The organism is Oerskovia sp. USHLN155, assembly GCF_037145535.1.
GTDB classification, from domain to species: Bacteria; Actinomycetota; Actinomycetes; order Actinomycetales; family Cellulomonadaceae; genus Oerskovia; species Oerskovia rustica.
This window is the reverse complement of record NZ_JBBCXG010000004.1, coordinates 226,750-284,420: the sequence shown is the minus strand read 5'-3', so window position 1 is coordinate 284,420 and position 57,671 is coordinate 226,750. Positions and strand designations below refer to the sequence as shown.

The window sequence follows — 57,671 nt, the reverse complement described above, 5'->3', positions numbered from 1 at the left end:
GCCGCCATCAGCGCCACCAACACCAGAGCCGAAGCCCCGGCCGCCTTGCTTCCTCGCATGAACGCACCCCCGTCGTGACCGTGTGTGGCCTGAGACTACACAGCACGACCGGTGTGACTCGCACTGGCGCAGCCGACCGCACGGCCGACCGCCGAGGGTGACGAACACGCCCGCCGAGGGCGACCGGCCCCCGCGCGCCCCGGCAGGTCCGGTGATAGACCCGCTACATGACCTCGTCGCCCCGTGCACAGCCCCCCACGCAGCCTGTGGCCGACAGCCCGCGCGTCGTGAAGACCGATGAGCATGCCGAGAGCGCGCTCACGGTGGTCGTCGCGTTCGGTGCGAACCTTCTCATCGCGGTCGCGAAGTCGGCCGCGGCGGTGCTCACGGGCTCGGCGTCGATGGTCGCCGAGGCCGTGCACTCGTGGGCGGACACGGGCAACGAGGTGTTCCTCCTGCTCGCGAACAAGCGGTCACGCAAGCCCGCTGACCACGACCATCCCCTGGGGTTCGGGCGCGAGGCGTACGTGTGGTCGATGTTCGCGGCGCTCGGGCTGTTCGCGGTGGGGGCGGGGGTCTCGATCACGCACGGCATCCAGGAGCTCGTCCATCCTGAGCCCGCGGACGACTTCGGGATCGCGTACGCGGTGCTCGGCGTCGCGTTCGTCCTCGAGGGGGTCTCGTTCCTCCAGGCGAACCGGCAGGCGCGCAAGGAGGCGAAGAAGGCCGAGCGCGACCTGCTCCAGCACGTCCTGGTCACGTCCGACCCGACGCTGCGGGCCGTGTTCGCCGAGGACGCCGCAGCACTCATGGGCCTCGTCGTGGCGTTCGTCGGCATCCTCCTGCACCAGGTCACGGGTTCGCCCGTGCCCGACGCGATCGGCTCGATCGTCGTCGGCCTGATCCTCGGGGTCATCTCGTGGATCCTCATCGACCGCAACCGGCGCTTCCTCGTGGGTGAGCCCGCGGGGGTCGCGACGCGCGACGCCGTGCTCCGCGAGCTGCTCGCCGACCCCGAGGTCGACCGGGTCACGTACCTGCGCCTCGAGTTCGTCGGGCCGCGGTCGCTGTACCTCGTCGCGAGCGTCGACCTCGTGGGGGACGACGACGAGCACGTGGTCGCCGAGCGCATCGACGCGCTCGAGCGGCGGGCGACCGCGGCGGCCGTCATCGCGGGAGCCGTCATCTCGGTGTCCCCGGCGAGCGAGCCGTCCCTGGTGCCGTCGGTCTCGTCGGGTCCGGCGGCTCCGTAGGGCGGCGCGCCGCAGCGCGTCGCCCTACGGCACCGGGCCGGTCAGCCCGGCAGCCGCTCGTCGAGCCACGCGAAGACCTCGTCGAGGAACGCCGTCCGCGCCGGCTCGGGGGACAGCACGAGGTCGTGCGCGCCGCCCTCGATCTCGACGAGCGTCACGTCGTCGCCCAGCCCGGGTGCTCGGTCCTTGATGTGCTGGACGTCGAGCACGCTGTCGGTCGTCACGACCTCGGGGTGCCAGCCCTTGTGCGGCCCAGAGCGCGTCGAGGTCAGGACGAGCACGGGGCACTGGACGTGCAGCCCGCGCGCGACCTGCGCGTGCCCGCGCCGGATCTCGCGCAGCCAGCCCGCCCGGACGGGGAAGCCCTCGTGCGGCTTCCAGCCGAGCTCGTAGGTCCATTCGCCGCCGGTCCCGGTGTGCAGGGCCTGCCCGTAGGCGTCGTCGAGCGACCCGACGACCAGCCGGGGGGCGAAGCGCCCGACGACGTCGATCACCCGGGTGGAGATCACGCGGTCGAACCAGGACGAGTTGAGGTCGAACCAGGGGCTGTTGAGGACGAGCGCAGCCACCTTGCCGGGGCGCGCGTTGGCCCACAGGCTCGTGACGAGGCCACCTGTCGAGTGCCCGACGACCACGAGCTCGTCGTGCCCCTCGGCCCGGATCACGGCGGCCGCCGCGTCGAGGTCCTGGGCGTAGAGGCTCAGGTCGTCGACCATGTTGGGGTCCTTGCCGGCCTCGGTCCAGTGCGCGAGCGACCGCCCGTACCCGCGCAGGTCGATCGCGTAGAACGCGTAGCCGTGCTCCTCGAAGGCGTCGCCGAGGTGGGTCTGGAAGAAGTAGTCGACGAACCCGTGGACGTACAGCACGGCCCGACGGCGCCGCTCACCCCCCGGGGTCGTCGCACGGTCGGGCACGGGGCTCGTCGCCCTGCGGACGAGCGTCGCGGTGTCGCCCCCCGGGAGGTCGAGCGTGCGGGCGACCCAGTCGGGTCCGAGGACGTCCTGCTGCCAGCCGTGCGTCATGGTGCTGCCCTTCGCGCGCGGACTCGGGCGGTGCCGCGGTGCCGCCATTGTCCACCGCGGCGACGCACCTGTCAGAGCGAGCGTGCTCCCTGGGCCGCGCTCGCTCCGACAGGACCTGCCGTGGTCCTCACGCGGGCGGGGTGAGACCCGTCGGGGGGACCGGGGGAGCAGGGGGCGTCGTGGGCGGGACGGCCCGAGGGGTCTCGCGCAGGCGGGTCGACTCGTCCATCTCGGAGTCGTCGACCTGCTCGGCACCGGGGTCGGTGACCTGCGCGGTCCACGTCTGGGCGGGCGCTGCGGGCGCGACGGGCGCCGCGGGCGCGACGGGTGCTGGAGCGTAGGGCGCGGCCGCACCGCTGGGAGCCACCGGAGTCACCGGAGGCGCGGGCGGGGGGCTCGGCGGGGCGTACTGGTGCGTGGGCGGCTGAGGAGGAGCCGGCGGCTGCGCGGGGTAGGGCTGGTGCGGGGGCTGCTGCCCGCCAGGGACGCCGTACGGCTGGGCGGGCGGGGCGACCTGTCCCGGGTATGCACCCTGCCCCGGGTGCCCAGGCTGCCTCGGGTAACCGGCGACCGGAGCGCCGTACCCGTAGGGCTGCGGCGCGGGCACCTTCTTGGGACGCAGCAGCAGCCACGCGACGACGCCGATCACGACGAGACCGACCAGCACGACGCCGAGGACGAGGAGGAGCACGACGTCCATCAGAGACCCCCGTCGAGACGGGCGGCTGGTGCCGTGGTGCGGTCGGAGTGGTCCGGTGCGATGGTGGCGAGAGGTTCGAGCCGTCGTGTCTTCACGCCCACAGCATCCCGTGGATCGGTGCCGGTGAGAAGGGGAGGCCACCGGTCGGTCCTCGCCCTGACGCCTCATCGCCGACATGACGGACAGAGTTGAGTGGAATAGGCTCAAGTCAGGTCCTGTTGTTCCAGGTAGACCCAGACCCTGAAGTATCCGGAGACCCCATGGACACCAAGTTCACCACCATGTCCCAGCAGGCCATCGGCGAGGCCATCCAGACCGCCTCGGCCGCCGGCAACCCCCAGCTCGAACCCGTCCACCTCCTCGCCGCGCTGCTCACGCAGGAGGGCGGCGTCGCCGTCGGGCTGCTCGACGCCGTGGGCGCGAACGCCCAGGCCATCGGCCAGAAGGTGCGCGCCGCGCTCGTCGCGCTGCCCACCGCGAGCGGCTCGGCCGTCGCCCAGCCCACCGCGTCCCGTGGCACGTCGGCCGCGCTCGACCTGGCCTCGAAGGAGGCCCAGGGCATGGGGGACGAGTACGTCTCGACCGAGCACCTGCTCATCGGCATCGCTGCGGGCTCCTCGCCCGCTGCGCAGATCCTCGGCGACGCCGGGGCGAGCGCCGACGCGCTGCGCTCGGCGCTGCCCGCGGTCCGTGGCTCGGGCCGCGTGACGAGCCCCAACCCCGAGGGCACGTACAAGGCGCTCGAGCAGTACGGCCAGGACCTCACGGCGGCCGCGGCCGAGGGCAAGCTCGACCCCGTGATCGGGCGCGACTCGGAGATCCGCCGCGTCGTGCAGGTCCTGTCGCGGCGCACCAAGAACAACCCCGTCCTGATCGGTGAGCCCGGCGTCGGCAAGACGGCCGTGGTCGAGGGCCTGGCCCAGCGCATCGTCGCGGGCGACGTCCCCGACTCCCTCAAGGGCAAGAAGCTCATCTCGCTCGACCTCGCGGCCATGGTCGCGGGCGCCAAGTACCGCGGCGAGTTCGAGGAGCGCCTCAAGGCGGTCCTGGAGGAGATCAAGTCCTCCGACGGCGAGGTCGTGACCTTCATCGACGAGCTTCACACCGTCGTCGGCGCGGGTGCGGGCGGCGAGGGCGCCATGGACGCGGGCAACATGCTCAAGCCCATGCTCGCCCGCGGCGAGCTGCGCCTGGTCGGCGCGACGACCCTCGACGAGTACCGCGAGCACATCGAGAAGGACCCCGCCCTGGAACGCCGTTTCCAGCAGGTCTTCGTGGGCGAGCCCTCGGTCGAGGACACCGTCGCGATCCTGCGCGGGCTCAAGGAGCGCTACGAGGCGCACCACAAGGTGACGATCGCCGACTCGGCGCTCGTGGCCGCCGCCGCCCTGTCCGACCGCTACATCACGGGCCGCCAGCTCCCCGACAAGGCGATCGACCTGGTCGACGAGGCCGCGTCGCGCCTGCGCATGGAGCTCGACTCCTCGCCCATCGAGATCGACGAGCTCCAGCGTGCCGTCACGCGCCTGGAGATGGAGGAGGTCGTGCTCTCGGAGTCCGACGACCCCGCCTCGCGCGAGCGCCTCGAGAAGCTGCGCGCCGACCTCGCCGACCGGCGCGAGGAGCTGTCCGCGCTGACCGCGCGCTGGGACGCCGAGAAGGCGGGCCACAACCGTGTCGGTGACCTGCGCGCCAAGCTCGACGAGCTGCGCGTCCAGGTCGAGCGGGCCATCCGCGAGGGCGACCTCGAGACCGCGGGCCGCATCCAGTACGGCGAGATCCCGCAGCTCCAGGAGCAGCTCCAGGCCGCCGAGCAGGAGGAGGCGTCGATCGACAGCGACGAGTCCGCCACGGCCCCGCAGGCCCCGATGATCGCCGACAAGGTCGGCGCGGACGAGATCGCCGAGGTCGTGTCAGCGTGGACCGGCATCCCCGCGGGCCGCATGCTCCAGGGCGAGTCGGAGAAGCTCCTCCACATGGAGGACGTGATCGGCAAGCGTCTGATCGGGCAGAAGGCCGCCGTCGCTGCGGTGTCGGACGCCGTACGACGTTCTCGTGCGGGCGTCGCCGACCCCGACCGCCCCACGGGCTCGTTCCTGTTCCTCGGCCCCACGGGCGTCGGCAAGACCGAGCTCGCGAAGGCGCTCGCGGACTTCCTGTTCGACGACGAGCGTGCCATGGTGCGCATCGACATGTCGGAGTACGGCGAGAAGCACAGCGTCGCGCGCCTGGTCGGTGCCCCTCCGGGGTACGTCGGGTACGAGGAGGGCGGCCAGCTCACCGAGGCCGTCCGGCGCAGGCCGTACTCGGTCGTGCTGCTCGACGAGGTCGAGAAGGCGCACCCCGAGGTCTTCGACATCCTGCTGCAGGTGCTCGACGACGGGCGCCTGACCGACGGCCAGGGCCGCACGGTCGACTTCCGCAACGTCATCCTGGTGCTGACGTCGAACCTGCGTTCGCAGTTCCTCGTGGACCCCATGCTCGACGACGCGGCAAAGCGCGAGGCCGTCATGTCGGCGGTCCGGTCGAACTTCAAGCCGGAGTTCATCAACCGGCTCGACGACGTCGTGATCTTCGACCCGCTGAACCTCGACGAGCTGGGGCGGATCGTGGACATCGCGGTCGACCGGCTCGGCGAGCGCCTCGCGGACCGTCGCCTCACGCTCGAGGTCACCCCGGCCGCGCGCGAGTGGCTCGCGCTCGAGGGCTTCGACCCGGCGTACGGTGCGCGCCCGCTGCGCCGCCTGGTGCAGCGCGAGATCGGCGACCGCCTGGCGCGCAAGCTCCTGGCGGGCGAGGTCGCGGACGGCGACACGATCGTCGTCGACCGGTCGCTCACCGAGGGCGAGGGGCTGGAGCTGACCGTCCAGCGGTGACGCTGTTCGCGGCGCGTGTCGTCGTCGGGCGGGAGCTTCCTCCTGCCCGACGGCGCCGCTCACCTCGCGGTGGAGGGCCCGGTCCTACCGAGCGTCTGGTTTTCACCCGCAGTGCCGGGGCATACTGGGCAATCAGCCCACATCCACCGACGGAAGGTCGCTCGTGCCGCCGGAGTCCCCGATGCCCGACCACCTTCCCCAGACCCGCGCCGCGCGCCGTCTCGCCGAGCAGGCTGCCGCCTCGCCGTCCCGGGCGCAGCGTCGTCGGCGGCGCGCCGAGGCCGTCCGGCACGCGCGCTCGACCACCGACAGGGCGCGCGGACCTCGTGCTCTGCCGCAGGTGGCGGTCGTGACCCTCGGCCTGGTGGGCGGGCTGCTCGTGGTCCCGGCGACGCAGGAGCTCGGTGGCGAGGGACCTGGCCTCGAACCGATCGGTGCCCGCTGGGACACCGCGCTCGGACGGGGGGACGACCGCGCCAGCCGCAGCGCGGACGAGCGCAAGCCGCTGCTCGCCGAGGCGGGCAGCAGCGGAACCGCCGGGAACGGCACGCAGCAGCCCGGGGGTGCCGCCGCCGAGCAGCCCACCGACGAGGACCCCACGCCGGAGCCTCCCGTCGACGAGGCCCCGGCGCCCGCCTCGGAGGCCCCCGCCGCGCCGCCCCAGCAGGGCGCGACCGGGCCCGAGGTCCAACAGGTCCAGGAGCGCCTCCAGGTGCACGGGGCCACGGTCTCGGCCGACGGTGTGTTCGGGCCCGGGACCGACCGCGCGCTGCGCACGTTCCAGGACGCGAACGGTCTCGAGCCCGACGGCGTCGCCGGCCCCGAGACCCGGGCCGCGCTGCTCGCCGAACCGACCACGACGCGGGGTGCCACCGGGAGCGCGGGGGGAGCGACGTCGTCGGGCGGGGAAGACGCCGCGAGCACCGGCGACACGGCCGCCGCCCTCACGCTCGTCAACGCGCACCGCGCCGCCGCGGGCTGCCCCGCGCTGCGCGCCGACGAGCAGCTCGGGCGCGCCGCGACCCTGCATGCGCAGGACATGGTCGCGCAGGGGTACTTCAGCCACACGAGCCTCGACGGGCGGACGTTCGGCGACCGCGTCACTGCCCAGGGCTACGCACGGCCCGGCGGCGAGAACATCGCCGCCGGGCAGAAGAGCGCCCAGGCCGTGGTCGACGCGTGGATGGCGTCGGAGGGGCACCGTGCGAACATCCTCGACTGCGACTTCACGACCATGGGGCTGGGGCGCGCGGGCGACACCTGGGTGCAGGTGTTCGGGTACTGAGCGCGTCCGGAGTGCCCGAGTCGTCCCTTTGGCGGGCGAGCTGGTGCCGCGCGCGACATACTCAGGTGTGAACCCGTCCCAGGAACAAGCGCCCGAGCCCGCCGCCCAGCAACGCCTCGACCACGCGCCGCTCCGCTCGGCCGTGATCGTCAACCCGAACCGCGTCGAAGGGCTCGACGAGCTCCGCCGCACCATCGAGACCCAGCTCGCCGACGCCGGATGGCCCGCCCCCGCCTGGCTCGAGACGACCGCCGAGGACCCCGGCACCGGACAGGCCCGCCAGGCAGTCGAGGACGGCGCCGAGGTCGTGTTCGTGAGCGGCGGCGACGGCACGGTGCGAGCCTGCATCGAGGGCCTCGTCGGGACCGACGCCGCCCTCGCGGTCCTCCCCGGCGGCACGGGCAACCTCCTCGCGGGCAACCTCGGCATCCCGCCCCGGCCCGAGGACGGCATCCGCCTCGCGCTCGACCGTGGACGCCGCGCGCTCGACGTCGGCGAGGTCGACGGGCAGGCCTTCGCCGTCATGGCGGGCATGGGGCTCGACGCCGCGATGATGGAGGACGCGCCCACTGCGCTCAAGGCCAAGGCGGGCCCGATCGCGTACGTCGTCTCGGCGTTCAAGCACCTCGCGGACGACGAGATGAAGGTCGAGGTGCGGATCGACGACCGACCGGTGCTGCGCCGTCGGGCACGGACCGTGGTCGTCGGGAACGTCGGCAAGCTTCAGCGTGGCGTGCACCTGCTCCCCGACGCCGAGCCCGACAACGGGCAGATGGACGTCGCGATCATCGCGCCCCGCAACCTGGGCCACTGGGTCCAGCTCCTCGTCGGGGTCGTCGCCAAGCGCAAGCGCGTGCCCAACATGGAGGTGCTGCGCGGGTCGCGGATCTCCGTGATCTCCGACCGACCGCAGCCGCGCCAGCTCGACGGCGACGTGATCGAGCCGTCCAAGAAGCTCGAGGTCAGCGTGCGCGCCGGGGCGCTGTGGGTGTGCGTCTACCAGCCCGACACGTCGGAGGACATCGCAGAGGGAGCGCCGGCCGGAGGCTGATCCACCGCTGAGGCGTCTTCCTCAACCTCTCTGCGCAGCACCGTAGGACCTGACCCAGGAGATCCGTCGGCGGCACGAGCGGACGCGATCGACGAGTGCGTGAGCGGCGCCGCGAAGGAGTGACGTGAGGGAACCTCAGGGGGCTTTGGTGCGTGCTCAATGCAGCGGGCAGCGGGCAGCGGGCAGCGGGCAGCGGGCAGCGGGCACCGTCGCCGAACAATGGGGGGACGTATGCAGGGGTCAGTTCGACGACGTGAGCAGGGGGCCCTGGTGGTGCTCGCCCTGGTGGCAGTCCTGGTGACTGGTTGTTCGGGAGAGGCTGAGGTGCGCAATCCCTTTGCCGCAGAGTTCGCCCAGGCTCGCAACGAGGTGACCACCGAGACCGGGCGGAAGATCCTCGAGGACGACGTCATCTCTGCCACGGAGTACCAGCAGGTCGAGGACGCCTCGGTCCAGTGCATGAGGGACCAGGGCCTCGTCGTCAAGGTCGAGGACGAGGGCGGGTTCACGACCGAGCTCGTGGGACTGACCGAGCACTCCCCGCAGGAGGAGCTCGACGCGATGAACGCGCAGATCGACGCGGTGCAGAGGGAATGTCGGGCGAAGTTCGACATGGGTCCCATCTCCCTCCTCTACTGGGAGCTGCGCCGAAACCCGGAGAACGTTGACTTCAACCAGGCCATCGCCGACTGCATGGTCCGCGGCGGGCACCGCGACGAGGGATACGACAAGGAGGCGTACTCGCAGGAGCTCGCCCGGTACGCCATCACGCTCAAGGCCGCGGACGACGGCACCGAGTACGAGGTCGAGGGCGACCTCTCCGGACAGGAGCTGCCACCTGAGATGGCGGCCTGTCAGCAGGATCCGCACGACTGACGCCTCGCCGTCCGCATCGGTGGCCGCTCGCACACCACGACACGAACACCACCAGCACCACCTGAGGAGCAGCAGTGGCCAGAGATCGACGTCCCGCCCGGACCGGAGGCGCCCGCCCGGCAGGGGCCCGCACAGGTGCGCTAGCGCTCGCGGCGGTCGTGCTGCTCGCGGGGGGTGTCACGGCAGGGATGGCGTTGGCGCCGCAGGCGGAGCCGCAGAGCGTGCGGAGCGCGACGCCGCCCGCGGCGGTCCCGGTCTCGCGGCAGGCCTTCGACGACTCGCGCCGGGTCAAGGTGACCCCGGTCGTCGCGGAGGAGGGGACGTTGTCCGTCGCGGACCAGGGCAAGGTCACGCGTTCGGTGTGCGCCCCGGGGGCGGTGATCGAGTCGGGGTCGAGCCCGGTCACGGTCGACGACCGCCCAGTTCTCGCGCTCGCGACGTCGATCCCGTTGTGGCGGGACCTGGCTCCCACGGCCAAGGGCGACGACGTGAAGGCGCTGCAGGTCGAGCTCGCTCGCCTCGGGCACACGGTCCGCGTGGACGGGACGTACGGCGATGCGACCAAGGTCGCCGTGACCAAGCTGTTCAAGGCGGCGGGTGTGCCAAAGCCGACCGGTGACCTGCCGGTCGCGTCGGTGCTGTGGCTGCCTGCGCCGTCGGTCACGATCGAGGCGTGCGAGGTGCCCGTGGGCGGCGCGATGTCCGCCGAGGCGTTCGCGACGACGGCCGGGACGTTGGTCTCGCTCGGCCTCGCGGACCCGCTCACGAACGTCACGCCCGGTGACCGGGTGGTGCGTCTGGGCGAGGCGAGCGCGCAGGTCGGGGAGGGGGGCGTCGTCACGGACCCGGCCTTCCTGGAGGCGGTGCGCGGCAGCGTGGAGTTTGCCGGCTGGCAGCGCGCGGAGGGGGCGGAGCCGCTGTCGCTCGAGTACGTCCTGGCGTCGCCGCTCGACGTGTCGGTCGTGCCGCCGGGGGCGCTGTTCGCGCTCGACGGCCCGGCGGGTTGCGTGCGTGCCGACGGCACGGCCCACCCCGTGACGGTCGTTGCGTCGAGCCTGGGGCAGACCCTCGTCACGTTCGACGGTCTCGATGCGGCGACCGCCCCCACCGAGGTCGAGCTCACCTCGCAGGACGTGGGGCAGTCGTGCCGGTAGCGGGCAGGGGCCTGGTCGGGGCAGGCCTGGGGCACGCGTTCCCCGGCACGGGCTTGCTGTTCACCGGGCTGGACCTGGAGATCACCCCTGGCGAGGTCGTCGCGCTCGTCGGCCCGTCGGGCAGCGGCAAGTCGACGCTGCTGAGCATCGTGGCTGGCTGGGAGCGCCCCACGCAGGGGCAGGTCGAGCGCGTCGGGGTCGCGACCACCGGGTGGGTCTTCCAGAACCCGCACGGCGTCGCGCGCCGCGCGGCCCTGGACCACGTGGTGCTGCCGCTGCTCGCGCGGGGACTGCGCCGCCGGGACGCCGAGGACCGGGCCGCGGAGATCATGGCGCGCTTCAACCTGACGCCGGTCGCCGATCGACCTTTCCGGGCGCTGTCGGGCGGTGAGGCCCAGCGCCTGATGCTCGCGCGCGCCGTGGCCCTGGCCCCGGACCTGCTGCTCGTCGACGAGCCCACCGCACAGCTCGACCTGCGTACGGCCGCGACCGTCAACGAGGTCCTGGCGGGCATCGCGCAGGACGACTCGATCGTCGTGGTCGCCACGCACGACCCGCACACGCGCGACGCCTGCACCCGCGTGATCGACCTCGCAGACTTCCAGCACGCGCAGGACGCGGCATGACCGCCACCGAGCAGGGCCCCGTGCCCGACGGTGCAGCGCGCCCCGGCCTCGCGGCGCCAACGGACGGCCCGGCCGGGCCCGGCACGGCACCACCCGGCGGACCGGTCACAGCCCCAGGCGCCTCGCCCCCGTCCGACGACGGAGCGCACCCGCGCGCGGACGCGATCGGCGCCGTCGGGCCGGGGGACGCGCCCGTGCGGGCGCGCGCCATGCGGGCCGGGTCCGTGATCTCCGAGGCGTGGCGCAACATCGCGACCGGCACCACGCGCGCGGCCCTGCTCGCCGCGGTGCTGGTGGTCGTCGTCGGGGCGTTGGCCGTTGTCGACGTGCGCGCCGTCGTGGGCGTCGTCGAGGGCGCGCGCGAGTACCGCGACGCGGGCGCGAGCGTGCAGATCCTCGAAGCGGCCGGTCAGGTCGACGGAGCACGCTGCGAGGCCCTCGCCGCGGTCGACGGCATCAACGCGGCCGGTGCCCTGCGGATCGGCAGCCCGCTCCGGGCGCTCAACCTCCCGTCGAGCGAGCTCACCGGCCACGAAGCGACCCCCGGGCTGCTCTCCGCGCTCGACCGGGGCCAGGTCGCAGGCTCCGGCCTGTGGTTGTCCGCCGACCTGGCAGAGGCGCTCGGTGCCGCCCCGGGAGACAGCGTCGCGACCGATACCGGTGCTGGGCGCGTCGGCGCCGTCTACCCCTACCCCGACGACGGACGCGACCGTGTCCTGGGCTACGCAGCCGTCGCCCCCGTGCCCGCCACAGGGCTGTTCGACTCCTGCTGGGTCGAGATCTGGCCGGTCGACCCCGAGACCGCGACCCTCCTGCGGACAGCCCTCGTCGCCGACCCGTCCTCGGAGGCGCAACCCACCCAGAAGCAGCTCAACGGTCGGCTCGGCGCCACGTACGACGCGAGCGCCGAGTTCGCCGACCGTCCGACCAGGCCCGCTCCGGTCGCCGCGATCGTCCTGGGCCTCGCCCTGGGCTTCGTCGCGATCCGCCTGCGCCGCCTCGAGCTCGCCGCGGCCCTGCACGCCCGGGTCCCGCGCGCAGCCCTGACCTGGCAGGTGCTGCTCGAGACCGCGGCCTGGACCGGGGTCGCCGGGATCGTGGCCGTCCCCGCGCTGTGGTGGCTGGCCGCCGACGCCGGCCTTCCTGCCGACCATGTCAGCACCTGGGTCCTGGGGATGCGGACCGTCCTCGCGGGAGCCGGCGCGGTGCTCGTCGGGGCCACGGTCGGCGCTCTCTCGACCCGCGAGAAGCACCTGTTCAAGTACTTCAAGGAGAGGTGACGTCGGCCCGGACCCGCAGGGAGACGGGCCGATCGCGGGACGGTCGCGCCGCCGTCGGGCAGCGTGCGCTACGGTGACCGTCGCACGACCCGCTTCGACCAGCAGGACCCACAACTTCACACACCCACGGGAGCTCGCAGCAGCGAGCTGAGAGGGCGGCTCAGCGCCGCCGACCGTTCGAACCTGTTCGGATCATGCCGACGTAGGGAGAGAGCAATGAGCTCTGAGACCGCTGTGCCCGCGCACACCATCACGACCGGCCCCATCGCGGGGTCCGCCAAGGTCCACCACCCGGTCCCGGGGGCCGAGCACCTGCGCGTCCCCGAGCGTCGCGTGCACCTGAGCAACGGCGAGCACCTGGACCTGTACGACACCTCGGGCCCGTACACCGCGTCGGACGACCCCGCGGCGTTCGACCTCGCGGGCGGGCTGCCCGCGCTGCGGGCGTCGTGGCTGCGGCCCGACGCCGTCCCGACCGAGCACGGCACGGGCGGGGCCCGGACGCAGCTCGCCTGGGCGCGCGCGGGGGTCGTCACCGACGAGATGCGCTTCGTCGCGGCGCGCGAGGGCGTGGACGTCGAGCTCGTGCGGGACGAGGTGGCCCGGGGCCGTGCCGTGATCCCGGCCAACCGCAAGCACCCCGAGATCGAGCCCATGATCATCGGCAAGGCGTTCGGCGTGAAGATCAACGCGAACATCGGCAACTCGGCCGTGACCTCCTCGATCGAGGAGGAGGTCGAGAAGATGGTGTGGGCCGCCCGCTGGGGTGCGGACACCCTCATGGACCTCTCGACGGGCAAGGACATCCACGAGACCCGCGAGTGGGTGCTGCGCAACTCCCCGATCCCCGTGGGGACGGTGCCGCTGTACCAGGCGCTCGAGAAGGTCAAGGGCGACCCCGCGAGGCTCACGTGGGAGATCTACCGCGACACCGTGATCGAGCAGGCCGAGCAGGGCGTCGACTACATGACCGTGCACGCGGGTGTCCTGCTGCGCTACGTCCCGCTGACCGCACGCCGTGTCACGGGCATCGTGTCGCGCGGCGGCTCGATCATGGCGGCGTGGTGCCTCGCGCACCACCAGGAGTCGTTCCTGTACACGCACTTCGCGGAGCTGTGCGAGATCCTGCGCGACTACGACGTGACGTTCTCGCTGGGCGACGGCTTGCGCCCGGGGTCGATCGCGGACGCCAACGACGCGGCCCAGTTCGCCGAGCTGCGCACGCTGGGCGAGCTGACCAAGGTCGCCAAGTCCTACGGCGTGCAGGTCATGATCGAGGGCCCGGGGCACGTCCCCATGCACAAGATCGTCGAGAACGTGCGCCTCGAGGAGGAGCTGTGCGAGGAGGCACCGTTCTACACGCTCGGCCCCCTCGCGACCGACATCGCGCCCGCCTACGACCACATCACGTCCGCGATCGGGGCCGCGATCATCGCCCAGGCCGGGACCGCGATGCTCTGCTACGTCACGCCCAAGGAGCATCTGGGCCTGCCCGACCGTGACGACGTCAAGACGGGTGTCATCACGTACAGGATCGCGGCGCACTCGGCCGACCTCGCCAAGGGGCACCCGCGCGCGCAGCTGCGGGACGACGCGCTGTCCCGTGCCCGGTTCGAGTTCCGCTGGCACGACCAGTTCGCGCTCTCGCTCGACCCCGACACCGCCCGCGCCTTCCACGACGAGACGCTGCCGGCCGAGCCCGCCAAGACCGCGCACTTCTGCTCGATGTGCGGGCCCAAGTTCTGCTCGATGCGGATCTCCGCGGACGTGCGGGAGTACGCCGAGAAGAACGGCCTGACGTCGGTCGAGGCGATCGAGGCCGGCATGGCGGAGAAGTCGAGCGAGTTCACGGACGCGGGCGGCCGGGTGTATCTCCCCGTGACGCCGAGGTAGACCCGTGTGGGGGGGGGGGGGCGCCGGGCCGCGCGGGGCCGGGTGCGCCGGGGGGGGGCGTCGGGTCCCCTCCCTGCCCCCCACCCCCCCCCCCCCAGGGGTCTACCTCGGCTTCGTCACCTGGTGGGACGGCGCCGCGATTCCCCGCTCGTACGCCCAGACCACTAGCTGGACGCGGTCGCGCATGCCGGTCTTGGTCATGATGCGGCTCAGGTGCGACTTCACGGTGCTCGCCTCGAGGTGGAGCGTTGCCGCGATCTCGGCGTTCGACTGCCCCCGGCACAGCAGCGCCAGGATGTCGTGCTCGCGCGAGGTGAGCAGGCCCGAGGCGACCTCGTCGGGGGCGGCGGGGGACCGCCGTCGGGCGAACTCGTCGATCACGCGCCGCGTGAGCGTCTGGTCGACGAGGCCCTCGCCCGACGCCACGCGTCGCACCGCGTCGACCAGGACGTCGGGCTCGGCGTCCTTCAGGAGGAACCCGCTCGCCCCGGCCTCCAGGGCGCCGAACACGTAGTCGTCGAGGTCGAACGTGCTCACCACGAGCACCGGGACCGGCTCGACGACGCCGGGACCCGCGAGCGCGCGCGTCGCCGTGATGCCGTCGCCGCCGGGCATGCGGACGTCCATGCACACGACGTCGGGGCGCTCGCGACGTGCGACGCGCACGGCGTCGGCCCCGTTGGAGGCCTCGCCCACGACCTCGAGGCCCTCGCTCTCGAGGATCACGGTGAAGCCTGCGCGGACGACGGCCTGGTCGTCGACCAGCACCACTCGGGTCATGGGGCCTCCTGCCCGACGGCGGAGCCCGGTTCGTCCGTGGACGTCGCCGAGCGCTCGGGGATGGTGGCGGACACGGGGTCCACCGGTCGCGGGACCGTGAGCCGGACCCGCCAGCCGTCACCGGGGACGGGACCGGCGTCGAGCGTCCCGCCGACGAGGGTCGCTCGCTCGGTCATGCCGATGAGGCCGTGGCCGGGCGGGGTCGGGATAGCGGGCGAGCCGGGCGCCGGCACTGACGGCCCGGACGGCCCTGCCCTGCCCCCTGAGCCGATCGCCGCGACGGGCAGCCGGTTGGTGACCGTGACGACGAGCGCGGCCCGCTGGTGGTCGGTCACGACCTCGATCGCGCGCCCGGGCGCGTGCCGGCGGGCGTTGGTCAGCGCCTCCTGGAGCACGCGGTAGACCGTGAGCTGGACCGCGGGGGACAGATCGAACGGCTCGCCGAGCCGCACGTCGCGCACCTCGGCACCGGCGCTGCGCGCGAGGTCGAGCAGCTCGCCCGCGTCGTCGAGCGTGGGCTGCGGTGCGGCCGGTGCCTCCTCGCCGGGCTCGCCGGGACCGGCCTGCGACGAGCTGCGCAGGATGCCGACGACCAGGCGCAGGTTGTCGAGCGTCTCGCGTCCCTGGGTGCGGATCCAGCGCATGGACTCCTTGGCGCGTTCGGGGTCGCGGTCGACCAGGCGCTCGGCCGCGGCCGCCTGGACGACGATCCCCGACAGGTGGTGGGCGGCGACGTCGTGCAGCTCGCGCGCCATGCGGCCCCGCTCCTCCAGGACGGCCTGCGCCGCGAGCATGTCGCGCTCGCGCTCGGCCTGGGCGACCCGCCCCTGGAGCTGGGCGAACAGCTCGCGGCGCGTGCCGACGTACGCACCCACGAGCGCCGAGGCCACGTACGTCAGGAGGGCCGAGGCGAGGCCGCCCCAGACCTGGACCGCGACCGGTGTGGGGCCCGCCGAGGTGATCGGCACCGGACCGCCGAGCACGAAGCCCAGCAGGACCTGCACGCCCGCGGCCGCCCCGGCCGCCCACAGGGCTGTGCGGCGCGGCGCGTACGCGCCGACCGAGTAGGCCGCGACGAGCGTCGCCGGGGCCTGGAACGAGACGAGGGCGGGAAGGACCGGTACGAGCGCGACCTGGCCCACGACGACCAGCGTGAGCGTGAGCAACGGTGCCCGGCGACGCAGCGTGAGCGCCATGGCCTGCGCGACGACGATCACGATCGCCGCGACCCGGCCACCGGTCGAGAACCGCAGGGAGTCGGGGGATCCCTCGAAGACCACGCCGAGGTCCGTCAGCGCGACGCGCTCGATCACCAGCAGGAAGCCGACAGTGAGGACCGCGACGACCCCGCCCAGCAGGGCGTCACGGCCCGTCGGGGTACGGATGCCGACGGCGGCGAGCCGGCGGTGCAGGGCGTCGAGCACGGGGGTTCCTCTCAGGTCCGGTCGGGCGGGCGGTGCGGGCGGCGCCGTCGGGCACCACGGTACGTGCCCGTGGTGCCCGACGAGCGACGCGTCAGACGAGGTCGCGGCGACGGAACGTCACCGCGCCCGAACCGAGCGCGACCGCGACCCAGGCGGCCAGGCCCAGCACCGCGACCCCGACGCCCAGGGGGGCGAGGCCGCCCAGGACCGACGTCGCGCTCTGGCCGGTCGACGCGAGCGACCCCAGGCCCAGGGGCAGCCACGCCGCGGCGCTCGACGTGCCGCCCGAGAGCAGCACGACCGCGGCCTGGATCAACGGCTCGACCACCACGAGCCCCACGACGACCAGGATCGCCGCGACCTGCCCGCGGATCAGCGTCCCGATGCCCAGTCCGAGCCAGGCGAACAGCACGAGGACCAGCAGCCCGCGCCCCCACACTCCCAGGACGTCACCCGCGCCGACCATGAGCTGCGCCCCCGGTGTCGACGCCACGGCCGCGAGAAGGCCTAGGGCCGTGAGCACCGCGAGAGCTGCGCCGATCACGAGCGCGACGACCGCGGTCGCACCCGCCTTGCCCGCGAGGACGCGCAGGCGCGACGGGACGACCAGGGCCGTGGGGACGATGCCGCCCGTGCGGAAGTCCGTCGTGACCGCGAGGACGCCCAGCAGCAGCATGCAGATGACCGAGACCCCCGCGGAGCCCGAGCCCGCGGGGCCGTTGCCCAGCAGGTCCAGCATCGCCCGCTGCACGGGGGCGGCCCCCAGGTCCGTGAGGCTGCCCAGGTCCGGGGCGAGGTCGGCCGTCATCTCGGGCGAGGCCTGGAGACCGACGGTGGCGCCGCCGCCCATACCTTCGAGGCTCGACAGGACGCGCGGCAGGACGATCGTCAGGGCCTGGACCAGGACCATGCCCGCGAGGGCGACGACCCCCAGGGCCCAGGGCGTGCGGGTCGTGCGTAGCTTGAGCAGCTCGGCGCGGAACATCAGCGCACTCCTTCGGTCTCGGCGGTCAGGTTCAGGTAGAAGTCCTCCAGGGACTCGCCCCGGACGAGGTCCGTGAGCGGGCCGTCGGCGATGACCTGGCCCTGGCCGATCACGACCAGGTCGTCGGCCACCTGCGTGATCTCGGCCAGGACGTGGCTCGCGAGCAGCACCGCCCCGCCGCCGTCCGCGAACGAGCGCAGGACCTCGCGCATCCACCGCATGCCCGCGGGGTCCAGGCCGTTCGCGGGCTCGTCGAGCACCAGGACCTGCGGGTCGCCCAGGAGCGCCGCAGCCAGCCCGATGCGCTGGCGCATCCCGAGCGAGTACGTCCTGACCCGCCGGTCGGCGGCGCGGTCCATCCCGACCAGCGCGAGCACCTCGTCGACCCGCCGGCCCCCGATCCCGCCCGCGGTCGCGAGGACGCGCAGGTGGTCGCGGCCGCTGCGGCCCGGGTGCAGGCCGCCCGCGTCGAGCAGCGCGCCCACGGTCGAGGCAGGCTTCTCCAGCGCCGCGAACGGGCTGCCCTGGATCGTCGCGGTCCCGGCGCTCGCGGACGCGAGCCCCAGTAGGACGTCGAGCGTGGTCGTCTTGCCCGCGCCGTTCGGGCCGAGCAGCCCCACGACCCTCCCGGGCTCGACGGCGAAGCTCACGTCGCGGACGGCGTCGAACGTCCCGTAGGACTTGCGCAGGCCCACGATCTCGATGGCTGGCATCGGGGGATCCCTTCTCCTCCGGCCGCGCAGCCGGGGTGCCGCGCGCCGTGCCTCCAGCCTGTCTTCCGGGCCGTGGCGGGCGCTTCTGGCGGAGGGAGGAAGGTGGTTTGCGACTTCCGGTGGAGGGGGTGTCGGCTGGGTGCCGCCTCCGCCCACGAAGCGCCGAGGTAGAACCGGCTGCGCGAGGTAGAGCACGCCACGTTCTACCTCGGCGCCGCGCGTTCTACCTCGCGCTGGACGACAGGACCAACCACCCGACGGGGGAAAGTTACCACCCGGTCGGTTTGGTGGGAGGATGGCACCACGAGGCAAGGCCGCCGCAGTGGGACACGACCCACCGTCGACGGTCCGCGGCGCTAGGCTCGCGTGACCGGTTCACCGCGGCACGCACCGCAGGACCGGGCACGGACACACTCACGGGGGAGGGCACATGCCCAGCACGACGTCAGAGACCACGCAGCCGCGCCCGAGCGCAGGACCGACGGCGCAGCGCACGACGGCCCGGCGCGACACACCGGGCGCCGCCGGGACCGCGTCGCGCGGCTACGCCAAGGGGCGCGCCAAGCGCGACGAGATCCTCGAGGCGGCCACGGGCCTGTTCGGCGAGGTCGGCTACCACTCGGCGTCGCTCCGCGAGATCTCCTCGCGCGTCGGGATCTCCCACCCCGGTCTGCTGCACCACTTCCCGACCAAGGAGGTGCTCCTCCAGGCCGTCCTCGAGCACCGCGACGCCGTGGACTTCGCCCTGCTCGAGGCCGACTTCGCGCAGGGGCTCGACTACTTCGAGGCCCTCGTGCGCGTCGTCGAGCGCAACGCCTCCCGCCCCGGGATCGTCGAGCTCTTCTGCATCCTGTCGGCCGAGGCCACGGCCCCCGACCACCCCGCGCACGACTACTTCCAGCGGCGCTACGACGGGGTCCTCCTGCGCTGTCGTCAGGAGCTCGCCCAGCGCGCGGCCACGGGGCGCCTGCGCCCCGGGGTCGACGTCGCCTCGACCGCCCGGGCGGTCGTCGCCCTCATGGACGGGCTGCAGGTGCAGTTCCTGCTCGAGCGCAACGGGCCGCGCCCACCCGTGGACATGGCGGCCGGTCTGCGGTCCTACCTGTCGCTGATCCTGCCCGACGCGTCGGCCGGGTCCACCGAGCCCGTCGTGGAGCCCGCGGACGGTGGCGACGCCTCGCGCTGACCGCCCGACGACTCGACCGCGGCACGAGGGGCCCCCGGATCCAGCGATCCGGGGGCGCCCCCTCGTGGCGGCCGTGTCAGCGAGCGTTCGCCGCCGCGACGAGCTGGTCGAGCTGTGCCTCGTCGAACAGCATGCCGTCGAAGCTCGCGATGACGCGCAGCGGCATCCCGGCCGCCATGGCCATCATGCCGTCGTCGAGAGGCATCGCCCCTGAACCGCCGGCCTGGGCCATCGAGGCACGGATGATCTCGCCGGCGACGGGGTGCGCCAGGGCCTCGCCCAGCGTCGACCACGGGGTCAGGGGCGGGGTGACGTCCTCACCGACCACGTCGACCGTGACCGAGTCGCGCAGGTCGCGGGACGAGGCACCCACCGACACCACGAACTCGCCGCCCTCGACGACCCAGCGTCGCAGCACGGGGTGCCAGTACGACAGGTCGCGCGCGTCGAGCTCGAACGTGAGCGTGCGCGTCCCGCCCGGCGCGAGCGAGACCTTCCCGAACGCCTTGAGCTCACGCTCGGGGCGCTCGACCGTGGCCTGCGGGTCGCCCAGGTACACCTGGACGACCTCCGCCCCCGCGACGGCCCCCGTGTTGGTGACGGTCACGTCCACGGTGAGCGACGCCGTCGGGCCTTCGCCCGAGACCGTGACCGTCAGGTCCTCGTACCCGAAGGTCGTGTACGACAGGCCGTGGCCGAACGGGAAGGCGACGTCCATGCGCTTGGCGTCGTAGTAGCGGTACCCGACCAGGACGCCTTCTCCGTACCGGACGTGGCCGAGCTCGCCCGGGAAGTTCCCGTAGGACGCGTTGTCCTCGAGCCGGACCGGGACGGTCTCGGTGAGCCTGCCCGACGGGTTGCGCACGCCGAACAGCAGGTCCGCGATCGCGCCCCCGCCCGCCTGGCCGCCCAGCCAGCCCTCGAGGATCGCGGCGGCATGGTGCTGCCACGGTGCGATCGTGACGGCCGAGCCGTTCGCGAGGACCACGACGACCCGGTCGCAGACCTCCGCGACGGCCTCCAGGAGCTCGACCTGGTCGGCGGGAAGGTCCATGTGGTCGCGGTCGAAGCCCTCGGACTCGTGGCTCGCGGGAAGGCCGAGGAAGAGGACGACGGTCCCGGCGCCGCGGGCCAGGTCGACGGCCTCGGCGCGCAGGGCAGCGACGTCGGCAGCCGACGCCTCGTCCGTGATGCCGAAGCCCGCCGCGAACGGGATCTCGGTGCCGGTGATCGCACGGATCTCCGACAGGGCGTCGTCGAGACGGGTCGGGTTGACCTGGCTCGACCCGGCGCCCTGGTAGCGGGGGGAGCGGGCGAACTCGCCGATCACCGCGAGCGGCGCCGTGCGGTCGAGGGGGAGCACGGGCCGACCGTCGACGGGCTCGTTGCGCAGCAGGACGGCGCCCTCGGCCGCGGCCTCGCGGGCGAGGGCATGGTGCTCCGCCGCGTCGAACGAGCCGGGCTCTGCGAGCGCGGGCAGGGCACGGTTCAGGAGGGTGAGGTGGCGACGCACGGCCTGGTCGAGGACGGCCTCGTCGAGCGTCCCGGCCCGGACCGCCGCCACGACCTCGGCGTCGGTGCGGCCGCCGGTCGAGGGCATCTCGAGGTCGAGGCCCGCGGCGAGCGCGGGCACACGGTCCGAGACCGCGCCCCAGTCGGAGACGACGACGCCGTCGTAGCCCCACTCGTCACGCAGGACCTCGGTGAGCAGCCAGTGGTCCTGCGACGCGTACGTGCCGTTGATCTTGTTGTACGAGCACATGACGGTCCACGGCGAGGCCTTCTTCACGGCCCGCTCGAAGGCGGTCAGGTAGATCTCGCGCAGCGTGCGCTCGTCGACGTCGGCCGAGACGCGCATGCGGTCGGTCTCCTGGTTGTTGGCCGCGAAGTGCTTGAGGGACGTGCCCACGCCCTGGCTCTGGATGCCCTGGATCAGCGCCGCACCCAGGTCGCCCGAGACCACGGGGTCCTCGGAGAAGTACTCGAAGTTGCGGCCGCACAGGGGCGAGCGCTTGATGTTGATGCCGGGGCCGAGCAGCACGGCGACGTCGTTCGCGCGGGTCTCGCGGCCGAGAGCCTGACCGACGCGGTGGAGCAGGTCGACGTTCCACGTGGAACCGAGCGCGGCCGCCGTGGGGAAGCACGTCGCGGGGACGGAGCCCCCGAGGCCGAGGTGGTCGGCGGACCCGTCCTGCTTGCGCAGGCCGTGCGGACCGTCGGTGACCATGACCGCCGGGACCTCGGCGCCCGGGCGGTCGATCGGCTGGGTGTTCCAGAAGTCCAGGCCGGACGTCAGCGAGGCCTTCTCCTCGAGCGTGAGCTCCTGGACGAGGCGCTCGACGTCGAGCGGGCCGGCGGTGCGCGCAGAGGTCTGGGGGGCGGTGGTCTCGAAGGTCACGGATGCACTTCCTCACGGGTTCGGCGGACAAGCCGCTCTGCTTGTCCGTCGAGGCTAGCGCAGAAACCTACCAAGCGGTAGGTGTCGGTGATCGTGGAGGACCCGCCCTCCGTACGGGACGCGATCAGTCGATCAGCGAGCCTTCCGTGAGTGCCGCGGTGCTCGCCACGCACAACCCGGTCCGGTCGCCCTGCGCCCAGGACGCCTCCGACGGCGACCACACGACCAGCTCGAGGCCGTCCGCAGGGGCGTCTCCCGACAGCACCGCGGGCGTGCACACCCGGGACACCCGGGCGTCCGTCACGTCCTGCCCCGGCCACGCCGCGTCCGCGGCGAAGTCGGTCCTCGCGACGACCTGGGCCTCGTGCGGTTCCGCGCACGGGACGACCTGGACCGTGGAGACCTCGCCGTCGTCGGGCAGCTCGGCCAGGCAGCTCCCCAGGACGAGCTGCCGCGCGTGCGCGGACCGTGGCTCGCTCACCTCGGCAGGCAGCGGCCGCGTCGCGGCGTCACCGACGAGCAGGGCGACCACGACGGCGATCGCCGTCAGCGTCACCGCGATCCCCAGGGCGATGCCCGCCCAGGCGAGGCCCGTGCCCCTCGTGCCGTCACGCCGGATGCGTGCGAGCGCCGCAGCCCCGACCCCCACGCCGACGGGGCCGAGCAGCAGCCCGGTCGGGAGGGCCGCGACGGCCAGCGGCTCGGTCCGCGGACGAGCGGGCTGCCAGCCGGGCGCGTAGTAGACGTCCTGGTCGTACCCGTGAGGGGAGGGCGGGGTGCTCACCAGGTCCCCACCATCGCGAAGATCCAGAGCACCACGAAGGCCGTGCCGACCGCGCCCACCGCGATGCCCGTGATCGCGAACCCCCTCCCGGTCGTCCCGTCGCGCCCGATCTGCTGCAGCGCCACGATGCCGAGGACCAGCCCGACGATCCCGGGCACCATGCAGAGGAGCAGGCCCGCGAGCGAGGTGATCATCGACGCGAGCGCCAGGCCGTTCTGCCGGGGCGGAGGAGCGAACGAGGCGTCCCACGAGGGCGTGGGCTGCCAGCCCGGCTGAGGGCCGTACCCGGGCGGGTAGCCGGGGCCGTAGCCAGCCGTCTGGCCGGGTCCGTACGCCCCCGGAGCGGTCCCGTAGACAGGGGTCCCGGGCGCGCCGTACGGGCCGGGGGCCGGGTGGCCGGGCGTCGAGGGCGCCGCCGCGGACCACGTGGCGGGGGGCGCGTACGGGTCCGCCGGGGCGGGGGCGTCGTCCGCCCCGGTCGGAGGGCGGTAGGGCACGAGCGGGGGCTGGCGCGACGCTCCACCGGGCGAGTACGGAGGGGCCGGTGGAGAGAACGGATCCTGGTCCGGGGAGTCCGCGCCCTGCGGCGGAGGTGACGTCATGGGAGAACCGTAGCCATGACGTGCCACCCTCGCCGAGAGTCCCCACGGGGCATGGCGACCGGGACGCGCCACGACTGTGGACGAATATTTTGTGAGGATTCCACCCCAAAGCCCCCGAGGGCCTTCGTGACGCCCGTCGTCGCGTCTATGATCGGTGGTGGTACCGGGCATCCGCGGTCCCTCGTGCGAGGGATTTGGAAGGAGTCGTGCTTTTTTCGCTCGGCTCTCCGGTGCCCTACCGAGCGCGGTCTGCACGGGCCGCGCACGACGCATCACCGAGCAGTGAGGACGTCATGACCCTGCCACAGGCCGCACAGGTTTCCGCCACCACGAACGATCGAGCGGCGGTGGTCCTCGCCGCAGGTCACGACGACGCCTCGCGCGAGCTCATCACGCGCCCGCTCGGCGACGCGACGGTCGTCCAGCTCGCGGTCGCGAACGTCCGCAAGATCATCGCGGACGACCACATCGTGGTCGTCGTGGCCCCCGGCGACACGACCGTCCGAGGTCTGCTGGGCGAAGGGCTCCGGTACGTCGAGCAGCGGGACCTGCCGGGGACGGGTGGCGCCGTGCTCGCGGCCCGCGCCGCGGTCGAGGAGCTCGGGACGACCCCGAGCGAGGTCCTCGTGGCCTACGCCGACACCCCGCTCCTGCGCTCCGAGTCCCTGCTGGGGCTCCTGACCCGCCACACGCTCAAGGGCGCGGACCTGTCGCTGCTCGCGGCCGTCGTGACCGAGGACCTGCCCACCTACGGGCGCATCGTCCGCCACGACGGCGAGATCACCGCGATCCTCGAGGAGGAGGACCGGCCTGCCGACGCGCACGCCGACGGGGAGCCCATCGAGGTCAACGTGGGCGCCTACGTCGCGCCCCCGAGCCTGCTCTTCACGGAGCTCGAGGTCATGCTCGCCGAGGGCGAGCACCGGCTCACCGAGCTCGCGCGCCGCGTCATCGGCAAGCACAAGAGCATCTCGTCGTACCGCATCTACGACACCGACGAGGTCCGGGGCATCAACACCGCCGAGGAGCTGCAGGAGGCCGCGGACATCCTCCTCAAGCGCCTGTTCATGCCCAAGAAGAACACCGACACGAAGATCGTGTTCGGCACGGGCGGCTGGCGCGCCATCATCGGCGAGGGCTACACGCTCGCCAACGTGCGTCGTCTGTGCCAGGCGATCGCGAACGAGACGGTCCGCAAGGGCATCGACGGCCTGGGCGTCGTCATCGGCGGAGACCGCCGGTTCCTGTCCCGCGAGTCCGCTGTCGCGGCCGCCGAGGTCTTCGCGGGCAACAACATCCCGGTCACCCTCCTGCCCGACGACGTCCCCACGCCGCTCGTGACCTTCGCCGCCCCGTACCTCGGCGCCGCGTACGGCATCATCGTCACGTCGAGCCACAACCCGCCCGAGTGGAACGGCATGAAGGTGTTCCGCCAGGACGGCTCGCTGCCCCTCGACGACGAGACCGACCGCTACCAGGACGAGGCCAACGCGCTCAGCGTCGACGACGTCATCACGCTCGACCTCGCGGTCGCCCGCAAGGCCGGTCTCGTCGTGGACAGGGTCCTCACCGAGCCCTACGTCGACGCGATCGAGAAGATCGTCGACGTCGACGCCGTCCGTGGCTCCGACCTGCGCGTGATCGTCGACCCCATGTACGGCACGAGCCAGCTCACGCTCGGCACGATCCTCAACGACATGCGCGTGCGCTCGGAGTTCATCCACGCGTCGCACAACCCGCTGTTCGGCGGCATCGCCCCTGCTCCGGACCTCCAACGCCTGTCCACCCTGATCTCGATGATCCAGCAGGGCGGTGGTCGCTACGACCTGGGCATGGCGACCGACGGCGACTCGGACCGCATCGGGATCGTCGACGAGACGGGCGAGTACATCTCGACCAACGACCTCCTGCTCCTCCTGTACTGGTACCTGCACGAGTTCCGCGGCGAGAAGGGCGGCGTCGTGCGCAACCTGGCCACGACGCACCTGCTGGACCGGCTCGCCGCGCACTTCGGCGAGGAGTCCCGCGAGGTCAAGGTCGGGTTCAAGCACGTCACGGCCGGCATGGAGGAGATCGGCGCCGTCCTCGGTGGCGAGTCCTCGGGCGGCCTCACGGTCCGCGGCTGGATCCTCGGCAAGGACGGCATCTTCGCGTGCGCCCTGGTCGTGGAGATGCTGGCCCGCACGGGCAAGAAGATCTCCGAGCTGCGCGAGATGATCTACGAGATCACGGGGCGCCTCTACACGCTCGAGGCCGGCGTGGACTCCACGCCGGAGATGCGGATCGCCGTGCCGCGCCGACTGGAGGCGGACCCCCTCACGCACATCGGCCCCTACCCGGTCGTGAGCATCTCCCACCTCGACGGCACCAAGATCGTCCTCGAGAACGACAACTGGGCGCTCCTGCGGTTCTCCGGGACCGAGCCCGTCCTGCGCATGTTCGTCGAGGCGGACTCGCCCGAGAAGGCCGCCGAGCTGCTCGACTGGCTCAAGGGCTTCGTCACCGCGGGCGTCTGAGCCCGAGCCCTCGCACCCCACCCACCCGCACCTCTCACCGACAGGAACCGACCCGACGATGCGCTACGGCCACTTCGACACCGCTCGTGACGAGTACGTCATCGAGCGCCCAGACGTCCCCGTCTCGTGGACGAACTACCTGGGCACCAAGGACTTCTGCACCGTGCTCTCGCACAACGGCGGCGGCTACTCGTACTACAAGTCGGCGCAGACCGGCCGCATCTCGCGGTTCCGCCAGAACGGTGTCCCCCTCGACCGCCCGGGGCACTACGTGTACCTGCGCGACGAGGCCGACGGCGACTTCTGGTCGGTGTCGTGGCAGCCCGTGGGCAAGCCGCTCGCGGCCGACGGTGACCCGATCGACCCTGCGGGCGGTGCCGGTCGCTGGACGACGCGCCACGGCCTGAGCTACTCGACGTTCGAGGCCCGGTACAAGGGCATCGACGCCCAGCAGACGATCTTCATCCCGCTGGACGACGACGTCGAGATCTGGGACGTGCGCCTGACGAACACGACCGACGAGGTCCGTGAGCTGACCGCCGGGTCGTACGTGGAGTTCTCCTTCCACACGATCACGATCGACAACCAGAACCTGCAGATGTCGCTCTACTCGACGGGGTCGTCCTACGAGGACGGCATCATCGAGTACGACGCCTACTACGAGCCGTGGACGTTCCACTACTTCGCGTCGAGCGAGACGCCGTCGTCGTACGACTCGCTGCGCGACAACTTCATCGGTGCGTACCGCTCGGAGGCCAACCCGATCGCGATCGAGCGCGGGCACGGCTCGAACGAGAGCGCGACGACGCAGAACCACTGCGGCTCGCTCCAGCACAAGATCACGCTGCAGCCGGGTGAGACCAAGCGCCTCGTCTACATGCTCGGCTACGGCTCGCGGGCCGAGGCCGGCCGTGCGATGCAGGCGAAGTACGCGGACGTCGCGACCGTCGACGCCGAGCGTGCACGCCTGGCCGCGTACTGGAAGGCCAAGCAGGACAAGCTCCGCATCCGCACGCCCCACGAGGGCATGAACACCATGATCAACTCGTGGACGCTGCTCCAGGCGGAGACCTGTGTCGTGTGGTCGCGCTTCGCGTCGTTCGTCGAGGTCGGCGGCCGCAGCGGCCTGGGCTTCCGCGACACGGCCCAGGACGTCATGAGCGTCATCCACACCAACCCGACCAAGACGCACCAGCGCATCGTCGAGCTCCTGCGGGCCCAGACGGAGGCCGGCTACGGCCTGCACCTGTTCGAGCCCAAGGCGTTCGACCCGGACGCGCCCAAGCTGCCCGACGTGCCGTCGCCGACGATCGTCCCGACGCCCGACCCCAAGGACCTCATCCACGGGCTCGAGGACACGTGCTCGGACGACCACCTGTGGCTCGTGCCGTCGGTCGTCGAGTTCGTCAAGGAGACCGGTCGCCTGGAGTTCCTCGACGAGGTGATCCCGTTCGCCGAGGGCACTCCCGCCACGGTGTACGAGCACCTCACGCGTGCGCTCGACTTCTCGAGCGAGCAGATCGGCCAGAACGGCGTGGCCCTGGGCCTGCGCGCGGACTGGAACGACTGCCTGAACCTGGGCGGGGGAGAGACCTCGCTGGTCACGTTCCTGCACGCGTGGGCCATCCAGGCGTTCCTCGAGGTCGCACGGCACCGTGCGGCCGCCGGGGACGAGAGCGCGGCCGCCGACGTCGCCAAGTACGAGGCCGAGCTCGAGCGCATCGCGAAGGTCGCCGACACCCAGCTCTGGGACGGCGCCTGGTGGATCCGTGGCTACACGCGCGACGGCGTGAAGATCGGCTCGAACGACAACGACGAGGGCAAGATCTTCCTCGAGCACCAGGCGTGGCCCGTCATCGCGGGCATCACGACGCAGGAGCGTGGCGAGGCGTCGATGGACTCGGTGCGCGAGCTCCTGGGCTCGGAGTACGGCAACCACCTGAACTGGCCGGCGTTCACCAAGATCGACGACACGGTCGGCTTCGTGACGCGCGTGTACCCGGGCATCAAGGAGAACGCGGCGATCTTCTCGCACCCGAACGCGTGGCCCATCATCGCCGAGGCCATGCTGGGCCGCGGCGACGAGGCCGTGCAGTTCTACGACGCGATCCTGCCGTACAACCAGAACGACAACATCGAGGTCCGCGGGGCCGAGCCCTACGCCTACGTGCAGTTCCTGTACGGCCGTGACCACGAGTGGTTCGGCAAGGCGCAGAACCCGTGGCTCACGGGTACGGCGGGCTGGATGTACACGGCCGCGACGAAGTACATCCTCGGTGTGCGCCTGGCCCTCGACGGCCTGGTCGTCGACCCGTCGATCCCCAAGGACTGGGACGGCTTCGAGGTGCGCCGTGAGTGGCGTGGCGCGGTCTACGAGATCGAGGTCCGCAACCCCGACCACGTGTCGAAGGGCGTGAGGTCCGTGACGCTCGACGGTGTCGAGCTCGACCCGACGCAGCCGATCCCGGTGCAGCCGGAGGGCTCCGAGGTCAAGGTCGTCGTGACGCTGGGCTAGCGCACCTCAGGCCGTGGACGTCAGTCCGTGAGGTCCACGATCACCGGGACGTGGTCCGAGGCGCCCTTGCCCTTGCGCTCGTCACGGTCGATCTCGACGCCCGTCGCGCGGGCGCGCAGCGCGGGGGACAGGTAGGCGTAGTCGATCCGCATGCCCTGGTTCTTGGGGAAGCGCAGCTGTTGGTAGTCCCAGTACGTGTACTTGTGCTCCTCGGGGAAGAAGTCGCGGGTGACCTCGCTGTACCCGGCCGCCGCGAACGCCGAGAACGCCGCCCGCTCGGCCGGAGACGTGTGCGTGTGCCCGGCGAACACGGCCGGGTCCCAGACGTCTGTGTCGAGCGGTGCGACGTTCCAGTCCCCGACGAGCGCGACCTGCGCGGCGGGGTCCGCCTCGAGCCAGCCCGCGGCCTGGGTGCGCAGGTTGTGCAGCCACTCGAGCTTGTACGGGTAGTGCGGGTCGTCGAGCGCGCGACCGTGGGGCACGTACAGGCTCCACACGCGCACGCCGCCGCACGTCGCCCCGACGGCCCGGGCCTCCAGGTGCGGCTCGGCCCCGAAGTGGGGCTGCGTCGCGAAGCCCGTCTCGACGTCCTCGATGCCCACGCGGGAGGCGATCGCGACGCCGTTCCACTGGCTCAGGCCGAAGTGCGCGACCTCGTAGCCCGCGGCCTCGAAGACCTCGTGCGGGAACTGGGCGTCCTTGCACTTGGTCTCCTGCAGCGCGAGCACGTCGGTGCCCGATCGTTCGAGGAAGGCGACGGCCCGCTCGGCGCGGGCTCGGATCGAGTTGATGTTCCAGGTGGCGAGACGCATGGCGACAGGCTATCCGGGGCGTCCCACGCGCTGTGCCGGTGGATCGCCGGTGGATCGTCGGTGGATGGCGAGCCTGCCGCGCGGTGGTGCGTGACGCCGTCGGGCGTGCGGGTCACCCGACCGCCCCGTGCCCCCTAGGCTGAGGCCATGGCGACTGCACTGATCACCGGCGCCAGCGCCGGCCTGGGGCTCGAGTTCGCGTGGCAGCTGGCCACGGCCCGTCACGACCTGGTCCTCGTCGCGCGCGACGAGGAACGCCTGGAGCGCGTCGCGGCGCAGATCCGTGCGGCCGCGGGCGTGCGGGTCCAGGTGCTCCCGGCGGACCTCTCCGTGCCCGACGACGTCGCGCGCGTCGCGGAGCGCCTCGCCCTCGTGGAGCAGGACGAGGCGGGCCGCCGACCCGTGGGCCTGCTCGTCAACAACGCCGGATACGCGGTGCACCAGCGCTTCGTGGGCGGCGACGTCGACGCCGAGGTCACGGCGCTCGACGTCATGGTGCGCGCGGTCCTGGTCCTCTCGCACGCCGCGGCAGGGCAGATGACCGAGCGTGGCCGCGGCGCGATCCTCAACGTCGCGTCGGTCGCGGCGCTCACGGCGAGCGGCACGTACTCGGCGGCCAAGGCGTGGGTGCGCACGTTCACCGAGGGGCTCGCGGTCGAGCTGCGCGGGACGGGCGTCACGGCCACGGCCCTGTGCCCCGGGCTCACGCACACCGAGTTCCACGAGCGGGCCGGGATCGACTACACGCAGCTTCCCGAGGTCGCGTGGCTGAACGCGGACCGCGTCGTCGCGGCGGCCCTCGCGGACGTGCGCCGCGGCGTCGTGATCTCGACGCCCTCGCTGCGCTACCGGTTGGCCTCGGGGCTGCTGAAGGTCGCGCCACGCGCGGCCGTGCGGGCGTTCGAGGGGCGCTAGGGGAGTGCGGCGCCGGGGGAGGCGGGCGTGAGCCGGGAGTCGGTCGTCGGGCTGGTCCTGCTGGTCGTCCTGCTGGTGCTCGTGGTCGGGGCGGCGGTGCTGGCCAGGGTCGCGCGGCGTCGGAGCAGGGCCGCGCAGGACGCGCTGCTGCGCGACCTCGGCTGGGAGTCCGTGCCGTCCGACGAGTCGCTGCTCGACCGGTGGCGGGGTGCTCCGTTCGACGTCCAGGACCGCGGCCGGGTCGAGGACCTGCGGGGCGGGACGGTCGGCGGGTGGCCGCTCGTGACGTTCCGGTACGCGTGGCGCTCCGCTGCGACCTTGGCCGGACGCGGGCGCCCGACGATGGTCGAGTGCCAGGTCGTGGCCCTCGAAGCCCGGGGTGAGGTCCCGACGGTCGAGGTCGTGCCCGTCGACTACCTGCAGCCCTCGGTCCAGCGGGTCGTGGGGCGCAGGGTCGTGTTCGACGACCCGGCGTTCGCCGCGACCTGGACGGTACGGGCCCCCGACGAGCTGGCGGCCCACGAGCTCCTGACGGCGTCCGTGCGGCAGGTGCTCCTGGCCCCCGCGTACGCCGGGACCCGGCTGCGGTTCGAGTCCGGGGCGGTCCTGTCGTGGACGGACGGCCCCGTGCCGGTCGAGGACGTGCGCGACCTCGCGCTCCTGCTCGCCGGCGTCCTCGATCACGTCGGGGCCCCCGAGCGTCCGGAGGACGAGGAGACACGGCCCGCACAGGCGCCGGACCGCTAGCCTTGACCCCATGACCGAGACCTCCACGCACCTGTCCCCGACGCCCCGCGAGCAGCTTCGCGACCTGATCGCCGAGCTCGCGATCGTGCACGGGAAGGTGACGCTGTCCTCCGGCAAGGAGGCCGACTACTACGTGGACCTGCGCCGTGTCACGCTCCACCACCGTGCGGCCCCGCTCATCGGGCACGTCCTGCTGGACCAGCTCGAGGAGGTCGGGCTGGGCACGGCCGAGGTCGACGCCGTGGGTGGCCTGACGCTGGGCGCCGACCCGATCGCGACCGCGCTCCTGCACGCCGCCGCCTCGCGCGGTCAGGACCTCGACGCGTTCGTGGTCCGCAAGGCGGCCAAGGCGCACGGCATGCAGCGCCAGATCGAGGGACCGGAGATCGCGGGGCGCCGGGTCGTCGTCGTCGAGGACACGACCACGACGGGCGGCTCGCCCATCACGGCGATCGAGGCCGCGCGGGCTGCGGGCGCCGAGGTCGTGGGGGTCGCGACGATCATGGACCGCGACACGGGGGCGCGCGAGAAGATCGAGGCGCTCGGGGTGCCGTACCACTCGATCTTCGGCCTGACCGACTTCGACCTGGCCTGACCGGCCTGGCGGCCCCGACCGCCTGACGGGCCCGACCGACCTGGCCGGCCCGGTCCGAGGAGGACGGGCCCCGGCCCCGACGAGCAGGGGGAGCGATGGACGGTTCGTGGTTCGTGGTCGGGATGGCGCTGCTCGCCGTCGTGGGGGTGCTCGTCGGCTGGTGGGGACACCGGGCGCGGATCGCGCTGCTCGAACGCTGGGCGTCGGCGAACGGGTGGGAGCACCACGGCGCGGACCCTGCGCTCGCGCGCCGATGGCGGGGGTCTCCGTTCGACGAGGGGCGCTCGCGACGTGCGACCGAGGTCCTGACCGGCCCGTTCGAGGGGCGCTCGGCCCTGTCCTTCACGTACTCGTGGACCACGGGCTCGGGCAAGGAGTCGACGACCCACTCCGCGCACGTGGTCGCGCTGCTGCTCGACGCGTCGTTCCCGACGCTCCAGCTCACGCCCGAGGGGCTCGGTGCGAAGCTGGCCAAGGCGTTCGGGGGGCAGGACATCCAGCTCGAGTCGGACGCCTTCAACCGGGCGTGGCGGGTCGAGTCGAGCGACCTGCGGTTCGCGCACGACGTGCTGCACCCGCGCACCATGCACCGGTTGCTGGAGGCGGACTTCGAGCGCAGGTTCCTGCGGATCGAGGGCGACGCGATCCTCGCGTGGACGGGCGGGCGGACGGTGCCGGACAACCTCTTCCCGATGCTCTCGCGGCTCGCGGTGGTGGTCGACGCGGTCCCGGACTTCGTGTGGCTGGACCGCGGGGCGCTCCCGCCGCGTCGTGCGGAGCGGCCGCCGCGCGGGCCGGGCGGGGCAGGCGCGGGGTCGGCGGCCGACGCGCCGCCGTGGGGCACGCCGTCACCGTGAGCCGCACGGTCCGGCGAGGGTCCGCCCCGCTACGATGCACCTACCTTCCGCGCCGCCCGACGGCGTCTCGCGCCCGGTCCGTCAGGTCCGACCGCGTGATGCTCGGGCGCCCGGTCCGACCAGCTCAGCCCAAGGGGGCAGCATGACAGGCGGCACCATCGCCTTGATCGTCATCGGCATCGTCGTCCTGATCGTCCTGCTCTGGGCGGTCGCGCAGTACAACGGCTTCGTCCGGCTGCGGAACCTGGTGCAGGAGTCGTGGCGCCAGATCGACGTCGAGCTGCACCGGCGCCACGACCTCATCCCGAACCTCATGGAGACCGTGAAGGGGTACGCGGCGCACGAGCGCGGCGTGTTCGAGGAGGTGGCGGCGGCTCGTTCGGCCGCGGCCGGTCCGGCGTCGGGTCCTGCGGACCAGGCGGCCAAGGAGAACCAGCTGACGCAGGCTCTGGGGCGGTTGTTCGCAGTCGCCGAGGCCTACCCGGTGCTGCGGGCGAGCGAGAACTTCGGTCGGCTCCAGGACGAGCTGACGAACACGGAGGACCGCATCGCGGCCGGTCGCCGGTTCTACAACGCGAACGTGCGCACGTTGAACACGAAGGTCGAGACCTTCCCGCCGAACGTGGTCGCGAGGATGTTCGGGTTCCAGCGGGCGGAGTACTTCGAGGTCGAGAACCCGGCTGTGCGTGCCGCGCCGCGCGTCGACTTCCACGGGAACGGGTCCATCGTCGACCGCTGAGACGTGGGCCGCCGACCGGGCGACGGGAGCGGGCGCGACGCGGCTGAGGGGCGGGGTGCCGGTGGGCGCTCCGCCCCTCAGCCGCGTCACCGGTGTCCCGGGCGATACGTGTGTGACTCCGCGCACAGCAGATAAGGTTTACCTTGCTTTGGTGAGGCAGCCCTTATATGGTCCACGGGGCGATGGTCGAGAGACCTGTCGCCATGCGTCGCCATCGCGGGCGACCCTGGACCTTCACAGGAGATCGAGTGCTCATCACGCAACGGGGAGGGCGCCGACGCGCCCTCGCGTCACTCCTGACCGGAGCGCTCGTCGCCGGTCTCACCTTCGTCGGGGTCGCTCCGGCGGGCGCCGCCGCGGACACCGTCACGGTGTCGGGCGGCAGCGCCACCTGGAACTTCACCGACGGCTGGACGGACTACGTCACCGGCCCGATCGCCAAGGGGACCGTCACGCCCGCACTGATCGACGGGAAGTCGGTCTACAAGCCGGCCTCCGGTTCGCTCGACACGGCAGGCGCGGGGACCGTGAGGTTCGCCGGGACGACGAAGTACTCGGGCCACGACGGCGCCCTCGACCTCACGATCTCGGACCTCACGCTCCGCCTCACCTCCGCGACGGCGGGCGTGCTCACGGCCGACTTCAGCGGCACGGTCAACGCGGGCGCCGGGAACGACGCGAAGGTCGCCGACGTCACCGTCACGCCGACGCGGACCGGCGACAAGCTCGCCCTCGTCGTGAACGGGACGGTCGCGAGCACCCTCGCGTCGGTCTCGAGCTACTTCAGCGCCTACACCGGCAAGCCCATGTCCACGCTCACGGCGACGCTCGACGCGCCGCTCCCGGTGGCCCCTGCCACGGCGACGACCACGACGCTCGCGGTCTCGCCCGCGGGCACCTCGGTCGAGGGCACGGCGCTCGCGCTCGGTGCGACGGTCGCGCCCGCCGTCGCGGGCACGGTCGAGTTCCGGGACGGCTCCTCGTCGCTCGGCACCGCCACGGTCTCCGCAGGTGTCGCTCGCCTGGACGTGCCCGCCCCCGCCGTCGGTGCGCACTCCTTGAGCGCGCACTTCACGCCGACGGACGCCGCGGCGTTCACCGCCTCGGCCTCTGCGTCGGTCACGCACACCGTGACGGCCAAGCAGGTCGACCCGCCGGCCCCGGCCGCAGACCCCAAGGTCACGGTCACCCCGACCAAGGACGTCGACCCCGCGGTCGAGAACACGTTCACGATCTCGGGCACCGGTTTCGTCGGCGCGGGTGCGAAGAACGGCGCATACGTGCTCCTTGGTGAGACCTCGGTCTGGAGCGGCGGCTCGGCCCTGCCCGGTGCGGGCTGGCTGAAGCAGGCGTTCGTCCCGAGCGCCCTCGTCAAGGACGGCGCGTTCACGACCACGATCACGGTCCCGGCAGGCACGCTCGACGCGTCGAAGTCCTATCAGGTGGCCACGTCGGCCGCGCACGGGCTGTCGGTCACCGACCGCTCGCTCGACACGTTCACCCCGATCACGTTCAAGGCGGAGGAGCCCACGACCCCGGTGTTCGCACCGAAGATCGACGTGTTCGCCGCCGACGGGAAGACGCCGCTCGGCACCACCGTGGTGCGTCCTGGTGACGAGATCGTCGTCAAGGGCGCCGGCTTCGACCCGGCTGCGAACGTCGGGGGTCGTGGGGTGCCGATCCCGGCGCACCTGCCGCAGGGCAGCTACGTGGTGTTCGGGTCGTTCGCGAAGGACTGGCAGCCCTCGACGGGGGCGCCGTCGTCGGCCCGCAAGGCGGGGCCCCAGGCCTGGGCCCTGGCCGAGTCGGTGCTGGACCAGGTCCCGCCGCATTACCAGGCCGCGATCCGCAAGGACTGGGTGAACATCTCTGCTGACGGCTCGTTCACGGCGACGCTGAAGCTCACCACGCTCGACGCGATCGAGGGCGGGACGTTCGGCATCTACACGTACGCCGCGGGCGGTATGAAGAACGCCGCACAGGAGAAGTCCGTCGCGGTGAACTTCACCAACGCACCGGCCCCGGCGTTCGAGCCGAAGGTCGAGGTCTTCGCCGCTGACGGCACGACGCCGCTGAGGAACACGTTGGTGCGCGCGGGGGACAAGGTCGTCGTGAAGGGCTCCGGGTTCGACCCGGCCGGAAACGTCGCCCCTGAGGGCAACCGTCCGCCGATCTCAGCGGGCAACCCCGCGGGGACGTACGTGGTCTTCGGGAAGTTCGCCGACGCGTGGAAGCCGTCCACGGGTGCACCGTCGTCGGCTCGCGTGGTCGGTGACCAGCGGTGGGCGCTGAGCCAGGCCGGGTTCGACGCGATCTCGCCTGCTCTCCAGGGTGCGGTGCGTGGTCAGTGGGTCACGGTCTCGCCCGAGGGCGATTTCACGGCCGAGCTGACGGTCAAGCCTGGGCAGAAGTTGGGCGTGGACGTCGCGTGGCCGGAGTCCGGCTCCTTCGGTGTCTACACCTACGGGGCAGGCGGCGTGACGAACGCCGCTCAGGAGCTCTCCGTCCCGGTCAACTACACCGACGCAGCGGCGCCCGCAGGGCTGACCGTGACGCCGGGCCTGCCCCAGGTCGTCCCGGGTGGGAAGCAGACCCTGACGGTCGACGGCCTCGGCGCGGGGGACAGGGTCCGGGCGGTCGCGCTCGACGGTGCCGCCGCGACCTTCTCGTCCACCGGTGCCTCGATCACCGTCACGGTCCCCAGGGCGGCCTCCGCAGGGACGGCGACGGTCACGGTCCTGAGCGAGCTCGGTGCGCACGGCGAGGCGGTCTTCTCGATCGTGAAGCCCACCGTGACGGTCACGCCGAACGGCGACGTCGACCCGTCGGTCGCGAACACCTTCACGATCACAGGCACCGGCTTCGTGGGAGCCGGTGCCAAGAACGGCGCCTACGTCCTGCTGGGTGACGCGACGATCTGGAAGGGCGAAGGCCCCTTGGTCGCCGCTGGCTGGTTGCAGCTCGCGCACGTGGCCTCGATCGTCGACGGGAAGTTCACCACGACCGTCACGGTCCCGGCCGGTTCGTTCGACCCGACCACGGAGTACGTCGTCGCGACCTCCGCGGCGCACGGTCTCTCCGTGACCGACCGCACGCTCGACACGTTCTCCTCCATCACGGTCAAGCAGGCTGTTCCCGGGGCCGTCGAGACGACCACGACCCTGAGCGCGGCATCCGCCGAGGTCCCTCGTGGCGACGCCGCGGAGCTCTCGGCGATCGTCACCCCGACCAGCGCTGTCGGCACCGTCGAGTTCCTGCGTGGGGACTCCGTCGTGGCCAGGGTCCCCGTGGTCCAGGGCGCGGCACGTATCGGTGTGCCGACCTCGGGTCTCGGCCCGATCCAGTTCTCGGCGCGCTTCGTCCCGTCGGACGCGGCGGCATTCCTGCCGTCAGCGTCGCAGACCGTCACCGTGACCGCCGTCGAAGGGCCACCCGTCGACGGCAACCTCCCGGTGGGCAACCTCCAGTGGGGCGTCAAGGAGAGCTTCCGCAGCTACATCACGGGGAGCATCGCCAAGGGCGGAGCCGTGGCGTCCGCCGGCGCCTCCATCAAGGACGAGACCTTCGACTTCCGCCAGACCGGCGGTTCGTGGAAGGCAGGCTCGCTCCTCGGGACCGCCGAGTACGGCGGGACGGTCACCTTCTCGGGCCATGACGGGCTGCTCAACCTCACCCTGTCGAACCCGACCGTCGAGGTGTCGTCGGCGCTGCACGGCACCCTCGTCGTCGACGTGCGCTCCGCGAACCTCGACGGGACCACGTTCGAGGCCAAGCGCGTCCCGTTCGCCTCGCTCGCGCTGAACAACGGCGCGATCGAGCACGAGAGCGGCTCGGTCACCTACGTCAACGTCGCCACGACGCTGACCGAAGCGGGATCGACGGCCTTCAGCGGTTTCTACCCGGCGGGAACCCCGCTCGACCCGATCTTCTTCGTGATGGGTGCCCTCGGGTCCCAGGGCGGCGGCGACGGCGGCACCATCGGGACCCCCGACGACGGGACGGGAACGACCCCGGTCGACCCCGCCAAGGCCACCCTCTCGGTCTCCCAGGTCGCTCCCGGCGGCCAGGTCACGATCAGCGGTGTCGGCTTCGACGCGAACGAGACCGGCCTCAAGTCGGTCATCCGCTCGACCCCGCGGACGCTCGCGACGGGCATCACGGCCAACGCCGGCGGCGCCGCGTCGGCCACGGTCACGATCCCCAAGGACCTCGAGCCGGGCGAGCACACGCTGTCCCTCGAGGGGGCGAACCACACCGTCCGCGCGGCCATCACGGTCGTGGGGACCAACACCTCGGGCGGTTCTGCCGCCCAGCAGTGCTACGCGCAGGGCGTCAACGGTGCGACCCTGAGCTGGGGTGTGAGCGACTCGTTCCGTGCGTACATCGCGGGGCCGATCGCGAAGGGCTCGGTCTCGACCAGCGGCGTCAAGGACAACGGTTCGTCCTTCACGTGGAGCGGTGGCAAGGGCTCCTTCAACACCGACCTCGGCAAGGGACGCACGAGCTTCGCCGGCTCGGTGAAGTTCACGGGCCACGACGGCATCCTCGACCTGCAGATCTCCAACCCGCGGGTCCAGGTCGACGGCAGCACCGGCACCCTGGTCGTCGACGTCGTGAGCAGCGACATGCAGGGCAACAAGTCCACGAGCAAGGGCGTCGCGTTCGCGAGCCTGAACCTCTCGGGCAAGAAGTCGACCTCGGGCAGCACGATCACCTGGAAGGGCGCCCCCGCCACGCTGACCGCTGCGGGCGCCAAGGCGTTCGCGGGCTTCTACGAGCCAGGGACGGCACTCGCTCCTGTCACGTTCAGCTTCCCGGTCGGCGGTGACGTCGAGTGCGACGTCTACTCGGGCCTCGCGGACACCGGTGCCGACTCGGCGACGCTCACGGCCTTCGCCGTGATGCTGCTCCTGGGTGGCGCCGGCCTGCTCGCGGTGAGCAAGCGCCGTCGGGCGCGCGTCCACGCCTGACGACCCACCTGCACGACCCGGGCGGGGGGGGGGGGGGGGGGGGGGGGGGCGCGCCCCCCCCCCCCCCCCCCCCCCCCCCCGCCGTCCTTCTGCTCCGTGGCCCCGCTAGGACGGCGACTCCGCGCTGACCGCGAGGAGCGGCTTGTAGCGGTTCTCGGGCCGACCGGCCGAGCCGTACCGCGGGTTGACCTCGGCCTGGCCGATCGCGACGAGGTGCTCGAGGTAGCGTCGGGCGCTGACCCGGGACATCCCTGTCGCCTCGGCCACGTCGACCGCCGAGGCGTCGACCGACCCGGTCCGGCACACCTCGACGAGAGCCCCGACGACGAGCTCCAGGCTGCGGTCGGACAGGCCCTTGGGCAGCTGGGGACCCTCGTTGCGGGCCTGCCGGACGAGCCGGTCGACCGTGGCCTGGTCGAGGGCGCCGTCGGTCGCCCGCACCTGTGCGCGGAACCGGACGACCTCGTCGAGCCGTCCCCGCAGCACGGCCGCCGTGAACGGCTTGACGAGGTAGTGCTGCACCCCGCCCGCCATGGCACGCCGCACGCTGTCGAGCTCCCGCGCCGCCGTCGTCGCGATGACGTCCACGGGGGGACCGGGCCGCCGGCGCAGCTGGTTCAGCACCGCGAACCCGCTCGTGTCGGGCAGGTAGATGTCGAGCAGGACGAGGTCGGGCTCGAGCACCGAGATCGCTCGCACTGCCTCCGCCCCCGTGCGAGCCTCGCCGACGACGACGAAGCGGGGGTGGCTCTCCACGAACCCGCGGTGCAGGCGGGAGATGAGGGGATCGTCCTCGACGATCAGGGTCCGCAGTCGGTCGTCTGTGGAAGTCATCGGTGCACCGTCCCGGTGAGTCGGTCGAGCGCGGCCCCCGAGAGGGCCGCGGAGGAGCGCACGGGCAGCGTCAGCGTGAGGCGCGCGCCGCCGAGCGGTGAGGTCGTGAAGCCGACGGTCCCGCCCCGTCGGGCGACGATCCGTCGCACGAGGGCGAGCCCGATGCCGCGCGCGGTTCCCGCGTCGGAACCTGGCGTCGGCTGGAGCAGAGGTGCGGGGGCGTCGTCGTGCCGGAGGGCGTCCCACCGGGGTGACGACGACGTGCCGGCACGCGGCACCCGGCGGACGGACCGGGGCGGCTGCGCTCCCGCGTGCTTGGTGCTGAAGCCGGGCCGGAAGACCGCGGCGCGCAACGCCGTCGGGACGCCCGGGCCGTCGTCGTCGACGAGGACGGCGACCTCCTCGTCGTCCTCCTGGACGAGGACCTGGACCGTCCCGCCGGGGCCCGCCGCGTCGATCGCGTTGTCGATCGCGTTGCCGAGGATCGTCAGGACGTCCTGCTGGAGGGCCGTCGCGTCGGGGGAGTCGGGGGCGTCGAGCACCGAGCAGGGGTCGACCTCGAGGTCGATCCCGCGCTCGCGCGCAGTGGTCGCCTTGGCCAGGAGCAGGGCCGCGACCTGCGGGCTGTGGACGCCCGGGGCGATCACGCTCGCCGTGAGGAGCCCGCCGTGCCCGGCGCGCTCGATGAAGGCGACGGCCTCGACGTGCTGCCCCAGCTCGAGGAGCCCCGAGACGACGTGCAGCTTGTTGGCGAACTCGTGCGACTGCGCGCGCAGCGCGTCGGTCAGGTCGCGGGCGCCGTCGAGGTCCTGCAGGAGGGCGTGCAGCTCGGTGTGGTCGCGCAGGACGAGCACCGCGCCCACTGCCCGCCCGTCGACCGTCGCCGGGTTGGCGCGGGCCAGGAGCACGCGTTCGCCCGCGAGGAGCAGCTCGCCGCTCGAGTGGTCGCCGGGCCGGTCGGCGAGCTCCAGGAGCTGGCCGTCGAGCACGTCGGTCGCGAGCGAGCCGACCGGTGCCTCGCCGGGCCCCAGCCCCAGGAGGCGGCGTGCCTCGTCGTTCACGAGGGCGACCCGTCCGGTGCGGTCCAGGGCCACGACGCCCTCGCTGATGCCGTGGAGCATCGCGTCACGCGTCTCGAGCAGGGACGCGATCTCCTCCGGCTCGAGCCGGTAGATCCTGCGGCGGACCAGCTGCGTGACCCACCAGGCGCACACGACCCCGCCCGCTGCAGCGGTGCCCAGCGCGAGGAGCAGACCGTCCAGGTCCTCGCGGAAGTCCGCGTGGAGCTGCGACTCGAGGATGCCGACCGACGCGGCCCCGATGACGGCCCGCCCCGACTCGTCGTAGATGGGTACCTTGACGCGCCACGACTCGCCCAGGGTGCCCGTCTGGGTCCCGATGTAGGTCCCCCCGGACAGGGGGACGGAGGGGTCGGTGGACACACGTTCCCCTATGCGTTCCGCCGTGGGGTGGGACATGCGGATGCCCTCGTCGTCGGTCACGACGACGTAGGTCACGTCGGAGGCCTCGCGGATGACCTCGGCGATGGGCTGGATGGTGGCTGACGGGTCGGCCGAGCCCAGCGCGTCCCTGATGGCAGGCAGCCCCGCGACGGACTGCGCGACCCCGGTCATCCGATCCAGGTACGCGTCACGAAGCTGCCGCTCCTGCAGGGTCCCGGCGACCACGCCGGCGGCCGAGACCACGGCGAGGACGATGACGACCTGCAGCAGGAGCAGCTGAACCCTGAGCGGCATTGCCCATCCCACCGGACCAGTGTGCCCCAGGCCACAGGGGCGGTCCGCCACCCGGACGCAGAACCGAGACGTACCCGTGACCTGGCGCCGGAAATTCACCTGACCACAACGACCACAACGTCCATTACGACCTCAGAGACCACGCACCACCTCTGCGCTCCTAGGCTCCGCTGCACACCAACGGCCCGGGACCACGACGTCGCGAGGCCTGCTCAAGGAGGAGAAATGGCATCCGTCGTCAGCCCGCGCAGCGGGCACAGCACCAGCCGGCCGGGGCGTCGCCGCCTGGTCGGCGCAGCAGCACTCACGAGCCTCGCCCTCGCCCTCAGCGCCTGCGCAGGACTCGCCTCGGGTGACGAGGCCCCGGCTGCCGAGGGCAGCGACAAGCCCGCCGCGGTCGGCCTGGCCTCGCTCGACATCATCGTCCCCGCAGACCCCGGCGGTGGCTGGGACCAGACGGGCCGCGCGCTCCAGAAGGAGCTGCAGGCCACCGGGCTGGCGAAGACCATCAACGTGACCAACGTGGGCGGTGCGGGCGGGACCGTCGGCCTGGCGTCTCTCGCGAACGTCACGGAGCCCAACACCCTCATGGTCACCGGGCTCGTCATGGTCGGTGCGGTCGAGACCAACAAGTCCCAGGCCCGCATCGAGGACACGACGCCGATCGCGCGCCTCACGGAGGAGCCGCTCGTCATCGTCGTGCCGGCCGAGTCCAAGTACACGACGCTCAAGGAGCTCGTGGACGACATCGTCGCCAACGGCAAGGACGTCACCGTCACCGGTGGGTCGGCAGGCGGCGCGGACCACATCCTCGCGGGGATGCTCCTCAAGCAGGCCGGTGTCCCGTCGGAGAAGCTCGTCGACACGCTCAACTACGTCGCGTACTCGGGCGGGGGCGAGTCCCTCGCCGCCCTCCTGGGCAACAAGGTCAGCGCCGGCATCTCCGGCGTGGGCGAGTACGTCGAGCAGGTCAACGCGGGCACGGTCCGCGCGCTCGCGGTCACGAGCCCCGAGAAGGTCGAGGCTCTCCCCGACGTCCCCACGCTCCACGACGCAGGCTACGGCTTCGACCTCACCAACTGGCGTGGCGTGCTCGCCCCCGCCGACATCACGGACGAGGAGCGCGCCGCGCTCGAGGCCGTCCTCACGGAGCTCCACGCGTCCGACGAGTGGCAGGCCACGCTCGAGGAGAAGGGCTGGGCGGACGCGTTCGTCACCGGCGCCGACTTCGACGACTACCTCCAGCAGAACATCGCCGACATCCAGGCGGTCCTGCAGGACATCGGTCTGGTCGTCTGACATGTCCCCGTCCTCTGTCGTCCCGCCCGGTGAATCCCCCGCACCGGGCGGGGCCTCCCCCCAGGTCGCCACGGGCCGCCGCGCCGACCCGCGCGGCCAGGACCCGGTGACCGAAGAGGTCCCGCTCACCGGCGGGACCGGGCCGTCGGGGGCCGCTGCGGCGCACACCACCGCGGCCCCCAGGCGGCGGATCGGCGAGTACGTCGTCGCCGGGGTCACCGTGGCGCTCGGCGTGTTCGTGATCGTCGACGCCGGGACCATCGTGGTCCCGGGGTCGGCGGGAACCATGGGCCCTCGCGCCTTCCCGTACCTCGTCGGCGGCCTGCTGCTGATCTCGGGCGTCCTCGTGCTGATCGGGCTCCTGCGCGGGAAGTTCGGCGAGGAGGACGACGGCGAGGACGTCGACCCGAACGTCAGGACCGACTGGAAGACGGTCGCGCTCCTCGGCGTCATCTTCGTGGCGCACGTCTACACGATCAACCTCGCCGGCTGGCCGGTGGCGGCGACGCTGCTCTTCGGCGGGTCGGCGATCGTGCTCGGCGCCCGCCCGTGGTGGCGCGCGATCGCGCTCGCCGTCGTCCTCGCGCTCGTCATCCAGCTCGTCTTCGGCGGACTGCTCGGCCTGTCGCTGCCCCCCGGCCCGTTCCTCGAAGGGGTGAGCTTGTTCCGTGGATAACCTCTCCGCACTGATGGAGGGCTTCGCGACGGTCGCGCAGCCCATGTACCTGCTCTACGCGCTGTTCGGCGTCTTCATCGGGACGGCGGTCGGCGTCCTGCCGGGCATCGGCCCCGCCATGACCATCGCGCTGCTCCTTCCCCTGACGTACTCGCTCGACCCGACGGCCGCGATCATCGTGTTCGCGGGCATCTACTACGGCGGCATGTACGGCGGGTCGACGACCTCGATCCTGCTGAACACCCCGGGCGAGTCCGCCTCGATCGTGACCGCGCTCGAGGGTCACAAGATGGCTCGGCTCGGACGCGGCGCCGCGGCGCTCGCCACGGCCGCGATCGGGTCGTTCGTCGCGGGCACCATCGCGACCGTGCTCCTGACGCTCGTCGCACCCGTCATGGCGAAGTGGGCGGTCCAGCTCGGCGAACCCGACTACTTCGCGCTCATGATCGTCGCCTTCATCACGGTGGGAGCGCTCCTCGGCAAGTCGGTCTCGCGCGGCATGGTCGCCCTGGCCCTCGGCCTGTTCCTGGGGCTCATGGGCACGGACACACTGACCGGGCAGCAGCGCTTCACGTTCGGCGTCCCGAACCTCGCCGACGGTCTCAGCGTCGTCATCGTCGCCGTGGGCCTGTTCGCGGTGGGCGAGGCGCTCTACGTCGCCTCTCGCCTGCGGCACGGACCGGTGCACGTCATCCCGGTCGAGAAGGGGTGGCGCTCCTGGATGAAGCCCGAGGACTGGCGCCGCTCGTGGAAGCCCTGGCTCCGCGGCACCGCGATCGGCTTCCCCGTCGGGACCATCCCGGCCGGTGGCGCCGACGTGGCGACGTTCCTGTCGTACGCGACCGAGCGCAAGCTCGCGGGCAAGCACAAGGACCAGTTCGGCAAGGGCGCCATCGAGGGCGTCGCAGGCCCGGAGTCGGCGAACAACGCCGCGGCCTCGGGCGTCCTCGTCCCGCTCCTGACCCTGGGGCTCCCCACGACGGCGACCGCTGCCATCATCATCGTCGCGTTCCAGTCGTACGGGATCCAGCCGGGTCCGATGCTCTTCCAGACGCAGTCGTCGCTCGTGTGGGCGCTCATCGCGAGCCTCTACGTCGGCAACCTCATGCTGATCGTCCTGAACCTGCCGCTCGTCGGCATGTGGGTCAAGGTCCTGCAGATCCCCCGGCACTACCTGTACGCGGGCATCCTGCTGTTCGGGGCGCTCGGGTCCTATGCGCTCAACTTCTCCCCGATCGACGTGCTCATCCTGCTCGTCATCGGTGTGGTCGGCTTCTTCATGCGGCGCTACGGCTACCCCGTGGCCCCCATGGTGGTCGGCATGATCCTCGGCCCCATGGCCGAGGACCGCCTGAGGCGCTCCCTGACCATCAGCCAGGGAGACCTCTCCTACCTCGTGACGAGCCCGTTCGCGGCCACCGCCTACGTCTCGATCCTGGTGATCGTGGGCCTCGGCCTGTGGCTCAAGAGCCGCGAGAAGCGTGCCAACGCCGAGCTGTCCCGGCTCGGCGAGGAGATTCGTGAAGAATCCCAGTCGCAGGAGGTGAACTGATGACCGTCGTCCTCGCCTACGCGCCCGGCGACCTCGGCACCGCCACCGCTCGCTCAGCGGGCCGGTCGGCCGCGCTGCTCGGGTCGAAGGTCGTGATCGTCAACGCGACCCGGGCGGACCGGCTCGTCGACCCCCGGTGGGCCGACGAGGCCGAGCTGGCCCACGTCATCGAGATACTCGACGAGGCGCAGGTCGGCCACGAGGTGCGCCACCTGAAGTCCGGCGCCCTGCCGGCCGACGTGGTCCTCGAGGTCGCGGAGGAGGTCGCCGCCGAGCTCATCGTCGTCGGCCTGCGTCGCCGGACCCCGGTGGGCAAGCTCGTGCTCGGTTCGACGCCTCAGCAGATCCTCCTCCGGGCGAACTGCCCGGTCCTGGCGGTCAAGGCCTGAGGCGTCCACGGACCGCCGCCCCGGTACCCCGAGCTGGTCGGGGGGCCGGGGCGGTGCGCTGTCCGGGGGAGGGGCGGCGGGGTCGCCCACGGGCGGCAGGACCACCGGTCGGCACGCCGTCCCTCGAGCAGGACCGCCTGCCGGAGGACGGCTCAGATGCGGTCGACGAGGTCCGCGATCGAGTCGACGACCTTGCTGGGCCGGAACGGGAAGGTGTCGACCTCGTGGAGCTTGGTCGAGCCCGTCATGACGAGGTACGTGTAGAGCCCCGCCTCGATGCCCGCGACGACGTCGGTGTCCATGCGGTCGCCGATCATCGCGGTCGTCTCGGAGTGCGCGTCGATCCGGTTGAGCGCGGACCGGAACATCATGGGGTTGGGCTTGCCCACGAAGTAGGGCTCGCGCCCCGTCGCTGCCGTGATCATGGCCGCGACCGCGCCCGTGGCGGGCAGCGGTCCCTGCTGCGAGGGGCCGGTCGTGTCCGGGTTGGTGCAGATGAAGCGTGAGCCGCCCAGGATCAGGCGCACGGCCTTGGTGATGGCCTCGAACGAGTAGGTGCGCGTCTCGCCGAGGACCACGTAGTCGGGGTCGGACTCGGTGAGCGTGTAGCCGGCCTCGTAGAGGGCCGTCGTGAGGCCCGCCTCGCCGATCGCGTACGCGCTGCCGCCCGGGACCTGGTCGCTCAGGAACTGCGCCGTGGCCAGCGCGGACGTCCAGATCGACTCCTCGGGCACCTCGATGCCCGAGGTCGCGAGGCGCGCACGCAGGTCACGGGCCGTGAAGATCGAGTTGTTCGTGAGGATGAGGAACGGGCGCTCCTTGTCCCGCAGGGCCCGGATGAACTCCGGGGCGCCGGGGATGGCGTGGCCCTCGTGGACGAGCACGCCGTCCATGTCGGTGAGCCAGCTCTCGATCACGCGGGTCATCGGTGGTCCTCTCCTGGGGTGTGCTCGACGGTGCCCGTCGACGTCTCGGGCCCCGACGCCGGGGCGGTGCTCGGGTCTGCGGGGGCCGCAGCGGCCTCGCCGCTGGTCGCCGTGGCGGGCGTCGCGGAGGCGGTGGCGAGCTCGGAGACGGTCGCGGCGTCCACCAGGGCGCCCGTGCCCTCGGCCCTGACCCGCCGGGACTCCCGGCGGGCGCGCAGGACCTCGATCACGACGGGGATCACGGAGATCGCGACGATGAGCACGAGGATCGTCTCGATGTGGTCGTTGACGAACTGGACGTTGCCCAGCCAGTAGCCGAGGAGCGTCACGCCGACGCCCCAGACGAACGCGCCGATCAGGTTGTAGACCACGAACGTGCGGTAGCGCATGCCGCTCATGCCGGCGGCGACGGGGGCGAACGTCCGCAGGAAGGGGACGAACCGCGCGAGGATGACCGTGCGACCGCCGAAGCGCTCGAAGTAGTCGTGCGCCTGGTCGATGTACTTGGTCTTCAGGACGCGGGCGTCGGGCTTGAAGAGCCGCGGACCGATCTTGTTCCCGATCAGGTAGGCGAGCTGGTCCCCCAGGAACGCGGCGGCGAAGATCATGCCGCACACGAGCCAGATCGACAGGTTCAGCTCGTCCTGTGCGACCAGGAGGCCCGCGGTGAAGAGCAGCGAGTCACCGGGCAGGAACGGGAACAGCAGACCGGTCTCGATGAAGACCACGGCGATGATGCCGAACACCGCGTAGACGCCGAAGCGTTCGATGAACCCGCTGATCATGTTCCGCGCGTCGAGCCAGTCGGGCCCGAGGGCGACCACGTGGCTCCCGTCGACGGCAGAGAGCGCGGCCGTGGCGTCGGGCAGCGTGGACGTGAGCAGGTCGGTGAGCACGCACCCAGCGTAGTCGGCGCGCCGTCGCGCGGGCCCGGACCCACGTGGCGCGACCGTGAACATCGTGGGGGGATAGCCCGGCCCGGCCCGGCCCGGGTACCGAGCGGGGCCGGGGAGAATGGGGAGGTGACCGAGACCTCCGCGCACCGCACGCCGTCCGACGCACCGGGAGCGGACACCGCCGACACCCCCGCACACCGCGGCGAGGACGAGGTCGAGGTGGGCGTCGGCCCCTGGCCCGGCGGTAGGGCCGCGTGGCCGACCGACCCGCGCTACGACGTCGAGCTCCTGGAGCACGGCGACCGCCGCAACGTCGTGGACGCGTACCGCTACTGGACGGTCGAGGCCGTCGTCGCGGACATGGACGCGCGCAGGCCGCGCGACCGGCGCCTGCACGTCGCGATCGAGAACTGGGGCCACGACCTCAACATCGGCTCGGTCGTGCGCACCGCGAACGCGTTCAACGCGGCCGGGGTGCACATCGTGGGGCGTCGCCGCTGGAACCGTCGCGGCGCCATGGTCACGGACCGCTACCAGCACGTGAGCCACCACCCGCAGGTCGAGGACCTGCTGGCCTGGGCCGCGGACGCCCGCGGCGGCGCGGGCATCCCCGTCATCGGGATCGACAACGTGCCGGGCTCGATCCCCCTCGAGGGGTACGCGTTCCCGCCCGAGTGCGTGCTGCTGTTCGGCCAGGAGAGCACGGGCCTGTCGGACGAGGCGCGGGCGGCGAGCCGCGACGTCCTGCACATCACGCAGCACGGCTCGACGCGGTCGATCAACGCGGGCGCCGCGGCGGCGATCGCGATGCACGCATGGGTCACGCAGCACCTCACGATCTCCTGACGGGTAGGCCCCGCAGCCTGCTCCGTGAGACGTCCCAACCCGTGGTGACGAGCGTCCACCTGAGGGACGGGCGACACCCCCGGTAGGGATCCATGACAAAATCATGGGGATAACAGGGCGCGCGGCAGTGTCGTCGGCACCCACCTCCTTCCGTCATTGGAGTTCTGCAGATGGCTATCGCAACCCCCGAGGTCTACGCCGAGATGATCGACCGCGCGAAGGCAGGCAAGTTCGCCTACCCCGCCGTCAACATCACGTCCTCGCAGACCGTGACCGCCGCCATTCAGGGCTTCGCCGAGGCCGAGTCCGACGGCATCATCCAGGTCTCCGTCGGTGGCGCCGAGTACGCGTCCGGCTCGACGATCAAGGACCGCGTGACCGGTTCGCTCGCCCTCGCGGCCTACGCGACCGAGGTCGCGAAGAAGTACGACGTCACCATCGCCCTGCACACGGACCACTGCGCCAAGCAGAACCTGGACTCCTGGGTCCGCCCGCTGCTCGCGATCGAGGCCGAGCAGGTCAAGAACGGTGGCCTGCCCACCTTCCAGTCGCACATGTGGGACGGCTCGTCCGTGCCGCTCGACGAGAACCTGATCATCGCCGAGGAGCTCCTCGAGCTCTCGGTCGCCGCGCGCACCATCCTCGAGATCGAGGTCGGCGTCGTCGGTGGCGAGGAGGACGGCCACACGGCCGAGATCAACGACAAGCTCTACACGACGGTCGAGGACGGTCTCGCGACGGTCAAGGCTCTCGGTGCGGGCGAGAAGGGCCGCTACCTGACGGCCCTCACGTTCGGCAACGTGCACGGCGTCTACAAGCCGGGTGCGGTCAAGCTGCGTCCGTCGATCCTCGCGGACATCCAGAAGGCCGTCGGCGACGCCATCGGCAAGGAGAACCCGTTCGACCTCGTCTTCCACGGTGGCTCGGGCTCGACGCTCGAGGAGATCACGGAGGCCGTGGACAACGGCGTCATCAAGATGAACATCGACACGGACACGCAGTACGCGTTCACGCGTCCGGTCGTCGACCACATGTTCCGCAACTACGACGGCGTCCTGAAGATCGACGGCGAGGTGGGCAACAAGAAGGCCTACGACCCGCGTGCCTGGGGCAAGCTCGCCGAGGCCGGCATGGCTCAGCGCATCGTCGAGGCGTCGCAGCAGCTGCGTTCCGCGGGCCAGAAGATCCGCTGAACCCGGTGAGCCGCCCACCAGGGCGGTGACCCCGGCGGGACGTCCCGCCGTCTGAAGTGCCAGCAGGCCCCGGTCCGTCAGGACCGGGGCCTGCTGCGTGTCGTCCGGGGCGCGGGTGCCCGACGGCGGAGCGTGGGCCGGGCGGGCCGCGTCAGCGGTCGGTGCGCGGGAGGCGACGGCTCCCGTTGAGGTGCGTGACGCCGTCGGGCAGGTCGAAGCCGGGGTCCTCGTCGACGATGTCGAGCATGTCCCCGATGCGCGTGACCTCCAGCAGGAACCGCACCGTCGGCGGGGCGCGCAGCACCCGGACCCGGTGCGGGCCGCGGGTCGCGAGCCGCGCGAGGAAGGCGACGCCCGAGGAGTCCATGAAGGTCACGTGATGGGCGTCGATCTCGACGGGCAGGCCCGTGGCCTCGGCGTCGGCCGTCGCGTCCAGGAGGTCGGCGCCGAGATCGGCGTCGATCTCACCTGACAGGACGATCCGTGCCCGGGTCGCCCCGACGATGACGTGGACGCTCGCAGGATCGGCCTGGTCCGTGACGACGCCGCTCGCCCCGAGTTCGGGGTCCTCGGGCTCGCTACCAGCCGTGGTGTTACCGTCGCGCACGTTGCTCCTCCCAGCGTGGACCGGACCCGCACAGGTCTCGGAGATCACCAATCTACGGTTGAATGTCCACTCGGGACAGTAACGCGCTCACGGCAGTGTCGTTCGGAGGTGGAAATGGTCGGCTCGTCGAGCCTGGGTCTGGGCTCCTGGGGCCACGTTCCGCGTGCCGGTGGGACGTCGCTGCCGGACGGCGGGGCGGAGACTCTCGCCCGTGCCGTCCAGCGCGCGGGCGTCGCGGCGTTCCTCCTGGGACCGGCCTCCGCGGGCATGCCCGTGCTGTGGGTCAACGACGCGTTCAGCAGGCTCACGGGCTTCTCGACCGACGAGGTCGTCGGGCGTCGGCCGCAGTTCCTGTCGGACGTCCTCGCGGACCAGTCGGAGGCCGAGCACTTCCGGGCCGGCGTCCTCGAGGGGCGCGAGGTCAAGCGCACCGTGGAGCACGAGCGCCACGACGGGTCGATGATCTGGGTGCAGCTCACGCTCGCGCCCGTCGACGAGGCCGGTGGCGAGGTCGGGCACTGGGCGGGCTCGATGGTCGACGTCACCGAGCACGTCGACCGGTCGGCGGCCCAGCTCGCGTCGCTCGAGCTCGAACGGCGCAAGCGCGCGGGGCTCGCGATCATCACCGAGACCTCGGACCTGCTCAACGACCTGGACTACCCGCTCGCGCTGCGGGAGATCTGCGACGTCCTCGAGGGGGCGCTCGTGGAGTGGGCCGGCTTCTACATGAACGACGACGGGCTCCGGTTCGCCGAGGGCATCGACACCACGACCCCACCGAGCGGGCGAGGGCAGCGCCACGGCCGGTACATCGCGGACGGTGCGGGCATCGTCGAGGGGGCCATGGGGCAGACCGACGCGCTGGGCGACGCGACGGGGCCGGCCCTCCTGGTCCCGGGGACCGTGATCGACCTGCAGGACACCGTGCAGGACCTGCTCGACGGACGGATCGACGGTCCTGTCCGGCTCGACCTGTCGGCGGACTACCCGCAGTGGTCGGCGTCGGGCTGGCTGAGCCGGGACGTCCGGCAGCGCACCTCCTCGCTCGTGGGTGCGCCGCGCGAGGTGCTGCTCCACGCGATCGCGGGGCGCCGCCGCGTCCTGGGGGTGCTCGCGACGAGCGGGCTGCCCGCCTCGCCCGGCACGGTGTCGGACCCGGAGAGCGCCGACGCGGTCCTGCGCACGCTCGCGAGGCGGGCCGGTCTCGCGATCGACAACGTCCGTCTCTACGCCCGGGAGCACCGCCTCGCGGAGACCCTGCAGCGCGCGATGCTTCCCGAGCAGGCGGACGTGGCCGGGCTCGACGTGTGGACGTACTACGCGCCCAACTCCGAGCACGCCCAGGTCGGCGGCGACTGGTACGACGTCCTGCAGATCACGCCCGACGTGGTCGGGCTCGTCATCGGGGACGTCGTGGGGCACGACGTCGAGGCGGCCGCGGCCATGGGGCAGCTCAGGTCGGTCGTGCGGTCCTACGCGTACGAGCTCACGACGCCCGGGCCGGTCCTCGAGCGCGTGGACCAGCTCGTGGTCGGCATGCGCATCCCGCGGTCCGCGAGCCTCGTCTACGCGTCGCTCGTGCGGCACGACGAGCAGCCACCGTCCGAGGACGGCGTCGACGAGCACGGCACCGACGGGCCGGGCACGGACGAGACAAGCGCCGACGAGACAAGCGCCGACGAGGGCGCCACCGGGGACGCGCAGCGCTGGACGATCGAGTACTCACGGGCCGGGCACCTGCCGCCGCTGCTCCTGCGCGGCGGGGAGGTGACCCAGCTGAACGAGGCGGGCGGCTCGCTCGTCGGGTTCGGGGTCGGGACGCGCGCGACGGGACGGGCGGACCTGCAGCCGGGGGACGTCCTGCTCTTCTACACCGACGGTCTCATCGAGCGCCGGGACCGGGCGCTGCGCGTGGGCCTCGACGCCCTGGTCGAGGCGACCCGGGCGATCACGGCGATCGACTCCGCGGGCATCGGCGAGGAGCTCCTGTCGCGCCTCGCCGACGCCCCCGAGGACGACGTCGCACTCGTCGTGGTCCGTGTCCCGGACCCGGTGACGGACCCGGTGACGTCGGCCCTGAGCCCTCGCAGCCGCCGCTGGCTCCTGCCGAGCGAGCCCGCGTCGATCGGTCGGGCGCGGCACGCGGTCCTGCGCACCTGCCAGGCGTGGGACCTCGGCGACAGCGCCAACGCCGAGCTGGTCGTGTCCGAGCTGGTCGCGAACGGTGTCCTGCACGGGTGGGGGCACCTCGCGCTGCGGCTCTTCGACACCGGGGACGGTCTGCGCGTCGAGGTCGAGGACTCGAACCCTGCGCCGCCCGTGTCGACCGACGGGCACGTGCATCGCATGGGCGGGTTCGGGATGCAGATCGTCGAGCGCCTCGCGGACTGGGGCTGGCGTCCGGCCGGCTCGGGCAAGCTCGTGTGGGCCAGGCTGCGGTCGGCCGCGGAACGCGCGGACCGAGGGGCGAGGTCCGAGGGCGCCTGAGGGCCCGTCAGGCGGTCGCGCTCACCGGCGGGTCGCAGCGGTGGTCCGCGTCGATGCGGAACAGGTCGAGGGCCCCGCACACCTCGAGCACGAACAGGTCCCGGTCGTCGCAGCCGCGCAGGACGGTCGCCCCGCCGCGCTTGCGGCCGGAGTCGGCGAGCGAGATGAGGAAGGCCGCGCCGGTCGAGTCCATGAAGGTCACACGGCACATGTCGATCACGAGGAGCTGGCGGCGCAGTCCGACGACGCGGGCCGCGATCTCCGGGAACTGGTCACGTTCCGCGAGATCGAGGTCCCCGGCGATGACGAGCGTGGTCGTCGCGGGGGACGTGGAGATCTCGATCATGCTCATGACTCTAGGGTGCGGGGCGCCTCGTTGCACATGCGCTCGTCAGGAGCCTGCGAGAATCGCTGGATGTCTCACGCACCCACGCACCGCAACCTCCTCGACGGGCCTGCGCCCGTCCGCCTCCCGGCCGAGCCGGACGTCGACGCGGCGATCGCCCGGGGCGACGACGCGTTCGCCCTCGCCGGCGCGCACCCTGCCTCCTCGCTCCCGTGGGCCCTCCTCGCCGAGGCCACGCTGCGCGAGGGCGGCGAGCACGCGGCCGTCACGGCGTACGCGTTCGCCCGCACGGGCTACCACCGGGGGCTCGACGCGCTGCGTCGCGCCGGCTGGCGCGGTCAGGGCCCGATCCCGGCCGACCACGTGCCCAACCAGGGCTTCCTGCGGGCGTTGCTCGCGCTCTCGCGCGCGGCGTCGCTCATCGGCGAGGACGGCGAGGCCGAGCGCTGCGCCCAGTTCCTGGTGGACTCGGGGACGTCGGCCGACGAGGTCGGGGCCCTCGCGGGCTGATTCCCGCCCCGGCGCCTGCGGCGACCGGGGTGTGCCGGGCCGCCGGACGTCGGTCCGGGCGGTCGCCGGGCCCCGCTGCCGTGCTCCCTCCCGCCGCCCGACGGCGTCGCGCACGCTGCGTCGTCGGGCCGCGGGATGCTCCACGGTGGGCCGAGGGGCCCGCCGAGGTCAATGGCAGGTAAACTCGTCCAGGCTTCCGGGTGACTGCCGCCCGGACGCGCCTCGGGCCCGCGCAGGACCCGTCGGCGGTACGCGCCGTGCGTCGACCCCCGGTCGATGGTGCGCGACGCGGTCGCTCGCCGACCGGACAGTCCTGACGTACGTGCCGGTCGGTGCCGGTCCGTGACCCGGTCCGAGGAACAGGCAGTCTGAAAGTGGGGAATCCATGCCAGGCGTGGTGCTCATCGGTGCCCAGTGGGGCGACGAAGGCAAGGGCAAGGCGACCGACCTCCTCGGGTCGCGGGTCGACTACGTGGTCAAGTTCAACGGCGGCAACAACGCCGGGCACACGGTGGTCATCGGCGACGAGAAGTACGCCCTGCACCTGCTGCCCTCCGGCATCCTGTCGCCCGGGGTCACCCCCGTCATCGCGAACGGGGTCGTCGTCGACATCGAGGTCCTCTTCCAGGAGCTCGACGACCTGATCTCGCGCGGCGTCGACGTCTCGCGCCTTCTGGTCTCCGGCAGCGCCCACGTCATCGCGGGGTACCACCGCACGATGGACAAGGTCAGCGAGCGCTTCCTGGGCAAGCGCCGCATCGGCACGACCGGCCGCGGGATCGGGCCGGCGTACGCCGACAAGATCAACCGCGTGGGCATCCGCATGTGGGACCTGTTCGACGAGAAGATCCTCGCGGAGAAGATCGAGGGCTCGCTCGACCAGAAGAACCACCTGCTGGTCAAGGTCTACAACCGGCGCGCGATCACGGTCGACGAGACCGTCGAGGAGCTGCTGGCCTACGCGGACCGCGTCAAGCCGATGGTCGCGGACACCTCCCTGATCCTCAACCAGGCGCTCGACGCGGGCAAGAACGTCCTGTTCGAGGGCGGCCAGGCCACGATGCTCGACGTCGACCACGGCACCTACCCGTTCGTGACGTCGTCCAACGCGACGGCCGGCGGGGCGCTGACGGGATCGGGCGTGGGACCTACGAAGATCTCGTCGGTGATCGGCGTCATCAAGGCGTACACGACCCGTGTCGGCGAGGGCCCGTTCCCCACCGAGCTCTTCGACGAGATGGGCGAGTACCTGCTCAAGGCCGGTGGCGAGTACGGCGTGACCACGGGTCGAGCGCGTCGTTGCGGCTGGTACGACTCGGTGATCGCCCGCTACTCGAGCCGTATCAACGGCATCACGGACCTCGTCGTGACCAAGCTCGACATCCTCACGGGCATCCCCAAGATCCCGGTCTGCGTCGCGTACGACGTCGACGGTGTCCGCTACGACGAGATGCCGACCGACCAGACGGCGTTCCACCACGCGAAGCCGATCTACGCCGAGTTCGACGGCTGGACCGAGGACATCTCCGGCTGCCGGACGTTCGAGGACCTGCCGGCCAACGCGCAGGCGTACGTGCGTTCGCTCGAGGAGCTCTCGGGTGCGCGCGTCTCGGCAGTGGGCGTAGGGCCGTCGCGCGACGCGATCATCCCGCTGCACGACCTGCTGCACTGAGGGGGCGCCCCCGAGAGAGCATTTCCGGGACGCACGTACCGGTCTTGGCCCGTCCTCCCCTGGAGGGGACGGGTCGGAGCGGTCGTCTCGACCACGCCGAGGCCCTGTGCCCCGTTCGCCGTGAGGCGCGCGGAGCGCAGGGCCTCCGTCGTGCACGCTCCGCACATGTGACGTTCATCGCACGGCTTGTCAGAAACCGGACAGTGGTGCACAAGTTGCCCGGGTGAACCTGCTGGCGTGTCTTCACCACGAGAATTGTTCCCGGTATGGTATTGGCGTACCAAGAATGTCGAGAAAACGGCGCTTCTTGGGGTGACCGCAAGGAAGCTTCAGGGACGACGCCGGCCGTACGTCGCGCTCTCCCTGACCGAGAGACAGGTGTCGACGTCATGCAGGAATCACGCAGCCGCAAGATCAAGATCGGGCTCGCAGGTCTGGTCGTCCTCGGGGTCGGCGTCGCCGCGACCAGCGCTCTGTGGAGCGACAACGTCTGGTTCGCGGGTGACGTGTCCGCCTCGTCCTTCAACCTGGTGGGCTCGGTGACCGGTGCCGACACCGGCTTCCAGGAGGGCACCACCGAGAGTGTCGCGCTCACGATCCCCGTCGTCGAGGACCTCGCCCCCGGCGAGACCGTGACCCGGACCGTGTGGGTCAGGAACGCGGCGACCTCGACCCACGCTGCGGACCTCGTCGACACCCCCGTCGTGACGGTCACCGGTGACGCCGCGTCGTTCCTCACGGTCACGGCCGCCTACAACCCCACGGGGAGCGAGAACCCCGACGCGCTCGCGCCCAACGAGGTCGTCCCGGTCGACGTCACGTACCAGTTCACGAACCCCGACACGAGCGTCACGGGCCCGAACCAGGGCGCCATGGGCAAGGCCGCGAAGATCACGGTCCAGGTCACGGGTACCGAGGTGACTCCCTGACATGACGTCGACCCCACGCATGGCGCGCGCCGTCGTGGGGGTGACGACCCTCTGCGCGATGGGCGGCGCCTGGCTCCTCGGAGGAGCAAGCGCCGCCGTCGCCGTGGAGCTGCCCGCCAGGGCGTCGGCCGGGGAGGTGAGCCCCCTGCCACGGTCGTTCTCCTTCGACGGCATGTCGCCGGGCCAGACCCGATCGACCGTCGTCGACCTGGCCTCGACCCACGCGACCGACGGCTCCGTCGTCGAGGTCCGCGTCACGACGAGCGGGGAGCTCGCACCGTCGCTCAGCACCGTCGTCGAGGCGTGCCACGCCGCATGGGCCGACGGCGACTGCCCGACCGGCGCGGTCGTCCTCGTCGACGGATGGCGGGGCGGGCAGGCCGGGGCTGCGCACGAGGACGTCGTCCTGCCCGCGGGGGCCACGACCGCGCTCAAGGTCTCCGTCACGCTCGACGAGGACGTCCCTGCGGGGGCGACCGGCAGCATCCGGTACGACCTCGCGCTGCGCGGCGAGGCTGAGGGGACGCCGGGCACCGGGACCGACCCGTCGGGTACTGACGGGTCCGGCACGGCGGGCGGGACCGACGGCTCGGGGGCCGCCGGTGGCGGCTCGGGCACCGGTCCGCTCGCGCTGACCGGTGCGAACGTGTGGACCCTCGCGGCGCTCTCCGGGGCGCTGCTCGGGATCGGTGCGGCGCTCGTGCGCCGCCGACGACGAGAGGAGAGATCGTGACCGACCGAGCGACGACCCGTGTCCACCCGTTCTCTCCCGGTCGGCTGCGCGAGCGCGTGGCCGCGGTGCTCGCGTTCCTGCTCGTGGTCGTGACCGCCCTCTGGGCCGCCGGTGGTCCGCAGCCGACCGCCGCGGCCTGGACCGACGCCGTCCCTGCCCAGGGTGAGGTCGCGATCGCGACCGCCGGCATCCCGACCGAGGTCGCCACCGGAGCCGACTTCTCGTGCGCCCTCGTGAGCGGTGAGGTCTGGTGCACGGGGGACAACTCGGTGGGCCAGCTCGGGACGGGGGACACCACGTCGTCCGACGTGTTCGTGGGTCCCGTGCGTGGAGAGCTTCAGGGCCGGACCGTGCTCGACATCGACGCCGGCACGTCGCACACCTGCGCCACGACCGACGACGCCGTGTTCTGCTGGGGGCTCAACGACCAGGGCCAGCTCGGGGTCGAGGGGGTCGCGAGCTCGACCCTGCCGGTGCGCGTCCCGGCGCACGGCGACGAGTCGGCGGCCACCGACCTCGAGCTCGGTGCGTCGAGCTCGTGCGTGGTCGCCGCGGGCAAGGCCTACTGCTGGGGCGACACGCACACCCAGGTGGGCAGCACCGGCGCGCCGGTCCAGGTCTCGGGCGGTGCCCTGCCCGTGTCCGCGACGGTGACGGACGTCGGGGTCGGTGACGACTCCGCCTGCCTCGTCGCGGACGGCGTCCCCTACTGCTGGGGGAAGAACGCCCGGGGCCAGCTCGGAGACGGGACGACCGCCGAGAGCCTCACCCCGGTCAAGGTCGTGACGACGGGCGCGCTCGCGGGTTTCACGAGCGGCGACGTCTCGGTCGCCGACGAGTTCGCGTGCGTCATCGGGTCCGGCCCCGACAACGCCGAGCGGACCTTCTGCTGGGGCGACAACTCGGCCAAGCAGCTCGGACAGTCGACGAACGGCGCCCAGGTGGAGATGTCCTCGACCCCGCTCCAGGTGCGCGGTGCCCTGACCGAGCTGCGCTCGGCGCTCGTCGACCTCGGCGGAAAGACCGCCTGCGTGCTCGCCCACGACGGCGCCGCCTACTGCTGGGGCGACAACTCCTCCGCGCAGACCGGTGCCAACGAGGACGAGTGGAGCGTCCCGGTGGTGCGGGACAGGCCCGAGCGGATCCTGACCCGGCAGATGGGGGAGGACCGACTCCTGCAGACCGTCGACGTGTCGGTCGACCACGGGTGCACCCTGACGACGGGTGGCCGGGTCTTCTGCTGGGGCAGTGACGCCAAGGGGCAGCTCGGGATCGAGGGGGCCGCCGGGCCCGGCGCGCGCAAGGTCTTCCCCTGGGCGGCCACGCAGACCTGGTCGACCTGGGGATGACACGCGTGGCGGCAGCGTGGTCCGGACTGCTCGTGGCACCGTGGACGCATCGTCGACCCGTCCTCGGAGGTCCCGCATGAAGTGGCTCAAGCGCGTCGGCGACGCGTTCCTCACGGCCGCCGCGGTCGCCGGGGTGCTCGGACTCGTGCTGTTCCTCGGCATCCAGACGGGCAACCTGCAGTCCCTCGTCGTCGTCTCGGGGTCGATGATCCCCACCTACGAGGTCGGCGACGGGATCGTCTCGCGCCGCGTCCCGGCCCGGGCGCTCGAGGTCGGCGACGTCGTGAGCGTCTTCACGCGCGACGGGGTGCTCGTCACGCACCGCATCGTCGAGGTCGAGGACGGGCCGGGGGATGCTCGCACCCTGACGCTGCGCGGCGACAACAACCCGGTCGACGACCCCGACCCCTACGTGGTCGAGGACGCCCTGGTGCCCATGGTCCGGATCCCGGGAGCCCGGGACGCGGTCGAGGTCCTGCGTCGCCCGGCCGTCGGGATCCCGATCGTCGTCGCGGCGTGCGCCCTCGTCGGGTTCGCGCTCATGCCGTCCTCGAAGAAGCGCGCCGCGGAGGACGGTGCCGCCGTGGCGCCCGACGCCGTGGACGCCCAGGGGCCCACGACGCCGGATCGGTAGACTGCGGTCCCGTGAAGATCCTCGTCATCGGTTCGGGTGCCCGCGAGCACGCCATCGTCCACTCGTTCGCCCAGGAGGCCGCGGCCACCGGTGCGGAGGCGCACGAGCTGCACGCCGCCCCCGGCAACCCCGGCATCGGCGAGCTCGCGACCCTGCACGCGGTCAGCGCGGTCGACGGAGGGGCCGTCGCGGCACTCGCGACCAGCCTCGGCGCGGACCTCGTCGTGATCGGCCCCGAGGCACCGCTCGTCGCGGGGGTCGCGGACGCGGTGCGCGCGGCCGGCATCGACTGCTTCGGGCCGAGCGCGCAGGCTGCCGCGCTCGAGGGCTCCAAGGCGTTCGCCAAGGACGTCATGGCCGCCGCGTCGGTCCCGACCGCACTCGCGCACGTCTGCACCGACATCGACCAGGTCGCCGACGCGCTCGACGCGTTCGGCGCTCCCTACGTCGTCAAGGACGACGGGCTGGCCGCGGGCAAGGGC

At 72.4% G+C, this 57,671-nt stretch carries 48 protein-coding genes and 1 riboswitch (1 of these 49 running past the window's edge); of the genes, 32 read left to right on the top strand and 16 right to left on the bottom strand.

Annotated elements, in window-relative coordinates; all coding sequences use genetic code 11:
* Positions 1-287 precede the first annotated feature (287 nt).
* Positions 288-1,253 (top strand): cation diffusion facilitator family transporter, encoded by a 966-nt coding sequence (locus tag WFH32_RS07590; RefSeq protein WP_318244245.1) that lies wholly within the window; start codon positions 288-290, stop codon positions 1,251-1,253.
* Between the two features lie 41 nt (positions 1,254-1,294).
* On the opposite strand, the gene WFH32_RS07585 is transcribed toward WFH32_RS07590, so the two are convergent.
* Together WFH32_RS07585 and WFH32_RS07580 are read right to left on the bottom strand one after the other, a co-directional pair.
* A complete protein-coding gene (locus tag WFH32_RS07585; protein ID WP_191797711.1) occupies positions 1,295-2,275 on the bottom strand; it encodes an alpha/beta hydrolase in 981 nt (326 codons plus the stop codon).
* 127 nt (positions 2,276-2,402) lie between these two features.
* Positions 2,403-2,975: a hypothetical protein gene (locus WFH32_RS07580; protein WP_336706768.1), complete on the bottom strand. Its 573-nt coding sequence runs from the start codon at positions 2,973-2,975 to the stop codon at positions 2,403-2,405.
* Positions 2,976-3,235: 260 nt separating this feature from the next.
* Here WFH32_RS07580 and clpB point away from each other — a divergent pair, with 260 nt between their 5' ends.
* From clpB to thiC, 8 genes are all read left to right on the top strand, one after another.
* Entirely contained in the window at positions 3,236-5,851 is a 2,616-nt protein-coding gene (gene clpB / locus WFH32_RS07575) for an ATP-dependent chaperone ClpB (protein WP_336706767.1), read from the top strand.
* 181 nt (positions 5,852-6,032) lie between these two features.
* On the top strand, positions 6,033-7,136 hold the full coding sequence (locus WFH32_RS07570) for a CAP domain-containing protein (RefSeq protein ID WP_336706766.1): 1,104 nt from the start codon (positions 6,033-6,035) through the stop codon (positions 7,134-7,136).
* Positions 7,137-7,203: 67 nt separating this feature from the next.
* Complete coding sequence (locus WFH32_RS07565) at positions 7,204-8,187, top strand: diacylglycerol/lipid kinase family protein (protein WP_191795578.1); 984 nt, start codon at positions 7,204-7,206, stop codon at positions 8,185-8,187.
* 369 nt (positions 8,188-8,556) lie between these two features.
* On the top strand, positions 8,557-9,063 hold the full coding sequence (locus WFH32_RS07560) for a hypothetical protein (RefSeq protein ID WP_191795577.1): 507 nt from the start codon (positions 8,557-8,559) through the stop codon (positions 9,061-9,063).
* A gap of 74 nt (positions 9,064-9,137) precedes the next feature.
* On the top strand, positions 9,138-10,217 hold the full coding sequence (locus WFH32_RS07555; RefSeq protein ID WP_336706764.1) for a peptidoglycan-binding domain-containing protein: 1,080 nt from the start codon (positions 9,138-9,140) through the stop codon (positions 10,215-10,217).
* Positions 10,208-10,843, top strand: coding sequence for an ABC transporter ATP-binding protein (locus WFH32_RS07550; protein WP_318244015.1), 636 nt, complete (start codon positions 10,208-10,210; stop codon positions 10,841-10,843). Before WFH32_RS07555 ends, WFH32_RS07550 begins: the two co-directional genes overlap by 10 nt.
* Complete coding sequence (locus tag WFH32_RS07545) at positions 10,840-12,123, top strand: hypothetical protein (RefSeq protein ID WP_336706762.1); 1,284 nt, start codon at positions 10,840-10,842, stop codon at positions 12,121-12,123. Before WFH32_RS07550 ends, WFH32_RS07545 begins: the two co-directional genes overlap by 4 nt.
* A gap of 116 nt (positions 12,124-12,239) precedes the next feature.
* A riboswitch (TPP riboswitch) is annotated at positions 12,240-12,349 on the top strand.
* Entirely contained in the window at positions 12,340-14,016 is a 1,677-nt protein-coding gene (thiC, locus tag WFH32_RS07540; RefSeq protein ID WP_336706761.1) for a phosphomethylpyrimidine synthase ThiC, read from the top strand. (Overlaps the previous riboswitch by 10 nt.)
* Positions 14,017-14,118: 102 nt before the next feature.
* Here the strand turns inward: thiC and WFH32_RS07535 are convergent, their stop codons facing one another.
* The 4 genes from WFH32_RS07535 to WFH32_RS07520 all read right to left on the bottom strand — a co-directional run bounded on the left by WFH32_RS07535 (position 14,119) and on the right by WFH32_RS07520 (position 17,918).
* Positions 14,119-14,796 carry a response regulator transcription factor gene (locus WFH32_RS07535; protein ID WP_336706760.1) on the bottom strand — a complete coding sequence of 226 codons (678 nt, stop codon included), beginning with the start codon at positions 14,794-14,796 and terminating at the stop codon, positions 14,119-14,121.
* A complete protein-coding gene (locus WFH32_RS07530) occupies positions 14,793-16,220 on the bottom strand; it encodes a sensor histidine kinase (RefSeq protein ID WP_191795572.1) in 1,428 nt (475 codons plus the stop codon). Before WFH32_RS07530 ends, WFH32_RS07535 begins: the two co-directional genes overlap by 4 nt.
* Positions 16,221-16,311: 91 nt before the next feature.
* Complete coding sequence (locus WFH32_RS07525) at positions 16,312-17,205, bottom strand: hypothetical protein (protein WP_191795571.1); 894 nt, start codon at positions 17,203-17,205, stop codon at positions 16,312-16,314.
* Positions 17,205-17,918, bottom strand: a complete 714-nt coding sequence (locus WFH32_RS07520; protein ID WP_191795570.1) for an ABC transporter ATP-binding protein — start codon at positions 17,916-17,918, stop codon at positions 17,205-17,207. Before WFH32_RS07520 ends, WFH32_RS07525 begins: the two co-directional genes overlap by 1 nt.
* A 430-nt stretch (positions 17,919-18,348) precedes the next feature.
* On the opposite strand from WFH32_RS07520, the gene WFH32_RS07515 reads away from it, so the two are divergent.
* Complete coding sequence (locus tag WFH32_RS07515; protein ID WP_191795569.1) at positions 18,349-19,104, top strand: TetR/AcrR family transcriptional regulator; 756 nt, start codon at positions 18,349-18,351, stop codon at positions 19,102-19,104.
* 76 nt (positions 19,105-19,180) lie between these two features.
* Here WFH32_RS07515 and WFH32_RS07510 read toward each other — a convergent pair whose 3' ends face one another.
* The 3 genes from WFH32_RS07510 to WFH32_RS07500 all read right to left on the bottom strand — a co-directional run bounded on the left by WFH32_RS07510 (position 19,181) and on the right by WFH32_RS07500 (position 22,888).
* Complete coding sequence (locus tag WFH32_RS07510; protein WP_336706758.1) at positions 19,181-21,502, bottom strand: glycoside hydrolase family 3 C-terminal domain-containing protein; 2,322 nt, start codon at positions 21,500-21,502, stop codon at positions 19,181-19,183.
* A 124-nt stretch (positions 21,503-21,626) separates the two neighbouring features.
* On the bottom strand, positions 21,627-22,286 hold the full coding sequence (locus tag WFH32_RS07505; RefSeq protein ID WP_318244014.1) for a DUF4190 domain-containing protein: 660 nt from the start codon (positions 22,284-22,286) through the stop codon (positions 21,627-21,629).
* Positions 22,283-22,888, bottom strand: a complete 606-nt coding sequence (locus tag WFH32_RS07500) for a DUF4190 domain-containing protein (protein ID WP_336706756.1) — start codon at positions 22,886-22,888, stop codon at positions 22,283-22,285. The genes WFH32_RS07505 and WFH32_RS07500 overlap by 4 nt, the downstream gene beginning before the upstream one ends.
* A 293-nt stretch (positions 22,889-23,181) precedes the next feature.
* Here WFH32_RS07500 and WFH32_RS07495 point away from each other — a divergent pair, with 293 nt between their 5' ends.
* Together WFH32_RS07495 and WFH32_RS07490 are read left to right on the top strand one after the other, a co-directional pair.
* Positions 23,182-25,404 carry an NTP transferase domain-containing protein gene (locus WFH32_RS07495; RefSeq protein ID WP_191795566.1) on the top strand — a complete coding sequence of 741 codons (2,223 nt, stop codon included), beginning with the start codon at positions 23,182-23,184 and terminating at the stop codon, positions 25,402-25,404.
* A gap of 58 nt (positions 25,405-25,462) precedes the next feature.
* Positions 25,463-27,919: a GH36-type glycosyl hydrolase domain-containing protein gene (locus tag WFH32_RS07490; protein ID WP_191795565.1), complete on the top strand. Its 2,457-nt coding sequence runs from the start codon at positions 25,463-25,465 to the stop codon at positions 27,917-27,919.
* 20 nt (positions 27,920-27,939) lie between these two features.
* On the opposite strand, the gene WFH32_RS07485 is transcribed toward WFH32_RS07490, so the two are convergent.
* A complete protein-coding gene (locus WFH32_RS07485; RefSeq protein WP_191795564.1) occupies positions 27,940-28,731 on the bottom strand; it encodes an exodeoxyribonuclease III in 792 nt (263 codons plus the stop codon).
* 147 nt (positions 28,732-28,878) lie between these two features.
* Here WFH32_RS07485 and WFH32_RS07480 point away from each other — a divergent pair, with 147 nt between their 5' ends.
* The 6 genes from WFH32_RS07480 (at position 28,879) to WFH32_RS07455 (ending at position 37,554) form a co-directional block, all read left to right on the top strand.
* Positions 28,879-29,646, top strand: coding sequence for an SDR family NAD(P)-dependent oxidoreductase (locus WFH32_RS07480; protein WP_336706754.1), 768 nt, complete (start codon positions 28,879-28,881; stop codon positions 29,644-29,646).
* 27 nt (positions 29,647-29,673) lie between these two features.
* Entirely contained in the window at positions 29,674-30,393 is a 720-nt protein-coding gene (locus WFH32_RS07475) for a hypothetical protein (RefSeq protein WP_336706753.1), read from the top strand.
* A gap of 10 nt (positions 30,394-30,403) precedes the next feature.
* On the top strand, positions 30,404-30,988 hold the full coding sequence (gene pyrE, locus WFH32_RS07470) for an orotate phosphoribosyltransferase (RefSeq protein ID WP_030151073.1): 585 nt from the start codon (positions 30,404-30,406) through the stop codon (positions 30,986-30,988).
* A 95-nt stretch (positions 30,989-31,083) separates the two neighbouring features.
* Positions 31,084-31,845 carry a hypothetical protein gene (locus WFH32_RS07465; protein WP_191795560.1) on the top strand — a complete coding sequence of 254 codons (762 nt, stop codon included), beginning with the start codon at positions 31,084-31,086 and terminating at the stop codon, positions 31,843-31,845.
* A gap of 142 nt (positions 31,846-31,987) precedes the next feature.
* On the top strand, positions 31,988-32,584 hold the full coding sequence (locus WFH32_RS07460; RefSeq protein WP_336706752.1) for a LemA family protein: 597 nt from the start codon (positions 31,988-31,990) through the stop codon (positions 32,582-32,584).
* A gap of 248 nt (positions 32,585-32,832) precedes the next feature.
* Entirely contained in the window at positions 32,833-37,554 is a 4,722-nt protein-coding gene (locus WFH32_RS07455) for an HtaA domain-containing protein (RefSeq protein WP_336706750.1), read from the top strand.
* A gap of 105 nt (positions 37,555-37,659) precedes the next feature.
* On the opposite strand, the gene WFH32_RS07450 is transcribed toward WFH32_RS07455, so the two are convergent.
* Together WFH32_RS07450 and WFH32_RS07445 are read right to left on the bottom strand one after the other, a co-directional pair.
* Positions 37,660-38,388, bottom strand: a complete 729-nt coding sequence (locus WFH32_RS07450) for a response regulator (protein WP_191795558.1) — start codon at positions 38,386-38,388, stop codon at positions 37,660-37,662.
* On the bottom strand, positions 38,385-40,145 hold the full coding sequence (locus WFH32_RS07445) for an ATP-binding protein (protein ID WP_191795557.1): 1,761 nt from the start codon (positions 40,143-40,145) through the stop codon (positions 38,385-38,387). Before WFH32_RS07445 ends, WFH32_RS07450 begins: the two co-directional genes overlap by 4 nt.
* Before the next feature lie 225 nt (positions 40,146-40,370).
* On the opposite strand from WFH32_RS07445, the gene WFH32_RS07440 reads away from it, so the two are divergent.
* The 4 genes from WFH32_RS07440 to WFH32_RS07425 are packed head-to-tail and all read left to right on the top strand — an operon-like array spanning position 40,371 to position 44,061.
* Entirely contained in the window at positions 40,371-41,444 is a 1,074-nt protein-coding gene (locus tag WFH32_RS07440; RefSeq protein ID WP_191795556.1) for a Bug family tripartite tricarboxylate transporter substrate binding protein, read from the top strand.
* A gap of 1 nt (position 41,445) precedes the next feature.
* Positions 41,446-42,120, top strand: coding sequence for a tripartite tricarboxylate transporter TctB family protein (locus tag WFH32_RS07435; protein WP_336706748.1), 675 nt, complete (start codon positions 41,446-41,448; stop codon positions 42,118-42,120).
* Positions 42,113-43,672, top strand: a complete 1,560-nt coding sequence (locus WFH32_RS07430; protein ID WP_336706746.1) for a tripartite tricarboxylate transporter permease — start codon at positions 42,113-42,115, stop codon at positions 43,670-43,672. Before WFH32_RS07435 ends, WFH32_RS07430 begins: the two co-directional genes overlap by 8 nt.
* Positions 43,672-44,061 (top strand): universal stress protein, encoded by a 390-nt coding sequence (locus WFH32_RS07425; protein WP_191795553.1) that lies wholly within the window; start codon positions 43,672-43,674, stop codon positions 44,059-44,061. Before WFH32_RS07430 ends, WFH32_RS07425 begins: the two co-directional genes overlap by 1 nt.
* Before the next feature lie 152 nt (positions 44,062-44,213).
* Here the strand turns inward: WFH32_RS07425 and WFH32_RS07420 are convergent, their stop codons facing one another.
* Both WFH32_RS07420 and WFH32_RS07415 read right to left on the bottom strand, forming a co-directional pair.
* Positions 44,214-44,987 carry an HAD-IIA family hydrolase gene (locus WFH32_RS07420; RefSeq protein WP_030151063.1) on the bottom strand — a complete coding sequence of 258 codons (774 nt, stop codon included), beginning with the start codon at positions 44,985-44,987 and terminating at the stop codon, positions 44,214-44,216.
* The gene (locus tag WFH32_RS07415; RefSeq protein WP_336706744.1) at positions 44,984-45,883 is read right to left on the bottom strand and encodes a DedA family protein; all 900 of its coding nucleotides are present in this window, start codon (positions 45,881-45,883) and stop codon (positions 44,984-44,986) included. Before WFH32_RS07415 ends, WFH32_RS07420 begins: the two co-directional genes overlap by 4 nt.
* 126 nt (positions 45,884-46,009) lie before the next feature.
* Here WFH32_RS07415 and WFH32_RS07410 point away from each other — a divergent pair, with 126 nt between their 5' ends.
* Positions 46,010-46,729, top strand: coding sequence for a TrmH family RNA methyltransferase (locus WFH32_RS07410; protein WP_442946315.1), 720 nt, complete (start codon positions 46,010-46,012; stop codon positions 46,727-46,729).
* Positions 46,730-46,899: 170 nt separating this feature from the next.
* Positions 46,900-47,922 (top strand): class II fructose-bisphosphate aldolase, encoded by a 1,023-nt coding sequence (gene fbaA, locus WFH32_RS07405; RefSeq protein WP_030151060.1) that lies wholly within the window; start codon positions 46,900-46,902, stop codon positions 47,920-47,922.
* Positions 47,923-48,073: 151 nt separating this feature from the next.
* Here fbaA and WFH32_RS07400 read toward each other — a convergent pair whose 3' ends face one another.
* The gene (locus tag WFH32_RS07400; RefSeq protein ID WP_138826418.1) at positions 48,074-48,529 is read right to left on the bottom strand and encodes an STAS domain-containing protein; all 456 of its coding nucleotides are present in this window, start codon (positions 48,527-48,529) and stop codon (positions 48,074-48,076) included.
* A gap of 114 nt (positions 48,530-48,643) precedes the next feature.
* Between WFH32_RS07400 and WFH32_RS07395 the strand changes: the two genes are divergently transcribed.
* Positions 48,644-51,016: a SpoIIE family protein phosphatase gene (locus tag WFH32_RS07395; protein ID WP_336706742.1), complete on the top strand. Its 2,373-nt coding sequence runs from the start codon at positions 48,644-48,646 to the stop codon at positions 51,014-51,016.
* Positions 51,017-51,023: 7 nt separating this feature from the next.
* Here WFH32_RS07395 and WFH32_RS07390 read toward each other — a convergent pair whose 3' ends face one another.
* A complete protein-coding gene (locus tag WFH32_RS07390) occupies positions 51,024-51,362 on the bottom strand; it encodes an STAS domain-containing protein (RefSeq protein WP_030151057.1) in 339 nt (112 codons plus the stop codon).
* Positions 51,363-51,431: 69 nt separating this feature from the next.
* Between WFH32_RS07390 and WFH32_RS07385 the strand changes: the two genes are divergently transcribed.
* The 7 genes from WFH32_RS07385 to purD all read left to right on the top strand — a co-directional run.
* On the top strand, positions 51,432-51,872 hold the full coding sequence (locus WFH32_RS07385) for a DUF3151 domain-containing protein (RefSeq protein WP_336706740.1): 441 nt from the start codon (positions 51,432-51,434) through the stop codon (positions 51,870-51,872).
* Positions 51,873-52,257: 385 nt separating this feature from the next.
* On the top strand, positions 52,258-53,544 hold the full coding sequence (locus WFH32_RS07380; RefSeq protein WP_138826414.1) for an adenylosuccinate synthase: 1,287 nt from the start codon (positions 52,258-52,260) through the stop codon (positions 53,542-53,544).
* A 389-nt stretch (positions 53,545-53,933) separates the two neighbouring features.
* Positions 53,934-54,473 (top strand): hypothetical protein, encoded by a 540-nt coding sequence (locus WFH32_RS07375; protein ID WP_191795548.1) that lies wholly within the window; start codon positions 53,934-53,936, stop codon positions 54,471-54,473.
* A gap of 1 nt (position 54,474) precedes the next feature.
* Complete coding sequence (locus WFH32_RS07370) at positions 54,475-55,206, top strand: LPXTG cell wall anchor domain-containing protein (RefSeq protein ID WP_336706736.1); 732 nt, start codon at positions 54,475-54,477, stop codon at positions 55,204-55,206.
* Positions 55,203-56,555 (top strand): RCC1 domain-containing protein, encoded by a 1,353-nt coding sequence (locus WFH32_RS07365; RefSeq protein ID WP_191795546.1) that lies wholly within the window; start codon positions 55,203-55,205, stop codon positions 56,553-56,555. The genes WFH32_RS07370 and WFH32_RS07365 overlap by 4 nt, the downstream gene beginning before the upstream one ends.
* Before the next feature lie 76 nt (positions 56,556-56,631).
* On the top strand, positions 56,632-57,189 hold the full coding sequence (locus WFH32_RS07360) for a signal peptidase I (RefSeq protein ID WP_336706735.1): 558 nt from the start codon (positions 56,632-56,634) through the stop codon (positions 57,187-57,189).
* 11 nt (positions 57,190-57,200) lie between these two features.
* Positions 57,201-57,671, top strand: partial view of a phosphoribosylamine--glycine ligase gene (purD, locus tag WFH32_RS07355; RefSeq protein ID WP_191795544.1) — the start only. Its footprint extends 819 nt past the window's final position; only the first 471 of its 1,290 coding nucleotides appear in the window; the start codon lies at positions 57,201-57,203; the stop codon falls past the right edge of the window.

What these genes read in the sequence shown, in the direction of transcription:
- WFH32_RS07490 (WP_191795565.1), top strand. Translation starts at nt 25,463, where the DNA reads ATGCGCTACGGCCACTTCGACACCGCTCGTGACGAGTACGTCATCGAG.
- WFH32_RS07460 (WP_336706752.1), top strand. Translation starts at nt 31,988, where the DNA reads ATGACAGGCGGCACCATCGCCTTGATCGTCATCGGCATCGTCGTCCTG.
- WFH32_RS07370 (WP_336706736.1), top strand. Translation starts at nt 54,475, where the DNA reads ATGACGTCGACCCCACGCATGGCGCGCGCCGTCGTGGGGGTGACGACC.
- WFH32_RS07515 (WP_191795569.1), top strand. Translation starts at nt 18,349, where the DNA reads ATGCCCAGCACGACGTCAGAGACCACGCAGCCGCGCCCGAGCGCAGGA.
- WFH32_RS07380 (WP_138826414.1), top strand. Translation starts at nt 52,258, where the DNA reads ATGCCAGGCGTGGTGCTCATCGGTGCCCAGTGGGGCGACGAAGGCAAG.
- WFH32_RS07480 (WP_336706754.1), top strand. Translation starts at nt 28,879, where the DNA reads ATGGCGACTGCACTGATCACCGGCGCCAGCGCCGGCCTGGGGCTCGAG.
- WFH32_RS07570 (WP_336706766.1), top strand. Translation starts at nt 6,033, where the DNA reads ATGCCCGACCACCTTCCCCAGACCCGCGCCGCGCGCCGTCTCGCCGAG.
- fbaA (WP_030151060.1), top strand. Translation starts at nt 46,900, where the DNA reads ATGGCTATCGCAACCCCCGAGGTCTACGCCGAGATGATCGACCGCGCG.
- WFH32_RS07375 (WP_191795548.1), top strand. Translation starts at nt 53,934, where the DNA reads ATGCAGGAATCACGCAGCCGCAAGATCAAGATCGGGCTCGCAGGTCTG.
- thiC (WP_336706761.1), top strand. Translation starts at nt 12,340, where the DNA reads ATGAGCTCTGAGACCGCTGTGCCCGCGCACACCATCACGACCGGCCCC.
- WFH32_RS07520 (WP_191795570.1), bottom strand. Translation starts at nt 17,918, where the DNA reads ATGCCAGCCATCGAGATCGTGGGCCTGCGCAAGTCCTACGGGACGTTC.
- WFH32_RS07580 (WP_336706768.1), bottom strand. Translation starts at nt 2,975, where the DNA reads ATGGACGTCGTGCTCCTCCTCGTCCTCGGCGTCGTGCTGGTCGGTCTC.
- WFH32_RS07360 (WP_336706735.1), top strand. Translation starts at nt 56,632, where the DNA reads ATGAAGTGGCTCAAGCGCGTCGGCGACGCGTTCCTCACGGCCGCCGCG.
- WFH32_RS07485 (WP_191795564.1), bottom strand. Translation starts at nt 28,731, where the DNA reads ATGCGTCTCGCCACCTGGAACATCAACTCGATCCGAGCCCGCGCCGAG.
- pyrE (WP_030151073.1), top strand. Translation starts at nt 30,404, where the DNA reads ATGACCGAGACCTCCACGCACCTGTCCCCGACGCCCCGCGAGCAGCTT.
- WFH32_RS07525 (WP_191795571.1), bottom strand. Translation starts at nt 17,205, where the DNA reads ATGTTCCGCGCCGAGCTGCTCAAGCTACGCACGACCCGCACGCCCTGG.
- WFH32_RS07495 (WP_191795566.1), top strand. Translation starts at nt 23,182, where the DNA reads ATGACCCTGCCACAGGCCGCACAGGTTTCCGCCACCACGAACGATCGA.
- clpB (WP_336706767.1), top strand. Translation starts at nt 3,236, where the DNA reads ATGGACACCAAGTTCACCACCATGTCCCAGCAGGCCATCGGCGAGGCC.
- WFH32_RS07535 (WP_336706760.1), bottom strand. Translation starts at nt 14,796, where the DNA reads ATGACCCGAGTGGTGCTGGTCGACGACCAGGCCGTCGTCCGCGCAGGC.
- WFH32_RS07465 (WP_191795560.1), top strand. Translation starts at nt 31,084, where the DNA reads ATGGACGGTTCGTGGTTCGTGGTCGGGATGGCGCTGCTCGCCGTCGTG.
- WFH32_RS07440 (WP_191795556.1), top strand. Translation starts at nt 40,371, where the DNA reads ATGGCATCCGTCGTCAGCCCGCGCAGCGGGCACAGCACCAGCCGGCCG.
- WFH32_RS07545 (WP_336706762.1), top strand. Translation starts at nt 10,840, where the DNA reads ATGACCGCCACCGAGCAGGGCCCCGTGCCCGACGGTGCAGCGCGCCCC.
- WFH32_RS07425 (WP_191795553.1), top strand. Translation starts at nt 43,672, where the DNA reads ATGACCGTCGTCCTCGCCTACGCGCCCGGCGACCTCGGCACCGCCACC.
- WFH32_RS07450 (WP_191795558.1), bottom strand. Translation starts at nt 38,388, where the DNA reads ATGACTTCCACAGACGACCGACTGCGGACCCTGATCGTCGAGGACGAT.
- WFH32_RS07420 (WP_030151063.1), bottom strand. Translation starts at nt 44,987, where the DNA reads ATGACCCGCGTGATCGAGAGCTGGCTCACCGACATGGACGGCGTGCTC.
- WFH32_RS07390 (WP_030151057.1), bottom strand. Translation starts at nt 51,362, where the DNA reads ATGATCGAGATCTCCACGTCCCCCGCGACGACCACGCTCGTCATCGCC.
- WFH32_RS07500 (WP_336706756.1), bottom strand. Translation starts at nt 22,888, where the DNA reads ATGACGTCACCTCCGCCGCAGGGCGCGGACTCCCCGGACCAGGATCCG.
- WFH32_RS07395 (WP_336706742.1), top strand. Translation starts at nt 48,644, where the DNA reads ATGGTCGGCTCGTCGAGCCTGGGTCTGGGCTCCTGGGGCCACGTTCCG.
- WFH32_RS07445 (WP_191795557.1), bottom strand. Translation starts at nt 40,145, where the DNA reads ATGCCGCTCAGGGTTCAGCTGCTCCTGCTGCAGGTCGTCATCGTCCTC.
- WFH32_RS07385 (WP_336706740.1), top strand. Translation starts at nt 51,432, where the DNA reads ATGTCTCACGCACCCACGCACCGCAACCTCCTCGACGGGCCTGCGCCC.
- WFH32_RS07435 (WP_336706748.1), top strand. Translation starts at nt 41,446, where the DNA reads ATGTCCCCGTCCTCTGTCGTCCCGCCCGGTGAATCCCCCGCACCGGGC.
- WFH32_RS07585 (WP_191797711.1), bottom strand. Translation starts at nt 2,275, where the DNA reads ATGACGCACGGCTGGCAGCAGGACGTCCTCGGACCCGACTGGGTCGCC.